Origin of the sequence: Actinomadura hibisca NBRC 15177 (genome assembly GCF_001552635.1) — a bacterium.
GTDB lineage: Bacteria > Actinomycetota > Actinomycetes > Streptosporangiales > Streptosporangiaceae > Spirillospora > Spirillospora hibisca.
In genome coordinates, this window is the sequence record NZ_BCRO01000079.1 from 1 (window position 1) to 54,743 (window position 54,743).

General features: G+C 73.3%; 60 protein-coding genes and 1 pseudogene (1 of these 61 running past the window's edge). 41 read left to right on the forward strand and 20 right to left on the reverse strand.

Annotated features, from left to right (window positions below):
- From AH6_RS44865 to AH6_RS31845, 7 genes and pseudogenes are all read left to right on the forward strand, one after another.
- A pseudogene (locus AH6_RS44865) lies at positions 1–214 on the forward strand (cell division protein FtsZ); the annotation flags it as partial.
- Positions 211–975 carry a peptidoglycan editing factor PgeF gene (gene pgeF, locus AH6_RS31820; RefSeq protein ID WP_067487603.1) on the forward strand — a complete coding sequence of 255 codons (765 nt, stop codon included), beginning with the start codon at positions 211–213 and terminating at the stop codon, positions 973–975. The pseudogene AH6_RS44865 and the gene pgeF, both read left to right, overlap by 4 nt.
- The gene (locus AH6_RS31825) at positions 972–1,841 is read left to right on the forward strand and encodes a YggS family pyridoxal phosphate-dependent enzyme (RefSeq protein WP_083983672.1); all 870 of its coding nucleotides are present in this window, start codon (positions 972–974) and stop codon (positions 1,839–1,841) included. Before pgeF ends, AH6_RS31825 begins: the two co-directional genes overlap by 4 nt.
- Positions 1,842–1,946: 105 nt before the next feature.
- The gene (locus AH6_RS31830; RefSeq protein ID WP_067487605.1) at positions 1,947–2,501 is read left to right on the forward strand and encodes a cell division protein SepF; all 555 of its coding nucleotides are present in this window, start codon (positions 1,947–1,949) and stop codon (positions 2,499–2,501) included.
- Between the two features lie 24 nt (positions 2,502–2,525).
- Positions 2,526–2,810 (forward strand): YggT family protein, encoded by a 285-nt coding sequence (locus AH6_RS31835; protein ID WP_067487721.1) that lies wholly within the window; start codon positions 2,526–2,528, stop codon positions 2,808–2,810.
- Positions 2,811–2,858: 48 nt separating this feature from the next.
- Positions 2,859–3,791 carry a DivIVA domain-containing protein gene (locus AH6_RS31840; RefSeq protein WP_067487607.1) on the forward strand — a complete coding sequence of 311 codons (933 nt, stop codon included), beginning with the start codon at positions 2,859–2,861 and terminating at the stop codon, positions 3,789–3,791.
- Positions 3,792–3,944: 153 nt separating this feature from the next.
- A complete protein-coding gene (locus tag AH6_RS31845) occupies positions 3,945–5,396 on the forward strand; it encodes a hypothetical protein (RefSeq protein ID WP_067487609.1) in 1,452 nt (483 codons plus the stop codon).
- Between the two features lie 172 nt (positions 5,397–5,568).
- On the opposite strand, the gene AH6_RS31850 is transcribed toward AH6_RS31845, so the two are convergent.
- Positions 5,569–6,387, reverse strand: a complete 819-nt coding sequence (locus AH6_RS31850) for a DUF1707 SHOCT-like domain-containing protein (RefSeq protein WP_307190405.1) — start codon at positions 6,385–6,387, stop codon at positions 5,569–5,571.
- Between the two features lie 159 nt (positions 6,388–6,546).
- A complete protein-coding gene (ileS, locus tag AH6_RS31855; protein ID WP_067487611.1) occupies positions 6,547–9,741 on the reverse strand; it encodes an isoleucine--tRNA ligase in 3,195 nt (1,064 codons plus the stop codon).
- A 785-nt stretch (positions 9,742–10,526) separates the two neighbouring features.
- Here ileS and AH6_RS46200 point away from each other — a divergent pair.
- From AH6_RS46200 to AH6_RS31870, 3 genes are read left to right on the forward strand one after another with little or no spacing between them, the layout of a single operon-like run.
- Positions 10,527–10,943 (forward strand): TraR/DksA family transcriptional regulator, encoded by a 417-nt coding sequence (locus AH6_RS46200; RefSeq protein ID WP_245679557.1) that lies wholly within the window; start codon positions 10,527–10,529, stop codon positions 10,941–10,943.
- The gene (locus AH6_RS46205; protein WP_083983673.1) at positions 10,916–11,623 is read left to right on the forward strand and encodes a signal peptidase II; all 708 of its coding nucleotides are present in this window, start codon (positions 10,916–10,918) and stop codon (positions 11,621–11,623) included. Before AH6_RS46200 ends, AH6_RS46205 begins: the two co-directional genes overlap by 28 nt.
- Positions 11,623–12,552 carry an RluA family pseudouridine synthase gene (locus AH6_RS31870; RefSeq protein ID WP_067487615.1) on the forward strand — a complete coding sequence of 310 codons (930 nt, stop codon included), beginning with the start codon at positions 11,623–11,625 and terminating at the stop codon, positions 12,550–12,552. The genes AH6_RS46205 and AH6_RS31870 overlap by 1 nt, the downstream gene beginning before the upstream one ends.
- A 10-nt stretch (positions 12,553–12,562) precedes the next feature.
- On the opposite strand, the gene AH6_RS31875 is transcribed toward AH6_RS31870, so the two are convergent.
- Together AH6_RS31875 and AH6_RS31880 are read right to left on the reverse strand one after the other, a co-directional pair.
- On the reverse strand, positions 12,563–12,874 hold the full coding sequence (locus tag AH6_RS31875; protein ID WP_067487617.1) for an AzlD domain-containing protein: 312 nt from the start codon (positions 12,872–12,874) through the stop codon (positions 12,563–12,565).
- On the reverse strand, positions 12,871–13,626 hold the full coding sequence (locus AH6_RS31880) for an AzlC family ABC transporter permease (protein ID WP_083983674.1): 756 nt from the start codon (positions 13,624–13,626) through the stop codon (positions 12,871–12,873). The genes AH6_RS31875 and AH6_RS31880 overlap by 4 nt, the downstream gene beginning before the upstream one ends.
- 162 nt (positions 13,627–13,788) lie before the next feature.
- Between AH6_RS31880 and AH6_RS31885 the strand changes: the two genes are divergently transcribed.
- Positions 13,789–15,342: an amino acid permease gene (locus AH6_RS31885; protein WP_245679551.1), complete on the forward strand. Its 1,554-nt coding sequence runs from the start codon at positions 13,789–13,791 to the stop codon at positions 15,340–15,342.
- Here the strand turns inward: AH6_RS31885 and AH6_RS31890 are convergent.
- Positions 15,293–15,640 (reverse strand): chorismate mutase, encoded by a 348-nt coding sequence (locus tag AH6_RS31890; RefSeq protein WP_067487619.1) that lies wholly within the window; start codon positions 15,638–15,640, stop codon positions 15,293–15,295. The two genes, AH6_RS31885 and AH6_RS31890, sit on opposite strands and share 50 nt — an antisense overlap.
- A 255-nt stretch (positions 15,641–15,895) precedes the next feature.
- On the reverse strand, positions 15,896–16,324 hold the full coding sequence (locus tag AH6_RS31895) for a GNAT family N-acetyltransferase (protein ID WP_067487621.1): 429 nt from the start codon (positions 16,322–16,324) through the stop codon (positions 15,896–15,898).
- Positions 16,325–16,348: 24 nt separating this feature from the next.
- Between AH6_RS31895 and AH6_RS31900 the strand changes: the two genes are divergently transcribed.
- Positions 16,349–17,164: an AraC family transcriptional regulator gene (locus AH6_RS31900; protein WP_307190406.1), complete on the forward strand. Its 816-nt coding sequence runs from the start codon at positions 16,349–16,351 to the stop codon at positions 17,162–17,164.
- A gap of 146 nt (positions 17,165–17,310) precedes the next feature.
- Here the strand turns inward: AH6_RS31900 and AH6_RS31905 are convergent, their stop codons facing one another.
- Positions 17,311–17,793, reverse strand: a complete 483-nt coding sequence (locus AH6_RS31905) for an ATP-binding protein (RefSeq protein ID WP_067487625.1) — start codon at positions 17,791–17,793, stop codon at positions 17,311–17,313.
- A 186-nt stretch (positions 17,794–17,979) separates the two neighbouring features.
- On the opposite strand from AH6_RS31905, the gene AH6_RS31910 reads away from it, so the two are divergent.
- The 6 genes from AH6_RS31910 (at position 17,980) to dnaE (ending at position 24,176) form a co-directional block, all read left to right on the forward strand.
- Positions 17,980–18,852, forward strand: coding sequence for a helix-turn-helix domain-containing protein (locus AH6_RS31910; RefSeq protein WP_067487627.1), 873 nt, complete (start codon positions 17,980–17,982; stop codon positions 18,850–18,852).
- Positions 18,853–18,875: 23 nt separating this feature from the next.
- On the forward strand, positions 18,876–19,076 hold the full coding sequence (locus tag AH6_RS46810; RefSeq protein ID WP_281180295.1) for a DUF397 domain-containing protein: 201 nt from the start codon (positions 18,876–18,878) through the stop codon (positions 19,074–19,076).
- A gap of 388 nt (positions 19,077–19,464) precedes the next feature.
- On the forward strand, positions 19,465–19,653 hold the full coding sequence (locus AH6_RS31920; protein WP_067487632.1) for a DUF397 domain-containing protein: 189 nt from the start codon (positions 19,465–19,467) through the stop codon (positions 19,651–19,653).
- Positions 19,654–19,773: 120 nt separating this feature from the next.
- Complete coding sequence (locus AH6_RS44290) at positions 19,774–19,917, forward strand: hypothetical protein (protein WP_157431852.1); 144 nt, start codon at positions 19,774–19,776, stop codon at positions 19,915–19,917.
- A 286-nt stretch (positions 19,918–20,203) separates the two neighbouring features.
- Complete coding sequence (locus tag AH6_RS31925; RefSeq protein ID WP_067487634.1) at positions 20,204–20,407, forward strand: DUF397 domain-containing protein; 204 nt, start codon at positions 20,204–20,206, stop codon at positions 20,405–20,407.
- Positions 20,408–20,645: 238 nt separating this feature from the next.
- Positions 20,646–24,176, forward strand: coding sequence for a DNA polymerase III subunit alpha (gene dnaE, locus AH6_RS31930; protein WP_067487636.1), 3,531 nt, complete (start codon positions 20,646–20,648; stop codon positions 24,174–24,176).
- Positions 24,177–24,269: 93 nt separating this feature from the next.
- On the opposite strand, the gene AH6_RS31935 is transcribed toward dnaE, so the two are convergent.
- Entirely contained in the window at positions 24,270–24,968 is a 699-nt protein-coding gene (locus AH6_RS31935; protein WP_067487638.1) for a DUF6882 domain-containing protein, read from the reverse strand.
- A 177-nt stretch (positions 24,969–25,145) separates the two neighbouring features.
- On the opposite strand from AH6_RS31935, the gene AH6_RS44295 reads away from it, so the two are divergent.
- Positions 25,146–25,724 (forward strand): hypothetical protein, encoded by a 579-nt coding sequence (locus AH6_RS44295; protein ID WP_157431853.1) that lies wholly within the window; start codon positions 25,146–25,148, stop codon positions 25,722–25,724.
- Here AH6_RS44295 and ybaK read toward each other — a convergent pair.
- Both ybaK and AH6_RS31945 read right to left on the reverse strand, forming a co-directional pair.
- Positions 25,608–26,123, reverse strand: coding sequence for a Cys-tRNA(Pro) deacylase (ybaK, locus tag AH6_RS31940; RefSeq protein ID WP_067487640.1), 516 nt, complete (start codon positions 26,121–26,123; stop codon positions 25,608–25,610). The two genes, AH6_RS44295 and ybaK, sit on opposite strands and share 117 nt — an antisense overlap.
- Positions 26,124–26,183: 60 nt before the next feature.
- Positions 26,184–26,864 (reverse strand): LON peptidase substrate-binding domain-containing protein, encoded by a 681-nt coding sequence (locus tag AH6_RS31945; RefSeq protein ID WP_067487642.1) that lies wholly within the window; start codon positions 26,862–26,864, stop codon positions 26,184–26,186.
- A gap of 271 nt (positions 26,865–27,135) precedes the next feature.
- Here AH6_RS31945 and AH6_RS31950 point away from each other — a divergent pair, with 271 nt between their 5' ends.
- The 12 genes from AH6_RS31950 (at position 27,136) to AH6_RS32000 (ending at position 35,189) form a co-directional block, all read left to right on the forward strand.
- Positions 27,136–27,300 carry a hypothetical protein gene (locus AH6_RS31950; RefSeq protein WP_157431854.1) on the forward strand — a complete coding sequence of 55 codons (165 nt, stop codon included), beginning with the start codon at positions 27,136–27,138 and terminating at the stop codon, positions 27,298–27,300.
- A 57-nt stretch (positions 27,301–27,357) separates the two neighbouring features.
- Complete coding sequence (locus AH6_RS31955) at positions 27,358–28,206, forward strand: PhzF family phenazine biosynthesis protein (protein WP_067487646.1); 849 nt, start codon at positions 27,358–27,360, stop codon at positions 28,204–28,206.
- Between the two features lie 123 nt (positions 28,207–28,329).
- On the forward strand, positions 28,330–29,637 hold the full coding sequence (gene hisD, locus AH6_RS31960; protein WP_067487648.1) for a histidinol dehydrogenase: 1,308 nt from the start codon (positions 28,330–28,332) through the stop codon (positions 29,635–29,637).
- On the forward strand, positions 29,634–30,722 hold the full coding sequence (locus AH6_RS31965) for a histidinol-phosphate transaminase (RefSeq protein ID WP_067487649.1): 1,089 nt from the start codon (positions 29,634–29,636) through the stop codon (positions 30,720–30,722). The genes hisD and AH6_RS31965 overlap by 4 nt, the downstream gene beginning before the upstream one ends.
- Entirely contained in the window at positions 30,719–31,312 is a 594-nt protein-coding gene (gene hisB, locus AH6_RS31970; RefSeq protein ID WP_067487651.1) for an imidazoleglycerol-phosphate dehydratase HisB, read from the forward strand. Before AH6_RS31965 ends, hisB begins: the two co-directional genes overlap by 4 nt.
- A gap of 2 nt (positions 31,313–31,314) precedes the next feature.
- Entirely contained in the window at positions 31,315–31,485 is a 171-nt protein-coding gene (locus AH6_RS44870; protein WP_169807950.1) for a CG2302 family histidine operon protein, read from the forward strand.
- Positions 31,482–32,126: an imidazole glycerol phosphate synthase subunit HisH gene (gene hisH / locus AH6_RS31975; RefSeq protein WP_067487653.1), complete on the forward strand. Its 645-nt coding sequence runs from the start codon at positions 31,482–31,484 to the stop codon at positions 32,124–32,126. The genes AH6_RS44870 and hisH overlap by 4 nt, the downstream gene beginning before the upstream one ends.
- The gene (locus tag AH6_RS31980; RefSeq protein ID WP_067487655.1) at positions 32,119–32,457 is read left to right on the forward strand and encodes a hypothetical protein; all 339 of its coding nucleotides are present in this window, start codon (positions 32,119–32,121) and stop codon (positions 32,455–32,457) included. The genes hisH and AH6_RS31980 overlap by 8 nt, the downstream gene beginning before the upstream one ends.
- A gap of 44 nt (positions 32,458–32,501) precedes the next feature.
- The gene (gene priA / locus AH6_RS31985; protein WP_067487657.1) at positions 32,502–33,221 is read left to right on the forward strand and encodes a bifunctional 1-(5-phosphoribosyl)-5-((5-phosphoribosylamino)methylideneamino)imidazole-4-carboxamide isomerase/phosphoribosylanthranilate isomerase PriA; all 720 of its coding nucleotides are present in this window, start codon (positions 32,502–32,504) and stop codon (positions 33,219–33,221) included.
- Positions 33,218–33,604 (forward strand): RidA family protein, encoded by a 387-nt coding sequence (locus AH6_RS31990; RefSeq protein WP_067487660.1) that lies wholly within the window; start codon positions 33,218–33,220, stop codon positions 33,602–33,604. The genes priA and AH6_RS31990 overlap by 4 nt, the downstream gene beginning before the upstream one ends.
- Positions 33,601–34,362 carry an imidazole glycerol phosphate synthase subunit HisF gene (gene hisF / locus AH6_RS31995; RefSeq protein WP_067487662.1) on the forward strand — a complete coding sequence of 254 codons (762 nt, stop codon included), beginning with the start codon at positions 33,601–33,603 and terminating at the stop codon, positions 34,360–34,362. Before AH6_RS31990 ends, hisF begins: the two co-directional genes overlap by 4 nt.
- The gene (locus AH6_RS32000; RefSeq protein ID WP_067487668.1) at positions 34,359–35,189 is read left to right on the forward strand and encodes an ATP-grasp domain-containing protein; all 831 of its coding nucleotides are present in this window, start codon (positions 34,359–34,361) and stop codon (positions 35,187–35,189) included. Before hisF ends, AH6_RS32000 begins: the two co-directional genes overlap by 4 nt.
- 9 nt (positions 35,190–35,198) lie before the next feature.
- Here the strand turns inward: AH6_RS32000 and AH6_RS32005 are convergent, their stop codons facing one another.
- The 3 genes from AH6_RS32005 to AH6_RS32015 all read right to left on the reverse strand — a co-directional run bounded on the left by AH6_RS32005 (position 35,199) and on the right by AH6_RS32015 (position 39,046).
- Positions 35,199–36,881: a CocE/NonD family hydrolase gene (locus AH6_RS32005; RefSeq protein WP_067487670.1), complete on the reverse strand. Its 1,683-nt coding sequence runs from the start codon at positions 36,879–36,881 to the stop codon at positions 35,199–35,201.
- Between the two features lie 126 nt (positions 36,882–37,007).
- Positions 37,008–37,913, reverse strand: coding sequence for an acyl-CoA dehydrogenase family protein (locus tag AH6_RS32010; RefSeq protein WP_067487672.1), 906 nt, complete (start codon positions 37,911–37,913; stop codon positions 37,008–37,010).
- Positions 37,913–39,046 carry an acyl-CoA dehydrogenase family protein gene (locus tag AH6_RS32015; protein WP_067487674.1) on the reverse strand — a complete coding sequence of 378 codons (1,134 nt, stop codon included), beginning with the start codon at positions 39,044–39,046 and terminating at the stop codon, positions 37,913–37,915. Before AH6_RS32015 ends, AH6_RS32010 begins: the two co-directional genes overlap by 1 nt.
- Before the next feature lie 149 nt (positions 39,047–39,195).
- Here AH6_RS32015 and AH6_RS32020 point away from each other — a divergent pair, with 149 nt between their 5' ends.
- Positions 39,196–39,786, forward strand: a complete 591-nt coding sequence (locus AH6_RS32020) for a hypothetical protein (protein WP_157431855.1) — start codon at positions 39,196–39,198, stop codon at positions 39,784–39,786.
- 118 nt (positions 39,787–39,904) lie between these two features.
- Entirely contained in the window at positions 39,905–40,228 is a 324-nt protein-coding gene (locus AH6_RS32025) for a DUF4190 domain-containing protein (protein ID WP_067487678.1), read from the forward strand.
- A 3-nt stretch (positions 40,229–40,231) separates the two neighbouring features.
- Here AH6_RS32025 and AH6_RS32030 read toward each other — a convergent pair whose 3' ends face one another.
- The 7 genes from AH6_RS32030 to AH6_RS32060 all read right to left on the reverse strand — a co-directional run bounded on the left by AH6_RS32030 (position 40,232) and on the right by AH6_RS32060 (position 48,603).
- On the reverse strand, positions 40,232–41,383 hold the full coding sequence (locus AH6_RS32030) for an acyl-CoA dehydrogenase family protein (protein ID WP_067487680.1): 1,152 nt from the start codon (positions 41,381–41,383) through the stop codon (positions 40,232–40,234).
- 17 nt (positions 41,384–41,400) lie between these two features.
- Positions 41,401–42,579, reverse strand: coding sequence for a winged helix DNA-binding domain-containing protein (locus AH6_RS32035; protein ID WP_067487682.1), 1,179 nt, complete (start codon positions 42,577–42,579; stop codon positions 41,401–41,403).
- 52 nt (positions 42,580–42,631) lie between these two features.
- Complete coding sequence (locus AH6_RS32040; protein ID WP_083983676.1) at positions 42,632–42,976, reverse strand: hypothetical protein; 345 nt, start codon at positions 42,974–42,976, stop codon at positions 42,632–42,634.
- Between the two features lie 135 nt (positions 42,977–43,111).
- Positions 43,112–43,534, reverse strand: coding sequence for a hypothetical protein (locus AH6_RS32045; RefSeq protein WP_067487684.1), 423 nt, complete (start codon positions 43,532–43,534; stop codon positions 43,112–43,114).
- Between the two features lie 112 nt (positions 43,535–43,646).
- Entirely contained in the window at positions 43,647–44,903 is a 1,257-nt protein-coding gene (locus AH6_RS32050) for a hypothetical protein (protein WP_245679553.1), read from the reverse strand.
- Between the two features lie 59 nt (positions 44,904–44,962).
- On the reverse strand, positions 44,963–46,744 hold the full coding sequence (locus tag AH6_RS32055; protein ID WP_067487688.1) for an ABC transporter ATP-binding protein: 1,782 nt from the start codon (positions 46,742–46,744) through the stop codon (positions 44,963–44,965).
- Positions 46,741–48,603 (reverse strand): ABC transporter ATP-binding protein, encoded by a 1,863-nt coding sequence (locus tag AH6_RS32060; protein WP_067487690.1) that lies wholly within the window; start codon positions 48,601–48,603, stop codon positions 46,741–46,743. Before AH6_RS32060 ends, AH6_RS32055 begins: the two co-directional genes overlap by 4 nt.
- Before the next feature lie 1,004 nt (positions 48,604–49,607).
- Between AH6_RS32060 and AH6_RS32065 the strand changes: the two genes are divergently transcribed.
- The 8 genes from AH6_RS32065 to trpA all read left to right on the forward strand — a co-directional run.
- The gene (locus tag AH6_RS32065; RefSeq protein ID WP_018657218.1) at positions 49,608–49,814 is read left to right on the forward strand and encodes a cold-shock protein; all 207 of its coding nucleotides are present in this window, start codon (positions 49,608–49,610) and stop codon (positions 49,812–49,814) included.
- 162 nt (positions 49,815–49,976) lie between these two features.
- Complete coding sequence (hisI, locus tag AH6_RS32070; RefSeq protein ID WP_218005981.1) at positions 49,977–50,357, forward strand: phosphoribosyl-AMP cyclohydrolase; 381 nt, start codon at positions 49,977–49,979, stop codon at positions 50,355–50,357.
- A complete protein-coding gene (locus tag AH6_RS32075; protein WP_067487693.1) occupies positions 50,354–51,058 on the forward strand; it encodes a Trp biosynthesis-associated membrane protein in 705 nt (234 codons plus the stop codon). The genes hisI and AH6_RS32075 overlap by 4 nt, the downstream gene beginning before the upstream one ends.
- Positions 51,055–51,759: a winged helix-turn-helix transcriptional regulator gene (locus tag AH6_RS32080; RefSeq protein WP_067487695.1), complete on the forward strand. Its 705-nt coding sequence runs from the start codon at positions 51,055–51,057 to the stop codon at positions 51,757–51,759. The genes AH6_RS32075 and AH6_RS32080 overlap by 4 nt, the downstream gene beginning before the upstream one ends.
- A gap of 99 nt (positions 51,760–51,858) precedes the next feature.
- A complete protein-coding gene (locus AH6_RS32085; protein WP_245679554.1) occupies positions 51,859–52,218 on the forward strand; it encodes a DUF2752 domain-containing protein in 360 nt (119 codons plus the stop codon).
- A gap of 112 nt (positions 52,219–52,330) precedes the next feature.
- The gene (gene trpC / locus AH6_RS32090; RefSeq protein ID WP_067487699.1) at positions 52,331–53,137 is read left to right on the forward strand and encodes an indole-3-glycerol phosphate synthase TrpC; all 807 of its coding nucleotides are present in this window, start codon (positions 52,331–52,333) and stop codon (positions 53,135–53,137) included.
- A 138-nt stretch (positions 53,138–53,275) separates the two neighbouring features.
- A complete protein-coding gene (trpB, locus tag AH6_RS32095; RefSeq protein ID WP_245679555.1) occupies positions 53,276–54,499 on the forward strand; it encodes a tryptophan synthase subunit beta in 1,224 nt (407 codons plus the stop codon).
- A protein-coding gene (gene trpA, locus AH6_RS32100; RefSeq protein WP_067487702.1) for a tryptophan synthase subunit alpha crosses the window boundary here: on the forward strand, positions 54,496–54,743 show its start. Its footprint extends 583 nt past the window's final position; 248 of the gene's 831 nt are visible here — the first part of the coding sequence; the start codon lies at positions 54,496–54,498; its stop codon lies beyond the right edge, outside the window. The genes trpB and trpA overlap by 4 nt, the downstream gene beginning before the upstream one ends.

The following is a 54,743-nucleotide window of genomic DNA, read 5'->3' on the forward strand; positions in this document are numbered from 1 at the left end:
CCCGGCGCGCGAGGAGGCCCCGGCCCGCCCGGAGGCTGGCCGTCCCGGCGACGACGACGGCTCCCGGCCGCCCGCGCCGCGCCCGTCGGCCGACCCGTCGCCGACCCGCGTGCACGCGGGCGAGTCCGACAGCGGCCCGGCCACCGGTGGCCGTCGCCGTCCGGTGGTGTTCGACGAGGACGACGATCTCGACGTCCCCGACTTCCTGAAGTGATCGGCCGCGTCTTCCTGGGCGACGGCGTCGGCGCCGCGTTCACCGGCCGTCCCGGCGGGGTGAGCGCGGCGCCCTACGGCGCTCTCAACCTGGGCGGCGCGGTCGGCGACGAGCCGGACGCGGTGCGCGCCAACCGGGCGCGCGCCGCCGCCGCGCTCGGGGTGCGGGCCGACCGCACCGTGTGGATGCGCCAGGTGCACGGCGCGGACGTGGCGGTCGTCACCGCCGCCGAGGCCGCCTCCGGCGCGGGCGAGGTGGACGCGATCGTCACCACCGAGCCCGGCGTGGTGCTGGCGGTCCTGGTGGCCGACTGCGCGCCGGTGCTGCTGGCCGATCCGGTCGCGGGGGTCGCGGGCGCGGCCCACTCGGGCCGTCCCGGCACCGCCGCCGGGGTCGTCCCGGCGCTGGTGGCCCGGATGCGCGAACACGGCGCCAACCCGGCCCGCGTCCGCGCCGCAATCGGCCCGGCCGCGTGCGGCGGCTGCTACGAGGTGCCCGCCGCGATGCGCGACGAGGTCGCCGCCGCGGTGCCCGGCTCCGGCGCCACCACCCGCCGGGGCACGCCCGGCCTGGACATCCGCGCCGGGATCGCCGGCCAGCTCGCCGCCGCGGGCGTGACCGCCGTCACCGTCGACCCCCGCTGCACGATCGAGACCCCCGACCTGTTCTCCTACCGCCGCGACGGCCGCACCGGACGCTTCGCCGGATTCGTCTGGCTCGCAGGCGAAGGCGAGAACGACCCCGAGGACACCCCCCGATGACCGACCCCGGCACCACGACGGGCCCCACCGAAGACACGACCGGCAACGCAGCTTGGGGTTCGGCCAGCGACGCGACCGGCGGCACGACCGATAATGCAGCCGACAGCGCGGCCGGCCGTGCGGCTGGCGACACCACTGAGGCCGCCGCCGAGGGCGCTCAGGCCGCCGAGGCGGCCCGGCGTGCGGAGCTGGCCGCCAATCTCGCCGACGTCCGTGACCGCATCGCCGCCGCGTGCGCCGCCGCCGGGCGCGACCCGGCCGGGGTGACGCTGGTCGCGGTGACCAAGACTTTCCCGGCCTCCGACGTCCGCCTGTTGGCCGGACTCGGCCTCGACCAGGTCGCCGAGAACCGCGACCAGGAGGCCGCCCCGAAGGCCGCAGCCACCGCCGACCTCCCGCTGACCTGGCACTTCGTGGGCCAGCTGCAGACCAACAAGGCCGCCTCGGTGGCCGCGTACGCGGGCGTCGTGCAGTCGGTGGACCGCGTCAAGCTGGTGTGGGCGCTGGACCGGGCCGCGGAGAAGGCCGGACGCACGCTGCGCTGCCTGGTCCAGGTCGGCCTGGACGAGGCGGAGGGGCGCGGCGGTGCCGCGCCCGGCGCGGTGCCGGAGCTGGCCGACGCGATCGCCGCCGCCGCTCACCTGGAACTCGGCGGGGTGATGGCGGTCGCGCCGCTGGGCGCCGACCCGGCCCCGGCCTTCGCGCGGCTGGCCGTCATCGCGGCCGACCTGCGGGCCGCGCACCCGGCCGCGACGGCGGTTTCGGCGGGGATGAGCGGAGATCTGGAGCAGGCGATCGCGTGTGGCGCGACACACGTGCGTGTCGGTACGGCGTTGCTCGGCGGCCGACGGGCAATCGTCAGGTAATGTCCCCCCAGTGGTAGCCGCCGAAACGGCAGGCCACACAGACGTAGCGGGCCGCGTGCGGCGCCTGGCGCCGGGCGCCGCTGCCACAGGACGACGGAGGGGCGTATGGCCAGCGCGATGCGCAAGATGGCGGTCTACCTCGGCCTTGTGGAGGACGACCGCTACGACGACAAGTACGGCAAGTACGACGAATACGACGAGTACGAGGTCTACGACGACGAGGCCGATCCCACCCAGGGGCGGCAGAACCGTCTGCGAGACGACGAATCCGGCGGTCAGCTTACCCGAGGGGACGAGACCGCGGACCGGGATCGCGATCATCACTCCGCGTCGCCGGCCGAGCGGCGCCCGGTGGCGCTGTACGAGTCGGGTACCACCGACCTGGCGCGCATCACTACGCTGCATCCCAGGACCTACAACGAGGCCCGGACCATCGGCGAGCACTTCCGCGAGGGCACGCCGGTGATCATGAACCTCACCGAGATGGTGGACAGCGACGCCAAGCGGCTCGTCGATTTCGCGGCAGGTCTGGTATTCGGCCTGCACGGGAGCATCGAGCGTGTTACGAACAAGGTGTTCCTGCTGTCGCCCGCCAACGTCGAGGTGACGGCCGAGGACAAGGCCCGGATGGCAGAACGAGGATTCTTCAACCAGAGCTGACCACCGCCACATGTGAGAGTGTCCGTGAACATCGTTGGACTCGTACTCCAGTACGTGCTGTTGTTGTTCCTCCTGTTCCTCATCGGGAGGCTCGTCCTGGAGGTGCTCCAGTCGTTCGCCCGGCAGTGGCGGCCGACCGGGGTGGTGCTGGTGATCGCCGAGGTGACCTACACCGTCACCGATCCGCCACTGAAACTGCTGAGGCGTTTCATCCCTCCGGTACGGCTGGGTAACGTGGCATTGGACCTCAGCTTCACCGTCCTCATCCTCGTGGTCTGGATCTTGATCATCTTCGTCCAGAAGCTCTGATCGGATACCGTCCTTGGGACAGACTCCAAGCGCGCCAAGGAGACGAACATGCCGCTCACACCCGCCGATGTGCGGAACAAGCAGTTCAGTACCACCAGGCTGAGGCCGGGGTACGACGAGGAGGAGGTGGACGCCTTCCTCGACGAGGTCGAGTCCGAACTGGACCGCCTCATCCAGGAGAACGAGGAGCTGCGCGCCAAGCTGGCCGAGTGCCTGCGCGGCAAGGTGCCGGCCATGGCCGCGCCCATCGTGGAGCCCAAGCCCGACGTGGCCAAGATCCCCGAGCCGCCGCGCCCCGAGCCGCAGCCGCAGCCCGAACCCGAGCCGATCCCCCTGGGCGGCCTCGGCATGGCGCCCGCGCCGTCGGGCGAGGACAACATGGACACCGCCGCGCGCGTGCTGGCGCTGGCGCAGCAGACCGCCGACCAGGCGATCGCCGACGCCCGCCGCGAGGCCGACGAGACCCTCGGCCGGGCCCGCCGCGAGGCCGAGGAGATCCTCGGCAAGGCGCGCCGCCAGGCCGACCAGATCGTCAGCGAGGCCCGCTCGCGCGCCGAGGCCCTGGACCGCGACGCCCAGGAGCGGCACCGCCAGGTCATGGGCTCGCTGGTGCAGCAGCGCGAGGAGCTGGAGCGCGAGGTCGACAACCTGCGCGCCTTCGAGCGCGAGTACCGCAGCCGCCTGAAGGTCTACCTGGAGGGCCAGCTCCGCGACCTGGAGGCCGGCAGCACCGAGACCGGCGCGTTCCCCAGCGTCACCGGCGCCCAGCCCATGCCCGGCGCCCCGCAGCCCGGCCAGCAGACCGGCCCGCAGAGCACCCTCGCGCACGGCGACCGCAACGGCGCCCAGGGCTCCCAGCAGACCGGCGGCACCCCCTTCCCGCCCCCCGCCGAGCAGCCGCAGCACACCCAGCAGGTGCAGCACTCCGCCACCGGAGCCTTCCACGCCGGCGGCGACACCCCGCCGCACGAGAGGCGCTGAGGCCCGCTCCGCAGGCGATAGTGTCTACTCCGATCGCCGCGCCGCGGATGGCGTCGAAGCCATCCCGGCGGCGTTGGCGTTCCGGAATGTCGGCGGTGACCTCCCGGACCGGGACGGCGGTTCGGGACAGACGCCTGTAGAGGAGAAGACCCTGTGATCATCCTGAGTGGCGTGCTCGTGCTGGTGGCGATCGCCCTGCTCGTGGCGGGCATCGTCGCCGGCAACGGTGACAGCGCGCAGGTGCTGGGCGTGGACGCGCTGATCGTGATCTACACCTCGATCGCGGTCAGCGTGGTGTCGTTCCTCTGCCTGGCCATCGGGGTGTTCCTGCGGCGCAAGGAGATCTTCGGCGCGGGCGCCGCGCCCGCCGCCCGGGACCGCCGCTCCACCAAGGACAAGAAGGCCAAGAAGGGCAAGAAGGGGCAGCCGGCGACCCCCGCGGCCGCGAGCCGCGCCGCCACCCCCTCCCTCGCCGCCGACAACGTCCCCGCCGACGACGAGGTGACGATCCCGGCCCCGCCGATGGACGTCCCCGAGGACGCGCTGGTGTACGTCATCCGCGGCCGCAAGCGGTACCACCTGGACACCTGCCGGCAGCTCGCCGGGCGGGACAAGGAAGACCTCACCTACGTCGAGGCCAAGGAAGAGGGCTTCAGCCCCTGCACCGCCTGCATGCCCGACACCGCACTGGCGGCGCGCGCCGCGGTCTCGGCCCCGGCGGTCCCGGCCAGGAGCGGCGCCGCGGGCAAGGAGCGGGCCCGCACGGTCGCCCCGGCGGTGGGCACGCCCGTCACCGCCCCGATGGACGCCCCCGTCAAGCCGTCCGCCTCCGGCAAGCCCGACCTCGCCAAGTCCGGCACCGCCAAGTCCGATTCGGCCAGGTCGGCCTTCGCCAAGCCCGCCGCCCCGGCCGTCGAGCCCGACCCGGTGAAGCCCGCCGAGGCGACCCGCTCGCTGGACACCGCTCCGGCCGACCCGTCGCCGCTGCCCTCGGCCTGGCCCGCCCCCGGCGGCGCCACCGCCGACCCGGCTCCGGCCAAGCCCGAGCCCGCCGCTCCGGCGAAGGCGAAGGACACGGCGAAGGACACCGCCAAGGACACCGCGCTGGACCTGCCGCTCCCCGGTGCCGCCGCCAAGGCCGACCGCCCGGCGAAGGACGAGGACGCCGGGCCCGCCGGTCCGGTCGAGGACAAGGACGTCGAGGTCGTCGCGAAGCGCGCCGACAGGCCCGCCCCGAAGCCGCTCGACGACGATTCCGCCGACGACCGGGACGCCGCGCCGAGCGCGCCCCGGCCGCGCAGCTCCGGCGACACCGGAGCCGACGACGAGCCCGCCGCGTCCGAGCCGAAGCCCGCCGAGCCGAAGCCCGCCGCCGAGAGCGCCGCGCCCGCCGCAGTGCCCGCCGCCGCGCCCGCCGACGACGAGGGCCCGCAGGTGCGCATCCTCAGCGGCACCAAGCGCTACCACCGCGTCGACTGCGCGCTGATCGAGGACATCGGCGACGAGGCCGACGACCTGGAGGCGCTGTCGCGGGCCGAGGCCAAGGCCCGGGGCTGCACGCCCTGCCTGGTCTGCCAGCCCGACCGCGAGCACGCCCGCGACTGACCGCGCCCTCAGCGCCACCAACGGCACCACCGCACGGCCGTGATCCCCGGCTTCCACCGGAAGGGTCACGGCCGTCGGCGTTCCCGTCCCCCGGGGCCTCCCGCCCGTCGCCGGGACAGGGGTCGGGTGTCGGCGTTCCCGCCCGTTGCCAGCAGCGGGCCCAGGACCGGGCTCAGGACAGGCCGTGGCGGCGGTCGCGGCGCTGTTCGCGCAGCTCGCGCAGGTGCTCGCGGCGCTCGTCGTGGTGGCGGCGGTGCAGCTCGTGCGCGGCGTGCCGCCGCTCCATCCGCTCGCGGCGGCGGTCGGCGCGGGACGAGCCCGGCTCGCGGCGCGTGACCGAGACGCCCCCGAACAGCACCATCCCGGTGAGGCGGATCACCGGCGCGTCCGCCGCGACCTCCTCCCCGGCCGGCAGGTCCACGCCGCCGAGCACCGCCGCCACCGAGCTGACCACCCGCACGCCCGGCGGCACGGTGATCTCGACGCCGCCGAACACGCAGGTCACGTTGACGGTGACCTCGCGCTGCGACAACACCGCGCGCCGGAAGTCCAGCTCCACGCCCGCGAAGACGCAGGAGACGTTGAGCGCGGGCTCGACCAGCCAGCGGCCCTTGCGCTCGGCCGCGCCGAAGACCGCCACGACGGAGGGCGAGTGCCGGTCGGGGGAGGGCAGGTTCTCGTCCTTGCGCAGGGAGACCCGGGGAGCGGCGGACGGCGGCAGCAGGCCGTCGGTGGAGCCGGGCAGGTCGTGCAGGACCGGCTCCAGGTCGGCGTAGGTCCTGGCCTGGTAGACGGCGTCGATGCGCTCGGCGTGCTCGTCGGGGGTGATGCGGCCCTCGGCCAGGGCCTCGCGCAGCCGGTCGGCCACCCGGTCGCGGTCGGCGTCGGAGGCGCGCATCCGCGCCGGGTCCAGCGGTCCGGGCGTCTCGGCCGGAGCGACGCCGGGGCCGGGTGCGGGCTCGGGCGGTGAAGGGTGTTCGGCAGGGTTCACCCCACCATCATCGCAAACGCGATGTGTCGCAAAAAGGTCCTCCGGGGCGAGTCGGGCGGCCGATGGTGGCAGCCCGGCCCGTCCCGGAGGACCGGTGGCGTCGCAAGCGTCAGGAGGCGGCCTCTGGAGGCGGCCTCAAGACGGCGTCAGGAGGCGGCGTCAGGAGACCTTGCGCAGCCGGTAGGTGAGCTTCAGCTCCTCGTCGCGGACGGCGTCGGTCACGGCGGCGGTTCCGGCGTCCGGCTCGCCCTCGTGCACGGCGTCGGCCAGGATCTCGGCGGCGACCTCGGCCTCGTGCGCGCGCAGCGCCTCGGCCAGCTCGTCGCCGTCGGCCCGCCACCACAGCTCGATGCGGTCGGTGACCTCCAGCCCGGCGGCCTTGCGGGCCTCCTGGAACAGCCGGACCACCTCGCGGACCAGGCCCGCGCGGCGCAGCTCCGGCGTCACCGTCAGGTCCAGCGCGACGGTCTCGCCGCCGCCGCTCTCCACCGCCCAGCCGCTGCGCGGCCGCTCGGTGACGATCACGTCGCCGGGGCCGAGGGCGACCGCGCCCACGTCGGCGGCCTCGACGGTGACCGTGCCGTCGGCGCGCAGCGCGGTGACCAGCGCGGCGGCGTCGGCGGCGGTGACGGCCTTGGCGACCTTCGGGGTGTCCTTGGCGTACCGCTTGCCCAGCTCGCGGAAATTGGGCTTGACCTCGTACTCGACCAGGTCGCCGCCGATCGAGGACAGGTCCTCGAACGCCACCACGTTCAGCTCGTCGGCGATCTGGCCGCGCAGCTCCTGCGGCAGCGCCGCCCAGCCGGGCGCGCCGACCAGGGCGCGGCCGAGCGGCTGCCGGGTGCGCGCCGCGCTCGCGGTCCGGGCCGAGCGGCCGAGTTCCACCAGCCGCCGCACCAGCGCCATCTGCTCGGTGAGCTGCTGGTCGAGCAGCGCCTCGTCCACGGCCGGCCAGTCGGCGAGGTGCACCGACTCGGGCGAGCCCTCGGGCCGGATCACGTCCCACACGTGGTCGGTGACGAACGGCACCATCGGCGCCATCAGCCGGGTGAGGGTCTCCAGGCACTCGTAGAGGGTGGCGAACGCCGAGGCGCTCTCGGGGGTCTGCGCGCCGTTCCAGAACCGCCGCCGGGACCGCCGCACGTACCAGTTGGACAGGTCGTCGACGAACTCGGCGAGCCGCCGCCCGGCGCGTGCGGTGTCGAACTGCTCCAGCGCCCCGTCCACCTCGCGGACGGTGCGGTGCAGCTCGGCGAGCGCCCAGCGGTCCAGCAGCGGCCGGTCGGCCGGGGCGGGGGCCTCGGCGAGCCGGTCGGGGGTCCAGGCGCGGCCCTGCGCTGCGGCGGCGTTGGCGTACAGCACGAAGAACGAGGCGGTGTTCCAGTAGGTGAGGAGCACCTTACGGACGATCTCCTCCAGGCCCGCGTGCCCGATGCGGCGGGCGGCCCAGGGCAGGCCGCTGGCCAGCATGTACCAGCGCAGCGCGTCGGCGCCGTGCTGGTCCATCAGCGGGATGGGGCGCAGCACGTTGCCCAGGTGCTTGCTCATCTTGCGGCCGTCCTCGGCGAGGATCAGGCCGAGGCAGAGCACGTTCTCGTAGGACGACCGGTCGAACACCAGCGTGCCGACCGCCATCAGCGAGTAGAACCAGCCGCGGGTCTGGTCCTGGGCCTCGCAGATGTACTGGGCGGGGTAGGACCGCTCGAAGACGTCCTGGTTCTGGTGCGGCGCGCCCCACTGCGCGAACGGCATCGAGCCCGAGTCGTACCAGGCGTCGATGACGTCCGGGACGCGCTTCGCCTCACCACCACAGGTGGGGCAGGCGAAGGTGACGTCGTCCACGTAGGGGCGGTGCGGGTCCAGCGCCGACAGGTCCTGCCCGGCCAGCTCGCCCAGCTCCGCCAGCGAGCCGACGCAGGTGACGTGGTCCTCGTCGTCGCCGCAGACCCACAGCGGCAGGGGCGTGCCCCAGTAGCGGCTGCGCGACAACGACCAGTCCACGTTGTTGCGCAGCCACTCCCCGTACCGGCCCTCCTTGACCGTCCCGGGGAACCAGTTGGTCTTCTCGTTCTCCTCCAGCAGCCGCTGCTTGATCTCGGTGGTGCGGATGTACCAGGCGGGGAGCGCGTAGTAGAGCAGGGGGGTGTGGCAGCGCCAGCAGTGCGGGTAGCTGTGCTCGAAGTGGCCGCCGCGGAACAGCAGGCCGCGTTCGCGCAGGTCGGCGGTCAGCTCCTCGTCGGCGTCCTTGAAGAACCGGCCGCCCACCATCGGGACGGTGGGCAGGAACTTCCCGTCGGGGCCGATGGGGTTGACGATCGGCATGCCGTAGTTCTTGCAGACGGTCATGTCGTCGGCGCCGAAGGCCGGGGCCTGGTGCACCAGGCCGGTGCCGTCCTCGACGGTGACGTAGTCGCCCAGCACGACGTAGTGCGCGCCGGGGATCTCGACCAGGTCGAACGGGCGCTTGTAGGGGGTGCGCTCCAGCTCGTCGCCGCGGAAGGTCGCCAGCCGCTCGGCGTCCTCGCCCAGCACCTTGTCCACCAGCGGCTCGGCCACCACCAGCACCTCGTCGGACCCGGCGGGGCGGGCGGCGACGTAGGTGACCTCGGGGTGGACGGCGACGGCGGTGTTGGACACCAGCGTCCACGGGGTGGTCGTCCAGATCAGCAGCGAGGCGTTCAGGTCGGCCAGCGGCCCGGCGGTGACGGGCATCCGCACGTACACCGAGGGGCTGGTCACCGTCTCGTAGCCGCCGGGCTGGCCCAGCTCGTGGTCGGACAGGCCGGTGCCGCAGCGCGGGCAGTAGGGGGTGATGCGGAAGTCGCGGAACAGCAGGCCCTTGTCGAAGACGACCTTCAGCGACCACCAGACGGCCTGCACGTACTCGGGGTCCATCGTGCGGTAGGCCTGGGCGGTGTCCACCCAGTAGCCCATGCGCTCGGTCATCTCCTCGAACGCGTCCACGTGCCGCATGACCGACTCGCGGCAGCGGTCGTTGAACTCGGCGATGCCGTAGCTCTCGATGTCCTTCTTGCCGGTGAGGCCGAGCTCCTTCTCGACCGCGACCTCGACGGGCAGGCCGTGGCAGTCCCAGCCGCCCTTGCGGGGGACGTGGTAGCCCTTCATGGTCTTGAAGCGGGGGAAGACGTCCTTGAAGACGCGGGCCTCGACGTGGTGGACGCCGGGCATGCCGTTGGCGGTGGGCGGGCCCTCGTAGAAGACCCAGCGCGGGCCGGAGGCGTTGCGCTCCAGCGACCGCTCGAACACCTTGGCGTCCTGCCAGCGGCGCAACATGTCCCGCTCCAGGGCGGGCAGATCGACCTGCGCGGGCAGGGGCCGGAACTGACGGCTCACGGTGGGCGGACCTCCGGATCGACGCGTGACTGCACGTGGACCGGAGGGACGAGGCGCCCGTGCGGGGCCCCGCGGTACCACCCTCCTTGGCCGCCCCCGGGGATCGCCCCCGGACACGGCCCGCTTCGTTGGAGTCTCGGCTGCCGGGTCTACCGCGCCCCGGCGGATCGAGATCCGGTTCCGGGGCGGTTCTTCCGGCGGCTCAGGGGTGATCAGACCGCCGGGCCCGCCTCCGGGCTCGCACCGTCCCCGGATCGCTCATGGCTGCTTGCGGCGGCAGGTGTCCCCATCGACGCCCGCCGATGAGACTGCTCGTGAAGAGACTAACGTACGCGCCGGGCGGGCTCTTCCCGATTATCGGCGGGCCCGGTCTCGGTCCAGAGATTTTGGGTGATCTCCGGGTTTCCGCCCGCATGGTGACCGGGCATATGCGGCGTGTAACTCAGCCAGGCCGTTCGCCGCGCCGTGAAAGGGGACACATGCAGCCCGCACCGCCTGTGGAGGAGATCAGCGCCAGAGGGGCCGGAACGGCCGACGCGGAGGAGGGGCCGGCGTCCCCCGGGGGCAGGGCGCGCACCGCGCGCGCCGCCTCGGGCAAAGCGGCGGCAAAGTCCGCCGTGAAGAAGGCGTCCAAAGCGGCGGTGAAGTCGACGGCGTCCGGGGCGGCGGAGAAGGCCGCGCCCGCGAAGAAGGCGGCCAAACCGGCGGTCAAGAGCACCAAGGCCGCCTCCAAGACCGCCCCGAAGACCGCGCCCAAGCCCGCCGACCCGCCCGCCGAGGAGACCGTGCAGCCTGCGGCCCAGGCGGCGCCCGCGGCCGGGCTGCCGGTCCGGGCCGGGGAGGAACGCTGGACCGACGCCGAGCTGGCCGAGGTGCGGACGATGCTGGAGGAGGAGATGGCCACCCTGCGCGAGCAGATCGCGGCCGCCGAGTCCGCCATCGCCGAGGGCGACTCCAGCGACGGCGCGGGCGACGACCAGGCCGACGCCGGGGCCAAGACCTACGAGCGCGAGCACGAGATGTCGCTGGCCAACAACGCCCGGGACCTGCACGACCAGAACGAGCGCGCGGTCCTGCGGATGGACGCCGGGACCTACGGCGTCTGCGAGTCGTGCTCCCAGCCGATCGGCAAGGCGCGCCTGCAGGCCGTTCCCCGTGCGACCATGTGCATACCATGCAAAGCGCGAGAGGAACGTCGCTGAGCGACGCACAAGACCCCAAGGACGCGGCCGCGGGCCCCGCCGGCGCCCCGCGGCCGCGCCGCGTCGGCGTGCTGATCGCCGTCGCGGTGACCGCCCTGGCCCTGGACGTGATCTCCAAGATCGTCGTGGTGGCCACCCTCCAGGACCGGCCGCCGATCGAGCTGCTGGGCGGCCTGCTGACGCTGCGCGAGACGCGCAACAGCGGCGCGGCGTTCTCCATCGGCACCGGCTACACCGTGGTCTTCACGGTGATCGCCATCGGCGTGGTGGTGGCCATCATCCGCACCGCCCGCAACCTGCGCAGCCTGCCCTGGGCGATCTGCCTGGGGCTGATGCTGGGCGGCGCGTTCGGCAACCTGATCGACCGGGTGCTGCGCGCCCCGGCCCCGCTCAAGGGGCACGTGGTCGACTGGATCGAGCTGCCGCACTGGCCGGTGTTCAACCTGGCCGACTCGGCGATCGTCTGCGGCGGGGTGCTGGCGGTGCTGCTGGCCGCGCGCGGCCTCCAGATCGACGGCACCCGGGTGTCGGGCAAGGAGACCGCCGAGGAGAACGACGGCGAGACCACCTCGGAGCCCGCTCCGAAGGCCGCCCCGGAGGCGGGGACCGCGACCGCGGTCGCGCCGGAGGCGGACGACAAGGCGGCCGAGCCCGAGACCAAGCCGGAAGAGAAGCCCTGATGAGCGACGTGCGCAGCCTCCCGGTCCCCGACGGCCTGGAGGGCGAGCGGGTCGACGCCGCCCTGGCGCGGCTGTTCGGTCTGTCCCGCAGCCGGGCCGCCGACATCGCGGCGGCCGGCGAGGTGACCATGGACGGCAAGGAGGTCGGCAAGTCCGACCGCCTGCACGCCGGGGCCTGGCTGGAGGTCACGCTTCCGCCGCCGCCCGCGGCGCCGGCCCCCGTCGCCGATCCCGTCCCCGGCATGGGCATCCTGTACGAGGACGACGACATCGTCGTGGTGGACAAGCCGATCGGCGTCGCCGCCCACCCCACCACCGGCTGGACCGGCCAGACCGTGCTGGGCGGCCTGCTGGGCGCCGGGCACACCATCGCCACCAGCGGCGCGGCCGAGCGGCAGGGCATCGTGCACCGGCTGGACGCCAACACCACCGGCGCGATGGTGGTCGCCAAGAGCGAGATCGCCTACTCGCGGCTGAAGCGCGCGTTCAAGGAGCGCCGCATCGACAAGCGCTACCAGGCGCTGGTGCAGGGTCACCCCGACCCGTTCCGGGGCACCGTGGACGCGCCCATCGACCGGCACCCCTCCGGCGACGGCCGGTTCGCGGTGGTGGCGGGCGGCAAGCCGTCGGTGACGCACTACGACACCGTCGAGGCGTTCCGCGCGGCCACCCTGCTGGACGTGGACCTGGAGACCGGCCGCACCCACCAGATCCGGGTGCACATGTCGGCGATCCGGCACCCCATCGCCGGTGACATGGCCTACGGCGCCGACCCGACGCTGGCGGCGCGGCTCGGCCTCAAGCGCCAGTGGCTGCACGCGGTCCGGCTGGGGTTCGAGCACCCCACGCGCGGCGAGTGGGTGCAGTTCGAGAGCGCCTACCCCGACGACCTCGCCCGCGCGCTGGAGATCGTCGCCGGGGAGTCCTGACGGCCTGGGGTCACAGCCCCAGCAGCCGCAACCCCGCCGCGACCCCGGCGGCCGCGCCCAGCACCACCAGGAACGGCGCGCGCAGCAGCAGCGCCGCCACCGCGGCCGCCAGGCCCGCCATGCGGGGGCCGTCGAACTCCAGCGACCGGCCGTCGGCCAGTGCCTGCACCGCGATCAGCGCGGTGAGCAGCGCGACGGGGATCAGGTCGGTGAAGCGGCGCACCCGGGGGTCGGCCAGCACCCGCTGCGGGGTGACCAGGCCGCCCAGCTTCAGCGCGTAGCAGCCGAGGCCGGTCGCCACGATCGCGATCCACACGCTCACGCGCCCGCCTCCCCGTCCTCGTCCCCGTCACCGGCACCGGCCCGGCGCGCGGCGGGCCGCAGCAGGGCGGGCAGCACGGCGAGCGCGGCCAGCATGACCGGCACCCCCGGCGGCAGCAGCGGCGTGGCGACCAGCGCGATCACCGCGGCGGCCACGGCCACCGCGACCTCGGCGCGGCCCGCCGTCAGCCGGGGCCACAACAACGCCAGGAACGCCGCCGGGCCCAGCACGTCGAGCCCGACGGCCTCCGGGTCGCCCAGCCGGGCCGCGCCCGCCGCGCCCAGCAGCGTGGTCACGTTCCAGGTGACGAAGATGCTGATCCCGGTGGCGTAGAAGGCGGCGCGGGCCGCCGCGCGACTCGGCTGCGCGGTCGCCACCGCCGTGGTCTCGTCGATCACGACCTGCGCGGTGAGCAGCCGCCGCCAGCCCCGCACCCGCAACGTCCCGGCGAGGCGCAGCCCGTACAGGGCGTTGCGGCCGCTCAGCAGCACCGCGCCCAGCGCGCCCGCCGCCAGCCCGCCGCCCGCGCCGATCACCCCGATCAGCGCGAACTGGGACGCGCCGGTGAACGCCAGCAGGCTCAGCGCGCACGCCTGCGCCACGCTCAGCCCCGCCGTCACCGCCGACGCGCCGAACGCCAGCCCCGACACCCCCACCGTGAGCCCCACACCGAGCCCGTCGCGGACCCCCGCGCGGACCTGGGCCCGCTCCTCGGGCGGCCCCGCGGCCCCCCTCGCCTGCACCGTCGTCATGCGGACGACGCTACGGCCCCGCGCTTGGCGCAATCTTGAACGTTCTTGCGCCGCGCCCGGCTCCTTTACGTGATCGGAGCACCGCCGAACGTGATCAACAGGGCGGCTGCGGGTAGCCCGTGATCAAGCCCGGCGGGCGGTCCGGGCGGCGAGGGGGACGGTGTGACGCGGCAGGACGATCCAGGATGGCGGGTCGGCGGCCCGGCCGGCGAGCGCGCCCGGGACGCGGCGCGCGCCGCCGCCCGGCAGGCCGCCGAGGCCGCCCGCTACGAGGCGGTGCTGGCCCGGCGGGCCGCCCAGGGCACCCAGGCGCTGCCGGGCGTCGACGACGACCCCGACGACGAGGGCTACCGCAAGTCCCTCAAGCCCCGGCACGTCCAGATGATCGCGATGGGCGGCGCGATCGGCGTCGGGCTGTTCCTCGGCACCGCCCAGCGGCTGCACCAGACCGGTCCCGGCCTGGTGCTGGCCTACCTGGCCGCCGGGGTGGCGGCGTTCTTCGTGATGCGGGCGCTCGGCGAGCTGGTGCTGTACCGGCCGACCGCCGGCAGCTTCGTCACCTACGCGCGCGAGTTCATCGGCCCGTGGGCCGGGTTCGCCAGCGGCTGGATGTACTGGCTGAACTGGGCGATGACCGGCGTCGCCGAGATCACCGCCGTCGGCATCTACGTGCACTACTGGGCGCCGGGCTTCCCGCAGTGGTTGTCGGCGCTGCTCGCGCTGGGGGTGCTGCTGGCGGTCAACCTGGTGTCGGTGCGGCTGTTCGGCGAGCTGGAGTTCTGGTTCGCGCTGCTGAAGGTGGCGGCGATCACGTTGTTCCTGGTCGTCGGCCTGGCCCTGCTGGTCACCCACGCCGGGATCGGCGAGCACCACGCGCAGCTGTCCAACCTCACCGACCACGGCGGCTTCTTCCCCGAGGGCTGGTGGGTGGTGCTGCTCAGCCTGCAGGCGGTGATCTTCGCCTACGCCGCCATCGAGATGGTCGGCATCTCGGCGGGGGAGGCCCAGAACCCGCGCAAGGTGCTGCCCAGGGCCATCAACGGCGTGGTCTGGCGCATCGCGCTGTTCTACGTCGGCGCGGTCTTCCTGCTGGTGGTGGTGCTGCCGTGGACGGTCTACCGGCCGGGGGAGAGCCCGTTCGTCACCGTGTTCGCCGCGCTGGGCGTGCCCGCCATCGGCGGCATCATGAACCTGGTGGTGCTCACGGCGGCGCTGTCGTCCACGAACTCGGGCCTGTACTCGACCGGCCGCATCCTGCGGTCGTTGTCGCAGCGCGGCGAGGCCCCGCAGTTCACCGGCCGGATGAGCTCCCACCACGTGCCCTACGGCGGCATCCTGTTCACTTCGGTGGTGTACTTCGCCGGGGTGCTCCTCAACGTGGTGGTGCCGCACGAGGCGTTCGACATCGCCACCTCCATCGCCTCGCTGGGCGTGCTGACCACCTGGGCGACGCTGCTGTACGCGCAGATCCGGTTCCGGCGCGCCGCCCAGCGCGGCGAGGTGGAACGCCCCGACTACCGGATGCCGGGCGCGCCCTACACCGGCTGGGCGACGCTGGCGTTCCTGGCGCTGGTGGTGGGCCTGATGGTCTTCGACGACGACCAGCGGTGGGCGGTCGTCGCGATCCCGTTCCTGGCGGTGGCGCTGCTCGGCGGCTGGAAGATCGTCAGCCGGCGCGGCGGCGCTCCTCGGACACCTCAAGCCCCGCCTCGATGACGGCGTTCATGATCCGGGCCAGCCGCTCGGGGCCGAGCGCCGGGGCGCGCGCGGCCATCGCCGCCACGATCTCGCGCTCCCGCTCGGGGTTGCGCCCGGCGAACCCGCCGACCGGCTTCAGCCGCTGCACCACCCCGGCCAGCTCGGTCCGGCGCTCCAGCAGGGCGGCCAGCGCGGCGTCGATCCCGTCGATGGCGGCGCGGGCGGCCCCCAGGGAGGTGACGGCGTCGGGGCACGGCAGCGGGACGTGCAGCGCGTCGCCGTCGGGGGTGCGGTCGGGCAGGGCCTGGTCGATCATGGCGGGATCCTTCGCTCGCGGCGGCCGTCCGCGCCGGAAGGTGCCCGGGGCCGCGCTGGTCATGAGAAAAGGCAGGCCCATGGTGGGCGCTGCCTTGTTCTGCCGGCTCCGGGGTCGTCGCTCAGGGGGCGCCGACCGGCTCGTGCGGAGCCGGCTGCGTAAACCCGAAATAGCGACGTTCCATGGCCGCAATGGTAGACCGGCGACGCCCGTGACCGTCAAACCATGGACGACGCGTCCCGAATCCTGAGACGGTCACAGGACCCGGCGCATCCACACATGCGGAATCCCGGCCTCCACGTCCTCAACGCCAAAAGCGACATACCCCAACCGCTCGTAGAAAGCGCGCACAGCCGTCTGCGCATGCAACTCCACCGAGCCCAACCCGACCTCCCGAGCCCGCCCCTCCACAGCCCGCACCAACGCCGCCCCCAACCCGGTACCCCGAGCCTCCGACAGCACGGCAAGCCGCCCCAGAACGGCAACCCCATCCCGGCGCACCATCCGAACGGTGCCCACCGGGGCCCCGCCCATCCGGGCCAGGAAATGCTCGGCCCCCTCGTCCAGCTCGTCCAACTCCAGCTCGACGGGCACGCCCTGCTCGGCGACGAAGACCTGGAGCCGGATCGCGAGCGCCTCCTTGCGATCGGCCTCGGCGACCACGGGTACGACCTCGGTGTCCATGCCCCCAGCTCTACCATGACGGACATGACGGCCGAACGCGCGCACCACTGGCGGCACCCCGCCCTGCCGGGGCTGGACCTGCTGCGCGCCCGCTACGTCACCTACCGGTTCGGCCGGCACGTGCACGAGGGCTACGCGATCGGGCTGATCGAGTCGGGCGTCGAGGAGTTCGAGCACGCCGACGACGTCTGGCGCGCGGGCCCCGGCATGATCGGCGTGGTGAACCCCGAGGTGGTGCACACCGGCCAGGCGGGCACCCCCGAAGGCTGGTCCTACCGCGTCCTCTACCCGACCCCGGACCTGATGGCGGGCATAGCCGCCGAACTGGGCGCACGCCCTGGCACCCCCTTCTTCCCGACCCCCGTGATAGACGACCCGCAAGCAACAGCCCTACTCCGCATCGCCCACCAAGCAGGGGAACAAGGCGACGCCCTAGCAGCGTCGTCCCTGATGCGCGAGGGGCTGGCGGTCCTCCTCCGCCACGCCAGGAACGTTCCAGACCAGAACGACAACCGCGCGGTCCCCGCCGCCGTCCGCCTGGCCCGCGACATCCTGCACGCCGACCTGCTGACCCCGCCCACCCTGGAAGAACTGGCCGAAACCGCAGGCACAGGCCCGTTCCGCCTGGTACGAGCCTTCCGCGCGGCCTACGGCCTACCACCGCACGCCTACCTGAACCAGGTCCGCGTCCGAGAGGCCCGCCGCCTACTGGACGAGGGCCTACGCCCCGCAGAAGTGGCCGCCCGCACAGGCTTCGCCGACCAGGCCCACCTGACCCGCCACTTCAAACGCAGCGTAGGAGTCCCCCCAGGCGCCTACCGCCAAGCCCGCATGCGCTGACCCCGTCACCTCTTACTCCAGCAGGAGGGTGACGATCGCCAGCAGCAGGGAGCACGCCGTGATACCGAAGAGCGCGCCGATGAGCACTCCCCGAGCGAACCGGTCGCTGTTCCCTCGGTGACTGACAGGACGCCGACCGCCCTCCATCAGCCGAGCCTCACCCGGAAAGAGACCTGGACGTCGCCCTGAGGCGTCTCGTCCCAGTCCCAACTTTCCGTGTAGGCGGCGACCAGAGGCAGACCACGCCCGCCCTCGGCGTCCTCTGCGGCTGCCCGATTCCGCGGCCTCGGTCCGTCGGACGCCGCCTGGTCGCACACCATGACGACGGCGTGCGCCGCGGTGATCTGGTACGAGAGCAGCACGTGCAAGCCGACGCCGTAGCAGATCGCGTTGGTCAGCACCTCCGACAGCGCTTGCACCGCGTCATCGGTGGCGGGGTGCCGCGCGCCGAGGTGGGCGGTCAGCTTCTCCCGCAGCCACCGGCGGCCGAAGCCGACGCTCTCGTGCTCCGCCGCCAGCCGGATCGAGCCGCTGGGGAGGGGAGGGACGTCGTGGGCCTGGTGTTGTGGCGCAGCGCGTCCCTGTCGCGGAGTTCTCGCGCTGTCTCCGGCGGGGGTGCCGAATTCCATGGGAGATCACTTCCGGATTCGCCGCAACCTGTCCACCAGTACTTCGCCGAACCGGTGAACACACTGCGTGGGGGGTCATTACGCTCAGAGTGTGCCGCTCGGTCAGCGGCTTGTAAACGGTCTAACTTGCACAAGCGCAAATTAGCCAGGTGCGAATCAGGCATTAAGTACAAGGAGGGCAACGAAATGAGCGGTCGTCCCAGTCCCACGGTCCGCCGTCGTCGCCTGGCGGCGGAACTCGCCAAGCTCCGCAAGGCGAGCGGTGTCACCCGCGACGCCATCGCGAACCACATCGGCGTGGCGCCCTCAACGATCACTCGTTTCGAGAGCGGCCTGGGCTCCGCCGCGCCGATGATCGTTGCGGCGATGCTGGAGTACTACGGCGTCACCGGGGCCGAGAAGGACATGTGGGTCACCGTCGCCAAGCAGGCCCGTCGGCGCGGCTGGTGGTCGCGGTACGGCGACACCATCCCGGACTGGTTCAAGTTCTACGTGGGGCTGGAGGAGGAGGCGTCCGAGATCCGCTCGTACCAACCAGAAGTGATCTTTGGTCTTTTGCAGACGGAGGGCTACATGCGCGGGCTCATGGCCGCTGAACTTGAGCCCGTCACGCCGGATGAGGTGGAGCGTCGGATCAAGGTCAGGCTCAAGCGGCAGGAGCGCCTCCTCGGGCAGGACGCGCCCAAACTGTGGATCGTGCTCAACGAGGCCGCCGTCAGGAAGCAGGTGGGCGGCCCTGCGGTGATGGCCGAGCAACTCCTGCACATGGCGGAGGTGTCATCGCCGACCGGTCCCGTCATCGTGCAGATCCTCCCGTTCGTCGCGGGCTCGCATCCTGCGATGGACGGCGCGTTCAACAGGTTGACCTTCCCCGAGACCACGGATCTGGACGTCGTGTACGTTCAGTCCCGTCGGGGCGGCCTCTATCTGGAGGAACCGGAAGATCTTGCCGAGTATGCCGAGATCTTCGACCATCTCATCGCCAGGGCGCTCAGCCCCGAAGAGTCGCGTGCAATGATCGAAAGCATTGCGGCCGAGATGGCCAAAGCGGTCACATGAGATAGGAAAGAGCGCGGGTAATGATGACTGACGATACTTGTCGCCTTGTCTGGCGTAAGAGCAGCCGCAGCACCCAGCAGGGAGACTGTGTCGAGCTGGCGGCCATGCGGTCGGAGATCGCCATCCGCGACAGCAAGGACCCCGAAGGCCCCAGGCTCGTCTTCGCGAAAGAGGCGATGGGCATGCTCGCCAAGCGTGTCAAGAGCGGCGGGCTGGACCTGTAGGAGCAGGACGCGCCCCGTCTCGTCCAGCGGAGGCCCCGGGAGAGCATGATGCTCGCCGGGGCCTTTGCCGTGCAGGCCGCTTAGCTGGTTGGCGCCGCCATATCTACCTAACCAGGCTGGACCTTCCAGGAAGAACTTCTTGACTTGCACCTGTGCGAGTTAGAGCGTGCGAGGAGTACGGAGTTCGTTCCGCCTTGCGGCAGGGAGGGCGCGAGTGGAGCCGACGCAACCAGTGTGGCGGAGAAGAGCGGCCACAGCTCCACGACCCCGACGACCGCGTCGAACTGACCGCGCGGGGCACACCGGCACCGAGTCTTCTCATCAGGTGTGCCCGCTTCCGGGGATCAAGCGCGACAACCCGTCGCGCCCGAGGCTCTTTGGAGGAGCCATGACGTACAACGACGCCAACGGTCAGGGCTGGAGGAAGTCCAGCCACAGCCCTGACTGGGACGACTGCGTGGAGGTCGGCCGGTTGGAAAACGGCCGGATCGGCTTCCGAGACACCAAGGACCGCGCGGGCGGCGTCCTTCCCGTCAACCGTCGCCAGATGATCGCGCTGGTCAACGGTCTGCGCTAGGCCGTCGCATCTTCTAGGGTTTGCGCCATGACGACTTGGCATTGCTTCTCCTGGACGGGCTCCGCCACTCCACCGGCGGGCCAAGAGCCCGCAGCCACGTGGACGTCCCCAGAAGGTGCTGTGGAGTTCCTGCGCCGACAGCTCGAAGAGGGAGAGCTGTACGACGCCGACGTACTTCGCAACGCCTTGAGAACCCTGCGCGCTGGGGAGGATGTGAAGCTGTCGCCTGGCGCTGATCTGCACCTGCTGATCCAGGCCCAGTAGGCAAACAGCAGGTGCCCTCCGAGCTACGGGTCGGGGGCCTGAGCGGGTGCCGCTGAGAGACGGCACCTCCTCGGAGGAAGTAAAGGCTCCGGCCACACGGTCGAGGCCTTTGCGGTATCGCCTGCTCCTCTCCCGAAGGTGACAAGCCAGCTTGAGAAAGCAGAGGCGTGATGGCCTTGCTCCCGCTAACCAGATCGGAGCGTCCGGCAAGAACTTCTTGACTTGCACCTGTGCGAGTTAGAGCGTGCGAGGAGTACGGAGTTCGTTCCGTCTTGCGGCAGGGAGAGTGCAAGTTAAGCCGACGCAACCGGTGTGGCGTAAGAGCAGCCGCAGCAGTCAGCAGGGCGACTGCGTCGAACTCGCCGCGCTGGTGACCGGCGTGGGCGTTCGCGACAGCAAGCTGGACGGCACCGGCCCGATCCTGCGGCTCAGCCGTGGCGAACTCGGCGGCCTGCTGGCGGCGGCGAAGGAGGGTGCCCTCGATCTGTGATCGACGGCTCGTGATGTCGGCCCCCGGCGCTCTGCGCCGGGGGCCGGCGCTTGCCGCTGGGGCGCTTGGAGTGTCCGGGGCGCGAGTTGTCGGACTGCCGCGTTAGGCTCTCAGCACCGCGTCGTCCCGGCCGCCGGACCGGTACGACGATCTTCCCCCGGGACCGACAACTCCAAGCCCGCCGACCCTCGCGCGTCGGCGGGCGGGCGTCCGCATGCACCTAGGAGGCGCAACAGTCGTGGCCGACTCGTTCGTTCATCTTCATGTTCATACGGAGTACTCGATGCTCGACGGGGCGGCGAGGCTCAAGCAGATGTTCGATGAGGTCAGCCGGCAGCAGATGCCGGCGATCGCGATGACCGACCACGGCAACATGCACGGCGCCTACGATTTCCACAAGAAGGCGACGGCGGCCGGTGTAACCCCCATTATCGGCATAGAGGCCTATTTGGCCCCTGAGTCGCGGTACCACAAGAAGAAGGTCCAGTGGGGCGAGCCCAGCCAGAAGCGGGACGACGTCTCCGGTGGCGGGCTGATCAACCACAAGACGTTGTGGGCGCGTGACAAGACCGGGCTGCACAACCTGTTCAAGCTGTCCAGCCGCGCCTACATCGAGGGTTTCGTCTTCAAGTACGCGCGCATGGACGAGGAGTTGCTGGCCGAGCACTCCGAGGGGGTGATGGCCACCACCGGCTGCCCGTCCGGCAAGGTCCAGACGCGGTTGCGGCTCGGGCAGTTCGACGAGGCGCTCAAGGCCGCCGCCAACTTCCAGGACATCTTCGGCAAGGAGAACTACTTCCTTGAGCTGATGGACCACGGACTCGACATCGAGCGGCGGGTGCGGCAGGGCCTGATCGACATCGGCAAGAAGCTCAACATCCCGCCGGTGGTCACCAACGACTCGCACTACACCCACGAGTCCGAGGCCACCGCGCACGACGCGCTGCTGTGCGTCCAGGTCGGCAAGCAGCTCGCCGACCCCGACCGGTTCCGCTTCGACGGCAGCGGCTACTACATCAAGACCGCCGACGAGATGCGGGCGATCGACAACTCCGACATCTGGGCCGAGGGGTGCAAGAACACCCTGCTGATCGCCGAGAAGGTCGATCCGTCCGGGATGTTCGAGTTCCGCGACCTCAGCCCCCGCTTCCCCGTGCCCGAGGGCGAGACCGAGGAGAGCTGGTTCCGCAAGGAGGTCTGGACGGGGCTGGAGCGGCGCTTCCCCGACGGCATCCCCGACGAGTACCGCACGCAGGCCGAGTACGAGATGGGCGTCATCCTCGGCAAGGGGTACCCCTCGTACTTCCTGGTGGTGGCCGACTTCATCATGTGGGCCAAGAACAACGGCATCCTGGTGGGGCCCGGCCGAGGCAGCGCGGCGGGCTCGCTGGTCGCCTACGCGATGGGCATCACCGACCTCGACCCGCTGCCGCACGGCCTGATCTTCGAGCGGTTCCTCAACCCCGAGCGCGCCTCGATGCCCGACATCGACATCGACTTCCCGGAAGACCGGCGGGCCGAGGTCATCCGCTACACCACCGAGAAGTGGGGCGAGGACAAGGTCTCGTTCATCGCCACCTTCGGCACCATCAAGGCGAAGGCCGCCATCAAGGACGCGGGCCGCGTCCTGGGCTTCCCGTACGCGCTGGGCGACCGCATCTCCAAGGCGTTCCCGCCGGCGGTGATGGGCAAGGACATCCCGCTGTCGGGCATCTTCGACGACAAGCACCCCCGGCACGGCGAGGCGGGCGAGCTCCGCAAGCTGTACGAGGAGGAGCCCGACGTCAAGCAGATCATGGACCTGGCGCAGGGCCTGGAGGGGCTGATCCGGCAGACCGGCGTGCACGCGGCCGGGATCATCATGAGCGGCGAGACCATCACCGACCATGTGCCGATCATGCGCCGGGACGCCGACGGCGCGATCATCACGCAGTTCGACTACCCGACCTGCGAGACGCTCGGCCTGCTGAAGATGGACTTCCTGGGCCTGCGCAACCTGACGATCATCGACGACGCGCTCAAGGGCATCAAGAAGAACAAGGGCGTCGACGTCGACCTGCTGTCGCTGCCGCTCACCGACCCCAAGACCTACGAGCTGCTGGGCCGGGGCGACACCCTCGGGGTGTTCCAGTTCGACGGCGGGCCGATGCGGGCGCTGCTGCGGCTGATGAAGCCCGACAACTTCGAGGACATCTCGGCGGTGGGCGCGCTCTACCGGCCCGGCCCGATGGGCGCCAACTCCCACACCAACTACGCGCTGCGCAAGAACGGCCAGCAGGAGATCACCCCGATCCACCCCGAGCTGGCGGAGCCGCTCGAGGAGATCCTCGGCACGACCTACGGCCTGATCGTCTACCAGGAGCAGGTCATGGCGATCGCGCAGAAGGTGGCCGGGTACTCGCTCGGCAAGGCCGACCTGCTGCGCCGGGTGATGGGCAAGAAGAAGAAGGCCGAGCTGGACGCCCAGTTCGAGGGCTTCGAGGCGGGGATGATCGAGCGCGGCTTCTCCAAGGAGGCCGTCAAGACGCTCTGGGACATCCTGGTCCCGTTCTCCGACTACGCCTTCAACAAGGCGCACAGCGCCGCCTACGGGCTGGTGTCGTACTGGACGGCCTACCTGAAGGCCAACTACCCGGCCGAGTACATGGCGGGCCTGCTCACCTCGGTCGGCGACGACAAGGACAAGAGCGCGCTCTACCTGAACGAGTGCCGCCGCATGGGCCTGAAGGTGCTGCCGCCGGACGTCAACACCTCCGAGGCCGACTTCACCCCCATGGGCGACACCGAGATCCGGTTCGGCCTGTCGGCGGTCCGCAACGTGGGCGCCAACGTGGTGGACGGCATCTGCGCGGCCCGCCGGGAGAAGGGCGCCTACGCCGACTTCAACGACTTCCTGGGCAAGGTGCCGTCGGTGGTCTGCAACAAGCGCACCATCGAGTCGCTGATCAAGGCGGGGGCCTTCGACGAGCTGGGGCACCAGCGCAAGGCGCTGCTGATGGTGCACGAGCAGGCCATCGACTCGGTGGTCGACATCAAGCGCAAGGAGGCCATCGGCCAGGACTCGCTGTTCGGGGCGCTGGAGGACGACGGCGGCGACGACGCGTTCGCGGTGGCGATCCCGGAGAACGAGGAGTGGGACAAGTCCACCCGGCTGTCGTTCGAGCGGGAGATGCTCGGCCTGTACGTCTCCGACCACCCGCTGCTCGGCATCGAGCACATCCTGGAGCGCGAGGCCGACGCGTCGGTGGCGTCGCTGAGCCAGGGGGAGCGGCCCGACGGCCAGGTGGTCGTGGTGGCGGGCCTGCTGTCGGGGTTGCAGCGCAAGGTGACCAAGACGGGCAACTCGTGGGCGATGTTCAGCCTGGAGGACCTGTCGGGCGTCATCGAGGTGATGTGCTTCCCCTCCTCCTACCAGCTGTGCTCGACGCTGCTGGCCGAGGACACGGTGCTGGTGGTGAAGGGGCGGCTGGACCGGCGCGAGGACGTCGCCAAGATCATCGCGATGGAGGTCACCCAGCCGGACCTGACGGTGACCGACGCGATGGGGCCGCTGTCGGTGCAGCTGTCGCTCGGCCGGTGCACGCCGCCGGTGGTGGCGGGCCTGAAGGAGGTGCTGATGTCGCACCCGGGGTCGTCGGAGGTGCACCTGCACCTGCAGAACGGGCCGCGCACCACGGTGGTGCGGCTGGACGACCGGCTGCGCGTCGCGCCGTCCCCGGCGCTGATGGGCGACCTGAAGCAGCTGCTCGGCCCGGCCTGCCTGATGTGACGCGGTGCCGCCGCCCGGCCGTGCGCGGTCGGGCGGCGGAACGCCGCCGCCCCGGACGGGGACCGGCGGGAGGCCGTCGAGAGACCGCCGGGGTCAGAGCCCGGCGGGGCTCAGTTCGGCCTCCCAGTCCACGAAGCGGCCGAGGCCGTCGAAGTGGGCGCGCGCGGAGCCGCCGCCGGGGAAGCCGATCTCGGTGACGCCGTCGCCCTCGCGGTAGGGCACGCGGTGGTGGCTGAGCAGCCGGGCCAGGGTGAGGCGCGGCTCGTGCGGGAAGAGGCTGACGGCGTTCATCAGCAGCCGGGGCACCGGGACCGGGTCCCAGGTGGCGGGCGGGGCCTGCGGGTCGTCCACGTGCAGGTAGGCCGAGCCGCCGTCGTACCCGGCGCCGATGTACCCGCCGCCGCCCAGCACGCCGCCGGCCGCCATCGCGATCAGCTCGCCGCCGTGCCCGGCCGGGCCCTCGTACCAGCCGAGGTCGACCTCGGGGGTGGTGAACTCGGGGATCTCCAGCCGCTCGCCCAGCGCGCGGATGCCCAGCGTCGGCCGCACCGCCGGGTGCTCGTCGCCGAACTGCGGGTTGGCCCAGCCCCACAACCAGGTGCGCTCGCGCGCCGCGTAGCTGCCCAGCAGCGACACCCGCACCGTGACGCCGCCGCTGGCGTAGCTGCGCGCGGTCAGGTCGGCGCTCCAGTCCTCGCGCGGCAGGAACTCCGCCAGCGTCTCCTGCTGCTGCAGGACGACCGCGGCGAGGGCTGCGCCGAGGCGCTCGAAGGCGGGCGAGAAACCGGACATGTCGCGCACATTATCCCAGGAATCGGACCGGACGGGGGCGGTAATCGGGCAGCCGGCGGATGTCGATCGGCTGACCTGGGCGGGCTAGGCTTCCGTTGTCAGGGGACACGCGAACGACGCCGCCGTCAAGGGCCGGCAAGAGGAGCGTACGAGGTGCGGGGACCGACCGGGAGGGACTTGCGAACCTGGGCGGTCACCAGCGCGGCGATCGCGCTGCTGGGCCCCTTCGCCGGCCTGCTGTGGGCGGCGGTCGCCCCGACGGTGCGCTACCTGGTGGTGCGCGGCGAGGCGCTGCCCGCCGACCCCGAGGGGCAGGGCCCGATCGGGATCGACGGCTGGTACGCGCTGATCTGCGCGGTCGCCGGGCTGCTCTGCGGCGCGCTGGCCTACTGGCGCGGCGGCCGCGGCAACGACGTGCCGCTGCTGCTGGGGCTGACCACCGGCGGTCTGGCCGCGGCGCTGCTGGCGGCCTACGTCGGCCACCGGGTCGGGCTGTCGGGGTTCGAGCGGTCGGTGGCCGCGGCCACCGACGGCGCGGGCGTCACCGGCGTCGCCGAGCTGCGCGCGCGGGGCCTGGCGGTGATCTGGCCGCTGCTGGCGGTGGGGCTCTACGGCGTGCTGGAGCTGCTGGTCAAGCGGCTACCCGCGGGCGATCGCCGCCGTCCCGGCGCCGGTGAGCCGCAGCAGGTCGGCGGGGGCGAGCTCGATCTGGAGGCCGCGCCGGCCGGCCGAGACGTAGACGGTGCCGAACGCTGAGGCCGACGCGTCCAGCACGGTCGGCAGCCGCCTGCGCTGCCCGAGCGGGCTGATGCCGCCGACGACGTAGCCGGTGGCGCGCTCGGCGTCGTGCGGGTCGGCCATGTGCGCCTTCTTGCCGCCGGCGGCCGCCGCGAGCGCCTTCAGATCCAGTGACGCCGATACCGGCACGATCCCGACGGTGAGCCGCCCGTCCACCTCGGCCAGCAGCGTCTTGAACAGCCGCTCGTGCGGCACGCCGAGGGCGTCGGCGGCGGCCCGGCCGTAGGACTCGGCGGCGGGATCCACCTCGTAGGCGTGCAGGGCGAAGTCGATCTTCGCCTTGGCGGCGGCGACGGTGGCGGGCGTGCCCTTGCCGCCCCGGCCGCCCGCCGCCTGCTTGGACCTGGCTGAGCTCATGTGCCCAGTGTGCCCAGGACGATCACCGGCCGCACCCGGTTTCGCGGGCGGGCGCGCCGGTCAGTTGGGCTGGAACGAGCCGTCCAGGAACTGCCCGGCCGGGACGGTGGGCAGCGCCTTCAGCAGCCGGTTCTCGCGGGCCAGCAGGCCGCACTCGGCGCGCAGCCGCAACGTGGCGTCCTCGGCGGCCAGCAGCCGCTGCTTGTCGTGGCCGTCCAGCACCATCGCGGAGGCGATCAGGTAGGACAGCCGCACCGGCTCGTCGGGCAGCTCCACCTCCTCGGCGGGCTGCCCGCCCACGGCCGCGATCCGCCGCCGGTACACCTGGTACAGCCCGCGCGCCCGCCGCGCGGCCGGGCCGGGGTCGGCGCCGGGGTCCTCGGGCAGCGGCTCGACCTCGCCGCGCAGGTAGGGCAGGGAGTCGTCCACGCCCTTGAGCCGGAACCGCCGGGACCCGACGGTGACGATGTCGTAGCGGCCGTCGGGGCGCTCGGCCGCCTCGTGCAGCTCGGCGACGCAGCCCACCTCGGCCAGCCGGGGCACCGGCTCCGGCCCGAGGTCGGGCGGAGCGCCGGCCTGGTGGCCCAGCTCGATGCCCACCACCCCGAACCGGCGCGGTCCGGGCCGGCCGAGCAGGTCGGCGGCCAGACGCAGGTAGCGGTCCTCGAACAGGTGCAGCGGCAGCACCAGGCCCGGGAACAGCACGGTGCCCAGCGGGAACAACGGCAGCCACTCGGTCACGCGAGGGTCCCCCGCTCCGTCCGGGGCGCCGGCGGGCGCGCCCTCGGCGCCAGCCTACGTCCGGCGGGTTGATCTTGGAAAGGTGAAATTCTCACAGTCTGAAGAGCGGCACCACCCGAACGGGGCAGGCGGGCCTGGTCACGGCTGACCAGATCGTCCGCGCGTTCGGGCCAGATCTCGCCGACCTGGGGAAACGGGCCGCCCGCGACCGCTACCGTCGGGTTCGACCCCGGAGGGTTCGCCCTCCGGAAAGAGTGTGGAGGCCGCCGACATGTGGCTCAACCTGTTCCTTCTCAGCGTGGCGAGCCTGGTGGTCGGATTCGTTCTCGGCTGGATCGTCGCGTGCCCGCGCCGCTGGGACGCCCACTTCGCCGACGAGCCCGCCGTTCCGCGCGATGACCTGCCGTCCTTCGGCCGGGTCACCGGCCGCGTCTGAGGCCACTACCCGCGATTGGACGTTCTCCGCCGGGCGGGCCGCCGCTAGCGTCGAGGCATGAGAATCCTCGTTGTCGACGCTTTCACCGACAGTCCGTTCGGCGGGAACCCCGCCGGGGTCTGCGTGCTGCCGGGCCCGGCCGACCCGGCGTGGATGCAGCAGGTCGCCGCCGAGGTGCGGCACTCCGAGACCGCCTTCGTCCGCCCGCTGGCCGACGGCCCCGACGCCGAAGCCGACCCCGACGCCGACTTCGAGCTGCGCTGGTTCACGCCGGTCACCGAGGTCGCGCTGTGCGGGCACGCCACCCTGGCGGCCGCCCACGCCCTGTACGAGACCGGCCTGGCCCCGTCCGAGCGGCCGATCCGGTTCCGGACGCTGCACAGCGGCGTGCTCACCGTGACGAACACGCCCGGCGGCTACCTGGAGGGCGGCCACCTGGAGATGGACTTCCCCGCCGTCCCGCCCGAGGAGACGTCCGCGCCCGAGGGCCTGGCCGAGGCGCTGGGCGCGCCGATCGGCTGGACCGGCCGCAACGCCCAGAACGACCTGGTGGTCGAGGTGGGCGACGAGGCCACCGTCCGCAAGCTCACCCCCGACATCAGGGCGCTGGGCGAGTTCGACGCGCGCGGCGTGGTCCCCACCGCCGCAGCGGGCCCCGGCAAGAACTACGACTTCGTCTCCCGCTTCTTCGGGGCGCGCATCCTGGAGGGCGACGGGGAGGACCCGGTGACCGGCTCGGCGCACTGCGCGCTGGCCCCCTACTGGGCGGCGAAGCTGGGCCGCGACGAGCTGACCGGCTACCAGGCGTCCGAGCGCGGCGGCCTGGTGCGCACGGTGCTGCGCGGCGACCGGGTGGTGCTGTCGGGCCAGGCCGTCACGGTGCTGGACGGCGAGCTGCGCGTGTGATCGAGGACGCCCCCGGCCCGCCGCCCGTTTCGTGTCGTGACCTGCCGCTGTGAGCTGCGCCGCACACGTCTCGGCACGTGAGATGATGCGCGGGGGGCCGGGGGCACTCCGTAGACTGGACGGGTGATCTCCCGTATCGACCTGCGCGGCTCGCTTCCCGGCGACCTGCGCTCCGTGCTGCCCCGCGCCGACTTCGACGTCGAGGCCGCCCTTGCGAAGGTGCGGCCCATCTGCGAGGACGTGCGCCATCGTGGCTCGGCGGCGGTCCGGGAGCACACCAGGAACTTCGACGGCGTGGAGCTGGACAGCACCCGCGTGCCCGTCGCCGCGATCGGCGAGGCGCTGGACGCCCTGGACCCGGCCGTCCGCGACGCGCTGGAGGAGAGCATCCGGCGCGCCCGCCTGGTCCACCGCGACCAGCGCCGCACCGACACCACCACCCGGGTCGTGCCCGGCGGCACCGTCACCGAGCGGTGGGTGCCGGTCGACCGCGTCGGCCTGTACGTGCCGGGCGGCAACGCCGTCTACCCCTCCAGCGTCGTGATGAACGTGGTGCCCGCGCAGGAGGCCGGGGTCGGCTCGCTGGCCGTCACCTCGCCCGCCCAGCGCGAGTTCGGCGGCCGCCCGCACCCGACGATCCTGGCGGCGTGCGCGCTGCTGGGCGTCGACGAGGTGTACGCCGCCGGGGGCGCGCAGGCCATCGCGATGTTCGCCTACGGCACCGACGAGTGCCCGCGCGCCGACCTGGTCACCGGCCCCGGCAACATCTACGTCGCCGCCGCCAAGCGGCTGCTCAAGGGCGTCATCGGCATCGACTCCGAGGCCGGGCCCACCGAGATCGCCATCCTGGCCGACGGCACCGCCGACCCGGTGCACCTGGCCGCCGACCTGATCAGCCAGGCCGAGCACGACACGCTGGCCGCCGCCGTCCTGGTCACCGACGCGCCCGCGCTGGCCGAGGCCGTGGCGGCCGAGCTGGCCGTCCAGGTGCCCCGCGCCAAGCACCACGAGCGGATCGCCGCCGCGCTCGCCGGACGCCAGTCGGGCATCGTGCTGGTGGACGACCTCGACGCCGGGCTCAGGGTCGTGGACGCCTACGCCGCCGAGCACCTGGAGATCCAGACCGCCGACGCCGCCGCCGTCGCGGCGCGGGTCCGCAACGCCGGGGCGGTGTTCGTCGGCCCGTACTCGCCGGTGTCGCTGGGCGACTACCTGGCCGGGTCCAACCACGTGCTGCCCACCGGTGGGTGCGCCTGCCACTCCTCGGGCCTGTCGGTCCAGTCGTTCCTGCGCGGCATCCACGTCGTCGAGTACGACCGGGCGGCGCTCGCCGAGGCCACCGGCCGCGTGGTCGTCCTGTCCGAGGCCGAGGACCTGCCCGCGCACGGCGCGGCCCTGAAGGCCCGCTTCGACTGGGAGGTGCCGTCGTGACCAGCGTGGACGACCTGCCCATCCGCGACGACCTGCGCGGCAGGAAGCCCTACGGCGCGCCGCAGCTGGATGTGCCCTACGCGCTCAACACCAACGAGAACCCCTACCCGCCGTCCGACCGGCTGGTGAAGGCGCTCGGCGAGGCCGTCATGGACGTGGCCGGGTCGCTCAACCGCTACCCCGACCGCGACGCGACCCTGCTGCGCGAGGACCTCGCCGCCTTCCTCAACGCCGACACGCCCGGCGTGGGCCTGACGGCGGCGCGGGTGTGGGCCGCCAACGGCTCCAACGAGATCATCCAGCAGATCCTCCAGGCGTTCGGCGGCCCCGGCCGCACCGCGCTCGGCTTCGAGCCGTCGTACTCGATGCACCCGGTGATCACCGAGGTGTCGGGCACCCGGTGGATCGACGCGCACCGCGACGCCGACTTCGGCCTGGAGCCGGAACGCGCCGTCGCGGCCGTCAAGGAGCACCGGCCCGACGTCGTGTTCCTCACCTCGCCCAACAACCCGACCGGCACCGCCCTGCCGCTCGCCTCCATCGAGGCGGTGTTGGACGCCGCGCCCGGCATGGTCGTGGTGGACGAGGCGTACGGCGAGTTCCGCCGCGAGGGCACGCCGTCGGCGCTGACCCTGCTGGCGGGCCACCCGCGGCTGATCGTCACCCGCACCATGTCCAAGGCGTTCGCGATGGCGGGCACCCGGCTCGGCTACCTGGCCGCCGACCCCGCCGTGCTCGACGCGCTGCTGCTGGTGCGGCTGCCCTACCACCTGTCGGCCGTCACGCAGGCGGTCGCGCGCACCGCGCTGTCGTTCCGCGAGGAGCTGCTGGGCGGCGTGGACGCGCTGCGCGCCGAGCGCGACGCGCTGGTGGCGTGGTTGCGCGGCGAGGGGTTCACCGTCGCCGACTCCGACGCCAACTTCGTGCTGTTCGGCACCTTCCCCGACCGCGGGCAGGTGTGGCAGAGCCTGCTGGTGCGCGGGGTGCTGATCCGCGAGGTGGGTCCGCCCGAGTGGTTGCGGGTCAGCGTCGGCACGCCGGAGGAGATGGCCGCATTCCGAGAAGCTTTGAAGGAGTCCGCATGAGTCGCGTAGGGAAGGTCGAGCGGGGGACGAAGGAGACCAGCGTGCTGGTCCAGATCGACCTGGACGGCACCGGCGAGGTCGACGTCGCCACCGGCGTCGGGTTCTTCGACCACATGCTGGCCCAGCTCGGCAAGCACGGGTCGTTCGACCTGACCGTCAAGACCAGCGGCGACCTGCACATCGACAGCCACCACACGATCGAGGACACCGCGATCGCGCTCGGCCAGGCGTTCCGGCAGGCCCTCGGCGACAAGGCGGGCATCCGCCGCTTCGCCGACGCCTCCATCCCGCTGGACGAGGCGCTCGCGCAGGTCACCGTGGACGTGTCGGGCCGCCCCTACCTGGTGCACACCGAGCCCGCCGGGATGGCCCCGATGATCGGCCCGGAGTACGACACGACGATGACCCGGCACGTGTTCGAGTCGTTCGTGTCCAACGCCCAGGTCGCGCTGCACGTCCACGTCCCCTATGGCCGCAACGCCCACCACATCGTGGAGGCGCAGTTCAAGGCGCTGGCGCGGGCGCTGCGCGACGCGGTCGCCTTCGACCCCAAGGTGCACGGCATCCCCTCCACCAAGGGGGCCCTGTAGCCGTGAACGTGGGCGGAATGGAGCTGTCCTACGTCAACGTCCTGCTGTTCGGGTTGGCGGTGTTCCTGCTGATGGGCGTGATCAGCTTCGTCAAGCAGGGGCTGAAGATCGCCGCGCTGGTGGTGCTGGTGCTGGCGGCGCTGGCGGCGGCCGGGGGAGTGATGTGGGCATGAGCCCGTCGATCGTCGTCCTGGACTACGGTTCGGGCAACCTGCGCTCGGCCGAGCGCGCCTTCGCCCGGCACGACGCCGACGTCACCGTCACCTCCGACTGGGACGCCGCGCTGGCGGCCGACGGCCTGGTGGTGCCGGGCGTCGGCGCGTTCGCCGCCTGCATGGCGGGGCTGCGGGAGATCCGCGGCGAGCAGATCATCGGCCGCCGCCTGGCCGGGGAGCGCCCCGTGCTCGGCATCTGCGTCGGCATGCAGATCCTGTTCGGCAAGGGCGTGGAGCACGGCGTCACCACCGAGGGCTGCGACGAGTGGCCCGGCACCGTCGAGCGCCTGGACGCGCCGGTCCTGCCGCACATGGGCTGGAACACCGTGGACGCGCCCGCCGAGACCGTGCTGTTCCGGGGCATGGACCCCGAGACCCGGTTCTACTTCGTGCACTCCTACGGGGTGCGGCGCTGGGAGCTGGAGCCCGACCCGGCCGGGAACATCAGGCCGCCGCTGGTCACCTGGGCCGAGCACGGCGACCGGTTCGTGGCCGCCGTCGAGAACGGCGCGCTGTGCGCCACGCAGTTCCATCCCGAGAAGTCCGGCGACGCCGGAGCGCAGCTCATCGAGAACTGGCTCAGCACCGTCGGTGAGTAAGGAAAGGGCCAGGAGGCGGGCCGAACGGGAGGCCGCGGCGGCGAAGGCCGCCGCAGAGCGGGCCGAACGCGACGCCCGCCTGGCCCGCCGCCGCGAGCGGCGCGAGCGCCTCACCGCGTGGGTGCCCAGGCCCGTCCGGTACCGGCGCGCGGGCGGCGTGCTCGCGCACAAGCGCCGCGTGCAGAACCGGCTGACGCTGGGCGTCTTCCTGGCGGTGCAGATCGCCGGCTGGTTCCTGCTGGCGACCTGGCCCGCCCGGCTGGCGCTGCTGGCGTTGTCGCTGTTCCTGGTCCCGGTGTTCGTCACCCTGGCCTTCGACCGCCGCCGCTGAGGCGGCCCGATCCGTCCGCCCTCTCCCTGGATAAGGTTTCGCCCATGACACTCACGCTCCTTCCCGCCGTTGACGTCGCCGACGGCCAGGCCGTGCGCCTGGTGCAGGGCGAGGCCGGCACCGAGACCTCCTACGGGGCGCCCCTGGAGGCGGCGCTCGCCTGGCAGAACGCGGGGGCGGAGTGGATCCACCTGGTGGACCTGGACGCGGCGTTCGGGCGCGGCTCCAACCGCGAGCTGCTGGCCGAGGTCACCGGCCGCCTGGACGTGGCCGTGGAGCTGTCGGGCGGCATCCGCGACGACGCCTCGCTGGAGGCCGCGCTCGCCACCGGCTGCCGCCGCGTCAACATCGGCACCGCCGCGCTGGAGGACCCCGAGTGGTGCCGCCGCATCATCGCCGAGTACGGCGACCGCATCGCGGTCGGCCTGGACGTGCGCGGCACCACGCTCGCCGCGCGCGGCTGGACCCGCGAGGGCGGCGACCTGTGGGAGGTGCTGGAGCGGCTGGAGCGCGACGGCTGCCCGCGCTACGTGGTCACCGACGTCACCAAGGACGGCACGCTGCGCGGCCCCAACACCGAGCTGCTGCGCGAGGTGTGCGGGCGCACCGCCAAGCCGGTGGTGGCCTCGGGCGGGGTGTCGTCGCTGGACGACCTGCGCGCCCTGGCCGAGCTGGTCCCGGCGGGCGTCGAGGGCGCCATCGTCGGCAAGGCCCTGTACGCCGGGGCGTTCACGCTCGAAGAGGCGCTGGCGGCCGTCAAGTGATCGAGCGCATCACCTCCGGCGGCCCCTGGGAGGACAAGTTCGGCTACTCCCGCGCGGTCCTGGCGGGCGACCTGGCGCTGGTCGCCGGGTGCACCGCGACCGTGGACGGGGAGGTCGTGCACCCGGGCGACGCGTTCGAGCAGACCCGCACCGCGTTCCAGGTCGGCCTGTGGTCGCTGGAGCGGCTCGGGCTGGGCCGCCAGGACGTGGTGCGCACCCGCATGTACGTCACCGACGCCGCGCACGCCGACGAGGTCGGCCGCGCGCACGGCGAGCTGTTCGGGGAGGTCCGCCCGGTCGCCACGATGGTGGTGGTGGCCGGGCTGATCGACCCGCGGATGCTGGTCGAGGTCGAGATCGAAGCCTATCGGGGGGAACTGTGACCGTCGCGGTCCGCGTGATCCCGTGCCTGGACGTGGACGCCGGGCGCGTGGTGAAGGGCGTCAACTTCCAGAACCTGCGCGACGCCGGCGACCCGGTGGAGCTCGCGCGCCGCTACGACGCCGAGGGCGCCGACGAGCTGACGTTCCTGGACATCACCGCCTCCAGCGGCGACCGCTCCACCACCTACGACGTGGTGCGCCGCACCGCCGAGCAGGTGTTCATCCCGCTGACGGTGGGCGGCGGCGTGCGCACCGTCGGGGACGTCAACACGCTGTTGCGCGCGGGCGCCGACAAGGTGTCGGTCAACACCGCCGCCATCGCCCGCCCGGAGTTCCTGCGCGAGGCCGCGCACCGGTTCGGGTCGCAGTGCGTGGTGTTGTCGGTGGACGCCCGCCGCGCGCCCGGCACGCCGTCGGGGTACGAGGTCACCACGCACGGCGGCCGCAAGGGCACCGGCCTCGACGCGATCGAGTGGGCACGGCGCGGCGAGGAGCTGGGCGTCGGCGAGATCCTGCTGAACTCCATGGACGCCGACGGCACCAAGAACGGCTTCGACCTGGAGATGTTGCGCCGGGTCCGCGCGGAGGTGGCGGTCCCGGTGATCGCCTCGGGCGGCGCGGGCGCGCTGGAGCACTTCGTCCCGGCCGTCGCGGCGGGCGCCGACGCGGTGCTGGCCGCCAGCGTCTTCCACTTCGGCGAGCTGAAGATCTCCGACGTGAAGGACACGCTGCGCGCGGCCGAGTACCCGGTGCGATGACCGTCGCGCTCGCCACCTTCGCCGCCTTCCCCGAGGGCTCCGACGACGTGGTCGCGCTGCGCGCGGCCCTCGCCGGCCTCGGGGTGGCGGCGGTCCCGGCGATCTGGGACGACCCGGACATCGACTGGGCCGCCTTCGACCTGGTCGTGGTGCGCTCCACCTGGGACTACACCGACCGGCGCGCGGAGTTCCTGGCGTGGGCGGACGGCGTCCCGCGCCTGCTCAACGACGCCGCCGTGCTGCGCTGGAACACCGACAAGCGCTACCTGCGCGACCTCGCCGGGGCGGGCGTGCCGGTCGTGCCGACGTTGTGGGACCCGCCGGACCCGCCCGCCGACTGGCCCGAGTACGTGATCAAGCCCGCGGTGTCGTCCGGGTCGCGCGACACCGCCCGCTGGCGCGCGGGCGAGGAGGACCGGGCCCGCGAGCACCTGCGCGCGCTGCTGTCGGCGGGCCGCACCGCGATGGTGCAGCCGTACCTGTCGGCGATCGACACCGCCGGGGAGACCGCGCTGCTGTTCTGCGACCGCGAGTTCAGCCACGCGGCCCGCAAGGCCCCGATCCTCGCGGCGGGCACCGGCGTCCTGGACGCCCCGAACGGCGGCCAGATCACCGCGGCGTCTGCGACGCCCGAGCAGCTCGCCGTGGCGCACCGCGCGCTGGAGGCCGTCTCCGGCGACCTGCTGTACGCGCGCGTGGACCTGGTGCCGGACCCGGACGGCTCCCCGGTCCTGATGGAGCTGGAGCTGACCGAACCGGCCCTGTTCCTGGAGCACGCCCCCGGCTCCGCCGCACGCTTCGCGGAGGCCATCGCCGAGCGGTTGTGAGCCGCGCGGCTACTCCACGTCGGATTCGGGGTCGGGCACGGTCTTCTTCGGCGACGCCTCCACGATCGGCAGCAGCACCGCCGAGGGGTGGTCGGGGTCGTGGAAGAGCTCCTGGTCGGCCGCGACCATCGTGCGGGCGGTCAGCAGGGGCTCGCCGGTGCCGGGGTTGGCGGCGACCTTGGGGTAGGCGCCGCTGGCGACGTGCACCCGCACGCGGTGGCCGCGCCGGAAGCGGTGCGCGGTCGGCCACAGGTCGATCGCGACGCGGCGCACGCCCTCGGTGCCCACCGGCTTGTCGGCGAGGGGCCTATCCGGGTTGATGCGGAGGCCGCCTTCGCAGACGTTGCGGGAGGTGCCGTCCGGTGACACGTCCAGCAGCCGCACGACGAAGTCGGTGTGCTCGCGGCTCGACCGCACGAACAGGTCGGCGTACACCGGGCCGATCACGTCCAGGTCGTCCTTGAGGACCGGCGAGGAGAACACCAGCACGTCGTCGCGCGTCTCCAGCGGCCGGTTGTCCACCGGCTTGGAGCTGCCCAGGAGCGTCGGGCCGCCGAGCGCGGGGGTGGGGCGGGCCGGGTCGAAGCGGTAGGTGCTGGGCTCGTGGTCCTGCGGCCCGTCCTCGCCCAGTCCGCCGCCCGCGTGCAGGTGCCAGCGCTCCTGCCGCATGCCGGGCGGCGGCCAGTCGTCGTAGTCGCGCCACTCGCGCGCGCCCACCACGTACAGCCGCACCGGGTGCTCGCGCAGGCCCGACGGGTCGCCGCGCAGGTGCGCGCGGAACCACGCCAGCGACTCGCGGAACGACACCAGCCCGTGCCGCGCGTCGGTGTGCCACCACGGCCCGACCGTCAGGTACGGCCGCCGCCCGGCCGCGCGCAGCGCCAGGTAGTCCTTCAGTTCCCACGGCAGGAAGATGTCGAACCAGCCGCCCAGGAATGTCACCGGCGCCTCGATCCCGCCGACCGAGGCGCTGAAGTCGCGGGTGTTCCAGTAGTCGCCGCCGGGCTCGTGGTTGGCCAGCAGGTCCTGGTAGAAGCGCATCGGCGCGCCGCCGGTCAGCATGTCCAGCTCCGCCAGCGGACGCCCGGACCGGGCCGCGCGCAGCGCCCGCCGCCGCGACAGCAGCGGCGCGGTGAGCATGCCGAGGGGCTGCTGCTGGCGGCTGGTCAGGTCGGTCCACGACAGCGTGGACTCCAGCGCGAACGAGCCGCCCACGTACGCGGCGTCGCGGAACGAGGAGGCGGTGATCTGCATCGCCATCGCCTTCAGCTCGGGCGCGGCCTCGGCGGCCAGCGCCCACGCCGAGTACCCGAGGTAGCTGGCGCCGTAGGTGGCGAACGTGCCGCCGAACCACGGCTGCTTCCGCAGCCACTCCACGGTGGCGACGCCGTCGTCGCGCTCGCTGCCCAGCGGGTCGAACTCGCCGCCGGACCCGAACGTGCCGCGCGCGCTCTGCACCACGAGCTGGAACCCGAACGGCACGAACGGCAGCCCGTTCAGCACCGAGGCGGGGCCGCGCCGCCCGTAGGGGGTGCGCACGAGGATGGTCGGCGGCGGGCGGCGGACGCCCACCGGGACGTAGCGGTCGGCGAGCAGCGTGACGCCGTCCGCCATGGGCACCGGCAGGTCGCGCTGCACGGTGTAGCGGGGGAGTCGGAGGGGCGCGGCGGGCAGGAGGTCCCTGAGGGCCATGCGTTCTCCAGCAGGCCGTACGAACCTGGCGGGGGCGGGTTTCCGTCGGCCGGATCGGGGGCTACTGACTGGTAACGGTAGCCGGTGAATCCGCCGACGGCATCCCGCCAGGTCAGCGGGGCGCGATCAGCGCGTTCCGGTCAGCAGCTCCCACGGGTCGCCGTCCAGCGCGCCGAGCTCGGCGGCCCAGGCGTGCTCGTCGCCGTACTCCTCGCGCCACGACCACAACCGCAGCGTGGTCCGGTGCAGCGGGTGCTCGGCGGTGACGCCGATCGCGCCGTGCACCTGGTGCGCGATCGCAGCGACCTCGCCCGCCGCGCGCGACGCGTTGGCCTTGGCGGAGGCGACCGCGACGGGATCGTCCGGCGTCCGGACGGCCGCGCGTACCGCGACGTCGGCGACGACGACCTCACCAGCCATCTCCGCGAGCAGGTGCTGCACGGCCTGGAAGCGCCCGATCGGGCGGCCGAACTGCTCGCGCTCGCCCGCGTACGCCACGGCCAGCTCCAGCGCGCGCCGCATCGCCCCGGTGAGCTGCACGGCCCGCGCGAGCGCGCCCCAGCGCCGCAGCTCGGCGGGCGTCACGGGGCAGGGCGCGACGGCTTCGGCCGCGTCGAACACCAGATCATCGCGGGGCTCGCCCGCCAGATTCGCGCCCTCGGTGACCTGCGCGGGATCGAGGATCGCCACCGACCCGTCGGCGAGCACGACGCACCGCGCCGCCCGTCCCCAGGGGACACGGCGCAGCGGGCCGCCCGACGGGCCGTGCGCGACGGTCAGCGGCCCGGACGGCACCGGCAGCCCGGCGGCGGCCAGCAGCCGTCCGGCCAGCCATCCGGTCTCGGCCAGCGGCACCGGCGCGCCGTGGTACCCGGCCGCGCGCAGCAGCACGGCGGCGTCCTCCAGCGTGCCGCCGCTGCCGCCCGCCTCCTCGGGCACGCCCACCAGCGTCAGCCCGGCGTCCTCCAGCGCGGGCCACGGGTCGGGCGCGGCCATGATCTGGTGCGCGGTCTCCTCCAGCAGCTCGCTCATCACCGCACCCCCAGGCCGCGCGCCACGATGCCGCGCAGGATCTCGTTCGTGCCGCCGCGCAGCGTGAACCCCGGCGTCTGCGCCACCGCCTCGGCCAGCGCCCGCGCCAGGGGATCGGCCGAGCCGGGGTCGGGCTCGACCGCCGTGTGCCGCCGCACCGTCTCGACGACCTCGCGCTCGAACCGGGTTCCGAGATCCTTCACCAGGGCCGCCGGGAGGTCGGGCGTGCGGCCCTGGGCCAGCGCCCCGGCCACGCCCAGCGACGCTTGCCGCAGCGCCCACAGTCGCGCCAGTAGGCCGCCGACGGCGTTCCGGGCACCGGCTTCGTCGGCGCGCTCGGCCAGCAGGCGGATCAGCAGGAACGTGCTGAGCAGGCGTTCGGGGCCACTGCGCTCGTAGGCCAGCTCGGCGGTGACCTGCCGCCAGCCGTCGCCGATCTGGCCCAGCACCATGGCGTCAGGGACGAAAGCGCCGTCGAACACGACCTCGTTGAAGTGGTGCCCGCCCGTCATCGCGAGGATCGGCCGCACCGTGACGCCCTCGGCAGGCAGCGGCACGATGAACTGGCTCAGACCCGCGTGCCGATCGTCCCCAGCAGAGGCGCTGCGCGCCAGCACCAAAATCGCGTGCGCCAGGTGAGCGCCGCTCGTCCACACCTTGGTGCCGTGCAGCCGCCATCCACCCGGCACACGCTCGGCGCGCGTGCGGACCGACGCCAGGTCAGACCCCGAATCGGGCTCGCTCATCCCGATCGCGAAGAAGCACTCGCCGCGCGCGATCGCGGGCAGGAACTCCTGCCGCTGCTCCTCGGTCCCGTTGGCCAGGATGCTCGGCCCGACCTGCCGGTCGGAGATCCAGTGCGCGCCCACCGGTGCTCCGGCGGCCAGCAGCTCTTCGATCACCACGAACCGCTCCAGCGGCGACCGCCCGTGCCCGCCGTACCGCGCGGGCAGCGTCATGCCGAGCCAGCCCTGCTCGCCGAGGCGGCGGCTGAAGGCGGGGTCGGCGCCGGTGAGCCAGCAGTCGCAGCGCGGCGTGAACGGCTCGTCCGCGAGGAACCCCCGGACCCGTGCGCGCAGCGCGGCGGTCTCGGGCGGCAGGGTCCCCGGGTCCAGATCCGGCAACGTCGCCACATGCGCCTCCTTGAGATCCGCAGGTGAGGTTACCGGGACGGCGGCGCGCCCCGGTCAGTGACCCCTTACCGGATCGGACGACCCTGGCGGACGCCGGGCGGGTCTGTCATCGTGACGCCAGAAGAGCCGCGATCTCCTGGGGGACCAGCATGTGGGCCGCACCGCCGCACGCACCGCCGAGGGGAGGCCCGAGCGCGGGCTGGTACAGCGTCCCGGCCGTCCTGGTGACGGCGGTGGTGATCTGGACGGTGCTGTTCGTCGCGGGGAACGTCGACGACCTGAACGCGGCGGGCGGCCCCTCCGCCACCGGCGACTCCGAGTCGGGCGTGGTCGTGCGCCTGGCCGGTGGACACGGCTACTTCCTGTACGTCGGCCGCAACGCGCCCGCGCCCACCTCCTGCGCGGTGGACGCCGACGGGACGCGGGCCCAGGTCGCCCTGACCCGCAAGAACTCCTGGAGCGCGAGCGCCGAGACGGGCCGCCGCTACACCGCGACGTTCCAGGCGCCCGTGACCGGCGAGGCCCGCCTGACCTGCCAGGGCACCCGCGGCCGGATGCTGGTGAAGCCGGACGACACGGTCGCGGGCTACCTCGGCCTGACGATCATGGGCGGCGCGGGGGCGCTGGTGCTGGCGGGCGTGGTGTGGGCGGTGGTCTTCGTCCGCCGCAACAACGCCCGACGCCGCACCACCGCCCCGCCCACGGGCTACCCGCCGGGCCCGTCGTACCCCTACGCCTGACCCGCCCCCACCGGCGAGCCCGGCCCACACGTCCGGCCCGGCGTCCAGCCGTCCCGGTGGCCGGTGCAGGTCATGATCGCGGCGCCGCGCCCGGTAAGAGATCATTTACCTTGATCATGTGACCTCCCCTCCCGGCGCGGCGCACCACCCCCGGCCGCCGTTCCCGCCCCGGCGCAACGGCCTGGCCACCGCCGCCTTCGTGCTCGGCGTGCTCGGCTTCCTCACCTGCGCTCTCACCTCGCTGTTCGCGGTCGTCTTCGGGCACGTCGCCGCCGCGCAGACCCGCAGGAGCGGCGAGCTGGGCCGCGGCACGGCCCAGGCCGGGGCGGTGCTGGGCTGGCTGGGGATCCTGCTCGGGCCCGTGTTGTGGCTCTTCCTCCTCGCCGCCACCGGCGCCGGGGACGCCCTCGCGGAGTGGATCAACGAGCAGGGCACCGGCTGACGGTCAGGAGGCGGCGTCCTTGGCCAGGTGGCGGCCGATCACCATGCGCTGGATCTGGTTGGTGCCCTCGAAGATCTGCATCACCTTGGCCTCGCGCATGTAGCGCTCCACCGGGAAGTCGCGGGTGTAGCCGTAGCCGCCCAGGACCTGCACGGCGTCCACGGTCACCTTCATCGCCGCGTCGGTGGCCACCAGCTTGGCGATCGACGCCTGGCGGCCGAACGGCAGGCCGCGGTCCTTGCGGCGGGCCGCCTCCAGGTAGGTCGCGCGGGCCGACTCGACCGCCGCCGCCATGTCGGCCAGCAGGAACGACAGGCCCTGGTTGGCGATGATCGGGCGGCCGAACTGCTCGCGCTGGGCGGCGTAGGACACCGCGTGGTCCAGCGCGCCCTGGGCGAGGCCGACCGCGCAGGCGGCGATGCCGAGGCGGCCCGAGTCCAGCGCCGACAGCGCGATCGGGAAGCCCTGGCCCTCGGTGCCCAGCCGCCGGGCGGCGGGCACCCGCGCGTCGTCGAAGACCAGCTGGGCGGTGGTGGAGCCGGTCAGGCCCATCTTGCGCTCGGGCGCGCCGAACGACAGCCCGTCCATGCGGCCGTCGGTCAGGAAGCAGGAGATGCCGCGGCCGCCGTCGTCGGAGGTGCGGGCGAACAGCACGTAGAAGTCGGCCTCGCCGCCGTGGGTGATCCACATCTTGGTGCCGTTGACGCGGTAGTGCTCGCCCTCGGCGGTCGCGCGGGTGGTCAGCGCGCCCGCGTCCGAGCCCGCCTGCGCCTCCGACAGCGCGTATCCGCCGAGCAGCTCGCCGCCCAGCATCTCGGGCAGGCGCTCGCGCTGCCCGGCCGAGCCGAACGCCGCCAGCGGGTAGCACGACAGGGTGTGCACGCTGACGCCCACGGCCACCGACGCCCACACCGACGCGATCTCCTCCAGCACCTGGAGGTAGACCTCGTAGGGCTGCCCGCCGCCGCCGTCCTGCTCGGGGTAGGGCAGGCCGAGCAGCCCGGCGCGGCCGAGCAGGCGGAACACCTCGCGCGGGAAGTCGGCGGCCTCCTCGGCGGGGGCGGCGCGGGGGACGAGCTCCTTGCGGACCAGCTCGCGGGTCAGCGCGATGAGGTCCTCGGCTTCGGGGGTGGGAAGCATACGTTCAGCGGGCATGCCCCCATCTTGGCGGATCAGCCCGCCAGCTCGCGCTCCAGAGGGGTGCGAAAGCGGGGCGTGACCCGCACGTCACCCATCCAGGCGGCGATGCGGGCGGCCTCGGCGTCGATCGCGGCGGCCGCGTCCGCGCCCACGTCCTCCAGCAGCCGGACGGCGACCTCGCCGTCGGCGCGCTGGGCCCAGCCGCCGACGATCCGGCCCTCCCACCACACCGTGGGGCCGATGTTGCCGTTGCGGTCGAACAGCGCGGGCCCGTGGTCGCCGAGGAACCAGCCGCGCTCCCGCCAGCCCATCGGGGTGGGGTCGAGGGCCGGCAGCAGCGCCGCCCACGGCCCGGCGTCGGGGACGGGCTCCAGGTCGTCGGCCAGCACCAGGCCGGTGCCGCCGCCCTCCAGCTCGACTTCGGCGACCTCCAGCAGGGCGAGGGCCTTGCGGACCTCGCCCAGGGTCCAGCCCGTCCACCACTTCAGGTCCGAGATCGGGGCCGGGCCGAACGAGTGCAGCCAGGACCGGACCAGGTCGGCGCGGGCCTGGTCCGCCGGGACCTGCGGGACGCCGTCGGGCAACCACGCCTCGATCGGGGTCCACCTGTACTGGCTGCTGATCCACGACCCGTTGGGGCGGCCCCGAACGATCAGGCCCTCGCAGCCCAGCGTCACCAGCACCCAGGTCGTGATGCTGACGGGCTTGGAGTAGGACTTGCCGGGGGCCGGGTTCACCTTCGTGCGCAGCCGGGGCTCGGCGGCGCTGAGTTGCGCGCCGGTCGCCTCGCCGAGGTCGAGCAGGACGCGGTGGGTGTCCTTCTCGACCGCGCGCCACCACGACTCCACGTCGGGGATCGACCCCTCCTGCTCCAGGAACCGGGAGTAGGTGCGGCGCTGCTTGGCGGCCAGCGCGTCGGCGCAGGACGCCTGGAGCACCGGCACCAGCTCGGTGGGCGCCACGAACATGGTGCGGCGCATCGCCAGCATCCGCAGCAGCGTGCGGTCGTCGTACAGGGCCCGCTCGACGTCGGCGGGCGCGGCCGTCGCGGTGCGCGCGGCGACCGACAGGAACACCGTGGCCGGGTCGGTGGCGTGCAGGACGGTCAGGGACCGGGCGACGGCGGCGACGTCGCCGGTGCGGGCGGCCGGGGCCAGCCGGTGGCGGGACGCCAGCCGGGCCCGTCGCTGCGCCGTGCTGATGAGGGGCATGGGCGCAGCCTAGGACCCGGCACCGACAGTTCCGGGGCCGGCCGGTTCCGGGTCAGCCGCTGTGGGAGATCTTGACGACGACGTTCTCCTTGGTGACGGAGGTGACGTCGACGTTGAAGCCGTCGGCCTGCTGCTCGGCCTCCAGCGGCACCGACACCTGCTGGCCGCCGATCCTGAGGTTGACGGTGTCGCCCTGCACGCCCACCAGCTCGACCTTGGCGCCCAGGATGTTGGCGCTGGCGTTCACGCCGCGGTCGAAGGTGATGGTGCAGGAGTTGACCGAGCAGTCGGTCGAGGTGTTCTCCCCGCCGCACGCCGCGGCGGCGCCGAGCGGCAGCAGGAGCAGCGGGAGCGCTCGGGCGGAGCGGGCCAGGGTCCGGCGGGAAGTGGTGATCATGTCGTCGAGTCTACGAAGCGGGTACGGGCTGTTTCGTCCTCTTCGGGGGTGAACCGCGGCGGCCCGGAGTGGTACCCCGTGATGATCCTGGGGCGCGGCCGGAACCACGCGCGCCCGCGCCGCGTCGAAACGCGGTCATCCGCCGTGGTGGGCGCCGTTCATGACCTCCCCGCCCAGGTCCTGGCGCAACGCCTGGAGGGTCTGTGGAGCGCCGACCGCGACCCAGCGGGTGCCCACCAGGTACGAGCCGCCCCACGGCTTGGCCTCCTCCAGCCACGCCCGCTGTCCCTGGTCGGTGCTGAACCCGACCAGCGTGTAACGGCCCTCGCCGGTCCGGCAGGCGCCCTGGCGCAGCTCGTCGGCGGCGCGCTTGCCGGTCAGCGTGCAGCCGGTCCTGGCCGCGAGCTGCTCGATGGTCGCCGGTGCGGCGGCCTTGCCGCCGCCGTGGCCCGGGTGGGACGCCTCGCCGGACGCGCCGGTGCAGCCGGCCGCCAGGGGCACGAGCAGCGCGGCCCCGCCCAGCAGTGCCGTCCGGCCGAAGTGGTGCAGCAGTCCCATGATCGCCCGTCCTCCTACGCAGGATGCGAGATGCGGTTCGACGGGCAGTACGCGGCCGGCGGGCCGGGGGTTCAGCGGCGGGCCGGGCGGGGGAGCGCGGGGACGCGGCGCGTCAGATCATGCGCGCGGCGGCGGTGGCGCGGATTCCGGGCTCTTCGGCGGCGTCGTGGTGCAGCCGTTGCAGGCGGGTCCGGGTCTCCTGGGTGAGCGGGGCGAGCTGGACGGCGATCTCGCGCACCCCCTCCTCGCAGTCCCACAGGCCCTCCACGGTGAAGGACTCGGCGGTGTGCGGGGCGGTGCGGGTCAGCGCGGTCAGCACGCGCGGGCGCAGGTAGGCGTAGGTGGATTCGGTCCAGGCGGTCTTCAGCAGCGGGACGGCCTCGCCCGCGCGCAACCGGCCCAGCCCTTCGATGGGCCCGGCGGACTCGCCCCAGGCGCGGCGGGCCACGGCGTCGTCCAGGGTCCGCATCAGCAGCGGTATGTCCTGGCGTGTGCCGTGTCTGGCCAGGATGCGCAATCCCATGTCGGCGCAACCGCCCTGCGAGGCGGCCCATTCGCGGGCGCGCGGGAGCGTCTCCGGGCCGCCGAACTCGCGCAGGGCACGGCGGACCACGCCGCCCCAGCGACTGTCGGCGCGCTGCGGCAGCACCTCCTCGGCCAGGTCGAGAAGGCCGGGGGAGCGGCGTCTGCCCAGCTCGAAGATCGCGGAGACGGCGCCCTCGTCGCCGCGCCGGGCCAGCTCCAGCAGCTCGTCCTCGGTGCGGGCGGGACGTTCGGCGGCCGGGCCGGGCCGCCGCAACCGTCCGGCGGGCCGTCGCCGCTCCAGCGCCGCCGCGACGCGCGGCTGCCGGTCCGCCCAGCTCTCGATCACCGGATTGTGCGGCCCGGCCACCAGGTGGTCCAGCTCCGCCTCGTCGCAGCGCGCCGCCGCCAGCCGGTCCAGGCCGATGGTCAGGGCGGGGTCGCGCAGGGCCACGAGCTCGTCCAGGGCGTCGAACCAGTGCGTGCCCTCCTCGGTGTACCCGCGCAGCACCTCGGCCGCCTCGCGGCGGCTCAGCCGCACCAGGTCGGCCAGCACCGCCAGCGGCAGCGCCGAACGCCACCCGTCGGGATCGGTGAGGTCGTCCGGATCGAACAGGAACTCGGCCAGCGGCCCGGTCGGCAGCTCCAGGTCGACCATCAGGCGCGCGTAATACAGCGCCCGGTCCTCGCACTGCCGGTCCCAGCGTGGATCGCGGAGCACGCAGTCGTACACGTACTCCCCGGCGCCCCTTCGATCGGCCGCGCGGCGCGCGGCCCGGCCCAGACCTCGCTGCAACTGTCCGTGCAGCGTGCTCGATGCTTCCAACACGACCTCATGGCTGTTCACCCCAGCAGAATGCGCAGCAGACCAGATATCGGGCAAGTGCTTTAGCGGCGGCACCGCCCTCAGATCGTGCGCTGGGCGATCCACGACTCGTGCAGGCCCGCGTAGACGCCGGGCTCGGCGACCAGCGCGGCGTGCGGCCCGCGCTGCACAATCCGGCCCGCGTCGAACACGATCACCTCGTCGGCGGCCTCGGCCGTGGACATCCGGTGCGCGATCGAGATGGCGGTGCGGCCCCGCGTCACCCCGTCCAGCGCCCGCTGGAGGCGCACCTCGGTGGCCGGGTCGACCGCCGAGGTGGCCTCGTCCAGCACCAGCAGGTCGGGGTCGGCGATGTAGGCGCGGGCCAGCGCCACCAGCTGCCGCTCGCCCGCCGACAACGACTCGCCGCGCTGCCCGACCGGCGTGGCCAGCCCGCGCGGCAGGCCCTCCAGCCAGTCGGCGAGCCCCAGCTCGGTCAGCGCCAGCTCCAGGTCCTCGTCGGTGGCGTCCTGCCTGCCGTAGCGGATGTTGTCGGCCAGCGAGGCGTCGAACAGGAACCCGTCCTGCGGCACCATCACGATCCGCTCGCGCAGCGACGAGAACCGCACCCGGTCCAGCGGCACGCCGTCCACCAGCACCCGGCCGGTGGTGGGGTCCATGAGCCGGGTCAGCAGCTTGGCGAAGGTCGTCTTGCCCGAGCCGGTCTCGCCGACGATCGCGATCCGGGTGCGCGGCGCGATCTCCACGTCCACCCCGTGCAGCACCGGCGGCCCGCCCGGGTAGGCGAACCCGACGCCCTCGAACCGCACCTCGATCGGGCCGCGCGGCAACGTCTCGCCCCGCTCGCCGGGGTCGGCCACGTCGGGCTCGGTGTCCAGCACGCCCAGCACGCGCCGCCACCCGGCGATCGCGTTCTGCGCCTCGTTCAGCACCTCGGTGGCGGTCTGCATGGGGCTGACGAACAGCGTCACCAGGAACAGGAACGCCACCAGCTCGCCGGCCGTCAGGTGCCCGCCCACGCCCAGCAGCGTGCCCGCGACCACCACGGCGGCGGTCGCGAGGGCCGCGACCAGCTCGCTGACCGGGAACGTCATCGCCACCAGGCCCTGCGCGCGGGTCTGCGCCCGCCGGGTCGCCGCGACGGTCTCGTCCACCTTGCGCGCGGTGCGCTCCTCCGCCCCGTAGGCGCGGATCACCGACGCGCCCACCACCGACTCGCTGACGGCCGCCAGCAGGTCGCCGGTGCGCTCGCGGACCCGCGTGTAGGCCCCCGAGACCAGCCGCTGGAACCGGCGCAGCGCCAGCGCCAGCGGCACGAACGCCGCCCACACCAGCAGCGCCAGTGGCCAGGAGTACACCGCCATCAGCACGCTGGCCACCACCAGCTGGCCCAGCGAGATGATGATCATCAGCCCGCCCCACTGCATGAACTGGCTGATCTGGTCCACGTCGCCGGTCACCCGCGACACCAGCGCGCCGCGCCGCTCGCCGCTCTGGGTGAGCATGGACAGGTCGTGCACGTGCCGGAACGCCCTGACCCGCAGCGCGGCCAGGCCCGTCTCGGTGGTCCGGTACAGCCGCACGTTCATCGCGTACGCGCTCACCGCGGTGATCAGCACCACCACCGCGCACAGCAGCACCGCGGTGCGGATGAACCCGATGTCGGGCCCGTGCGCGCCGGTCACGCCCCGGTCGATGGTCTGCTGCACCGCGATCGGCACCACCACCCGGCCCGCCGTCGCGACCAGCGCCAGCAGCAGCGTGCCCGCCAGCCCCGCCCGGAACTCCGGGGACAGCCGCAGGCCCCGGCGCAGGGTGCTGACCGCGCCCTCGCCGATGGAAGTCTCGCTCAGCGCCGTCACTTCAGCACCCCGTCCTCTACTCCGCCCTCGATGTCGCCGGTCCCGCCCGGTTCCAGCGCCTCCTGCTCGGCCTCGGCCCGCTCGTAGGCGTTCACGAGGTTGCGGTAGCCGGTCGAGCGGACCAGCAGCTCGGCGTGCGTCCCGCGGTCGGAGACCCGGCCGTGCTCCAGGTAGACCACCTCGTCGGCCAGCGCGATCGTCGCCTTGCGGTAGGCCACCACGATCACCGTCGCGCCGGTGCGGTCGCCGGACCGCCCGTCCTGTCCGACTTGCCTGGACTGCCCGGCGCGCAGCGCCGCCAGGATGCGGGCCTCGACCTGCGGGTCCACCGCCGACGTCGCGTCGTCCATCACCAGCAGCCGGGGCCGCCGCACCAGGGCCCGCGCCAGCGCCAGCCGCTGCCGCTGGCCGCCCGACAACGTCGCGCCGCGCTCGCCGACCTGGGTGTCCAGGCCGTCGGCCAGCGCCGCCACGAACCCGTCGGCCTGCGCCAGCCGCAACGCCTCCCAGACCCGCTCGTCGGGCAGGTCGGCGCCCAGCGTGATGTTGCCGCGCACGGTGTCGTCGAACAGGAACGTCTGCTGCGGCACCAGCGCGGCGGTGTCGGCGACGCCGCCCGCCCGCAGGTCCCGCACGTCGACACCGTCCAGCAGCACCGTGCCCTCGGCCGGGTCCACCAGCCGCACCAGCAGCGAGGTCAGCGTGGACTTGCCCGAGCCGGTCGGGCCGACGATCGCGATCGTGCGGCCCGCCCCGGCGTCGAACGACACCTCGTGCAGCACGTCCCCGGGCTCCACGTCCTCGCCCTCGTCCTCGGCCGATTCGTAGCCGAACCGCACCGCCCGCACCTCCAGCGACGCCGCCGCGTCCCCGCCGGGCTCGGCCGCGCCGTAGGGCAGCGACCCGCCCGCGTCCAGCACGCCCCGGACCCGCCGCCAGCCCACGACGCTGCGCGGCACCTCGGCCAGCACCCAGCCCAGCGCGCGGATCGGCCAGGCCAGCAGGGTGAACAGGTACGCCACGTTCACCAGGTCCCCGGCGCTCATCGCGCCCGCCTGCAACCGCAACGACCCGATCAGCAGGACCGCCAGCACGCCCAGGCTGGGCAGCGCCTCCAGCACCGGGTCGAACAGCCCGCGCACCCGGCCCACCTGGATGTTCGCGTCGCGCAGCGCGTCGGCCGCCTCCTCGAACCGCTCGGTCTCGGCCTGCTCGCGGCCCAGCGTCTTGACGACCAGGCCGCCCTCGAAGCTCTCGTGCGCGACCTCGCTGACCTCGGCGCGCAGCTGCTGCGCCCGCGTCGCCACCGGCGCCAGCCTGCGCTGGTACACCACGTTCAGCAGGGCGATCGCCGGGAACACCAGGAATCCCACCACCGCCACCGTGACGTCGGTCAGCACGATCGACACCGCCGCGATGACCAGCATGAACACCACGCCCACCGCCATCGGCAGCGGCGCGATCGGCGCCCAGGACGCCTCCACGTCGGCGTTGGCGTTGGACAACAGCTGCCCGGTGGGGTGCCGGTGGTGCCAGGCCAGCGGCAGCCGCAGGTACTGCCGGGTCACCGCGCGCCGGTACTCGGCCTGCATCCGGTACTGCATCAGCCCCGCGTAGAAGCGGCGGCCCGCCACGCCCAGCGCCTTCAGGGCCGCCACCCCGATGATCAGCGCCGCCGCGCCCGCCAGCGCGCCCGCCGTGGTGCGCCCGGACCGGAACGCCGGGAGCATCACGTGCTCGGTCGCCCAGCCCAGCACCTGCGCGGTGCCGACCGTCATCAGCGCGTACAGGGCGCTGGCCAGCACCGACAGCGCGAACACCCGGGGCTCGGCCTTGATCGCGACCCACAACACCGCCATCCCCTCCCGGAGGATGCGCGGATTGACGCGGGGGGCTCCTGGTGGCACGGCACGACTCCTTCAAGCACGGTGAGGCCCGGGGGTGGCGCCCCCGCGTGGCGGACACGTGGCGGACGGCGGGGGCTGCGGGCCTGCACATGCCTACCATCCGGCGGGTGCGGTTATTCCCTTGCGGCCAGGCATGCCTTACCTCTGGCCAGCCGGGACCCGGCCGCGCCCGCCTCCGGACCGACCCCGGACCGACCCCAGGCCGACCCCTGCCCGACCCCTGCCCGACTCTGCCGCGCGCTTGGGACGCCCCGCCGAGGGGACGATCCGGCCGAGACGCGCGCCGCTCTCCGTCGTGTCCGGAATGCCGCCCTCGGCAGAGGCGTTACGACGGGATTGGCAGCGGCCTACGAGTTGTCACCGCGCGCCCTTCACACCGTTGACAAAAGTGCCAACGCCGTCGGGATTGTTTGTGCGCCTTAGTGGGCAACGGAGCGCACCTTCGGAGCGGGAGCGCAGGTCACCGCCGTGGACACGAGGGGAAAGGCCGACTCTGCGGATAAGAATTGCCCGTTTTGTCCCGGGAAGGATTATGTTCTCCGCCAGGTCGACGTGTCCCCGGCCCCTGCGGGCACGCCCCCGCAAGGCGGGGCGCGCGCCCCGCCACGCCATGGGCGCGGGGGCCGGACGACCGTCGCACGGCTCAGGATCATGGCCGCCACCGCGGGTGTCAAGACCCTGACCGAGAACGGTTGGAACCTTTAACGAGCGGGTAACGACCTGGTTCGCCAAGGGGTGAATCGCAAGGGTTGCGGCACCTCCGCATTACGCGGAACCGGTGATACGGTGGGGTCGTCGGTTGCAGTCGTGGTTCTCGATCGTTTGGTTGGACGCCCGCGAACTGATGGCAGCGGGCGTTTTGGCTTTTCCGGGACCTGCCGGCGGCGAGAGCGTTCCGCAGCGACCGCGCCGGGTCCACGAGGTGTGGGCCCACGTTTTGCCGCAAGGAGAAAGACATGCCCCAGCAGGGCACCGTGAAGTGGTTCAACGCCGAAAAGGGCTTCGGGTTCATCGCCGTGGACGGCGGCGGGCCGGACGTCTTCGTGCACTACTCGGCGATCCAGTCCTCCGGCTACCGCACCCTGGACGAGAACCAGCGGGTTCAGTTCGAGGTGACGCAGGGTAACCGTGGCCCGCAGGCCGACCAGGTCGTCCCCCTGTAACACCGCAGTCGTACGTCAGGGCCCGCGTCCCGGGAGGGATGCGGGCCCTTTCGTTTTCTCCCCCCGTACGATGCGCCGCGCCCGGCTTCCGGAGCGGGCGCGGCCGGGGTTCGCGGGCGGGGTCCGTGCGGGCGGCCGCGAGGACCCGGCAGAATGAGGCCCATGTCCGCTCGCCCGTCCAATCTGGACCCCAAGATCGCCGAACGCCTCAAGCGCGACCCCAACGGCCTCGTCCCGGCCATCGCCCAGCAGTACGACACCGGTGAGGTGCTCATGCTGGGGTGGATGGACGACGAGGCGTTGCACCGCACCCTCACCACCGGCCGCTGCACCTACTGGTCGCGCAGCCGCCAGGAGTACTGGGTGAAGGGCGAGTCCTCCGGCCACCAGCAGTGGGTGAAGTCGGTCGCCCTCGACTGCGACGCCGACGCGATCCTGGTGAAGGTGGACCAGGTCGGCGCGGCCTGCCACACCGGCGACCGCACCTGCTGGGACGCCGACGTGCTCGACGCCGTGGTGGGGGAACGGCCGACGTCGTCATGACGCCCGCGCGCGAACGCGGCCTGGCGGCGCTGGCGTGCGCCGCCGGGGCCGGGCTCACGCTGCTGGCCGCCGGGCGCCCCTGGGCCACCGTCCGGGCGCGCGACGCGATCACCCCGTTCGGCCTGGAGCTGACCGGCCGCGATCTCGGCGCGCTGCCCGGCGGCCTCGGCTGGGCCGCGCTCGCGGGGCTGGCGGTGCTGTTCGCCACGCGCGGCCGGGTCCGCGCCGGGCTCGGCGCGCTGCTGGCGGTGTTCGGCGTGGTCATCGCCGTCTCTTCGGCCACCGCGGTCCGGGCCGGTGACGTGCGCGCCGCCGCCGGGGGCAAGAGCACCCTGCTGCGCCTGGCCGAGCAGACCACCGTGCAGGTCGGGCCCTGGTGGGCGGTGTCGCTGGCCGGGGGCGTGCTGGTCGCGGCCGCCGGGCTGGTCACGCTGCTGCGCGGCGCCCGCTGGCCGGGCATGTCGGCCCGCTACGAGCGCCAGGGCGCGGCTCCCGCCGGTCCCGCGCGCGCCCGGACCGCCGACCGCGACGCGGCCGGGTTGTGGAAGTCCCTGGACCGGGGCGAGGACCCCACCGAGGACACCGCCGACGAACCCGCCGACACCACCGACACCGCCGCAGGGCCGGTCGCGAAGCCGACCGGCCGGACCGCCGACGAACCCGCCGGGAGCCCGGCCGCCGGCGAGTCCCGCCCGTCATGACCACCGAGGGCGGGCTGGTGCTGGTGGCCGAGCACGAGCCCGCCGTCGCCGAGCTCCAGCGCCGCTACCTGGCCCGCGAGGGCTACGAGGTGCAGATCGAGCCCGATCCGGCCGCCGCTCCGGCGGTGGCGGCCCGGGTCCGCGTCGACGTCGTCGTGCTCGATCTGTCGGCCGCTGGGCTGCCCCTGGGGCTGCGCCCCGCCGACCTGTACCGGCGGGTCGCCGACGCGGTCCGCCCCGCCCCCGTCGTGGCGCTCGTGGACGCGCCGGACCCGGCCGCCGCGCGGGGCCTGGGCGACCACCGCGTCTCGCGCCCGTTCGCCCCCCGCGTGCTGGTCGCGGCGGTGGGGGAGGCCCTGCGGGCCGGTGCGCCGGGCGGCGACTCCGGGCCGGAAGGAGAGAAGGGCCCGCCCAGCGTGCTGCGCGCGGGCCCGCTGACCCTCGACCCGAGCCACCGCACGGCCGCGGTCGGCGACCGGTCGGCGGCCCTCACCGTCACCGAGTTCGACCTGCTGGAGTTCCTGATGGGCAACCCCGGCCGGGTGTTCAGCCGCGAGCAGCTCCTGGACGCCGCCTGGGGGCCGGGAGCGGGCGCGGGCAGCCGCACCGTGGACGTCCACGTGGCGCAGCTCCGCGCCAAGCTCGGCGCCGAAAGCCCCATCCGCACGGTCCGGGGCGTCGGCTACGTACTGGACGCTTAGGCTGGCCGTGTGAGCCGCGTCCCTGCCCAGCCCGCTCAGATGCCGCCTCGCGCGCCCGCGCGAGGCGTACGGGCCTTTCTGGCCCCGGCGGGGGTTCTGATGGCCGTCGTGGCTGGTGTGGCGCTCGTGGCGTCCGTGGACCCGCACGAGTCCGGCCACTACCCGACCTGTCCCTTCCTGGCCATATCCGGCCTCTACTGCCCGGGGTGCGGCGGCCTCCGCATGGTCAACTCCCTGGCGCACGGACAGGTCGGCCCGGCCTTCGGCAGCAACCCCTACCTGTTCCTGCTCCTGCCGGTCGCGGCCTGGTCGTGGGGCAGCTGGACGGTCCGCCGGGCACGCGGCGAACCCATGCGCTCGGCCCTGTTCCGGCCGCCCGCCATCGCCGCCTTCCTGGTCGTCACGCTGGCGTTCTGGATCGTGCGCAACCTCCCGTTCGCGCACGTCCTGGCCCCGTGACCGCCGCCCGGCGGCCCGGCGGCGGCCCGGGGTGCGCCGCCGTCGGTGGGGGCGGCTACGATCGGTGCACGGATCGACCGGACCACAGACCGGACCATAGGGGGCCTACCGCGTGAGTGTTCTCGACGAGATCATCGACGGCGTCCGGGCCGATCTCGCCGAAAGGCAGCGAGAGATCCCGCTGGCGGCGCTCAAGGACAGGGCCGCGGCCGCTCCCGCCCCGCGCGACGCGCTGGGGGCGCTGCGCGGCCAGGGCGTGTCGGTCATCGCCGAGGTCAAGCGCTCCAGCCCGTCCAAGGGCGCGCTCGCCGCGATCGCCGACCCCGCCGCGCTGGCCCGCGACTACGCGGCCGGCGGCGCCAAAGTGATCAGCGTGCTGACCGAGCGGCGCCGCTTCGGCGGCAGCCTGGAGGACCTGGCCGCCGTCCGCGCCAACGTGGACGTCCCGATCCTGCGCAAGGACTTCATCGTCACCTCCTACCAGCTGTGGGAGGCGCGCGCGCACGGCGCCGACCTGGCGCTGCTGATCGTGGCCGCGCTGGAGCAGGACGCGCTGGTGTCGCTGGTGGAGCGGGCCGAGTCGATCGGCCTGCTGCCGCTGGTGGAGGTGCACACCGAGGACGAGGTGGCCCGCGCCGTGGACGCCGGGGCCAAGGTCATCGGCGTGAACGTCCGCGACCTGAAGACCCTCAGGGTGGACCGCGAGGTGTTCGCCCGGGTGGCCCCCGCCATCCCCAAGGGCGTGGTCACCATCGCCGAGTCCGGCGTGCGCGGCCCGCACGACCTGCTGGCCTACGCCTCGCACGGCGCCGACGCCGTCCTGGTCGGCGAGAGCCTGGTCATCGGCAAGGAGCCGCGCGCCGCGGTCGCCGACCTCGTCGCCGCCGGGGCCCACCCGGCGCTGCGGCAGGGCGGCTGACGGTAGGGTACGGCCATGCTGATGGAGCCTCTGCGCGAACGATGGCGCGCTTGTCCGACGTCTCACTAACCGGATAAGCCCTCTCCGCACGACAGGACGAGTACCAAGATGACCATCGATTCCGCGCCTGGCTCAGCCATGTCCGCGTCCGAATCCGCCACCGTCCCCGACGCCACCGGCCACTTCGGCGTCTTCGGCGGCCGCTTCGCCCCCGAGGCCCTGATGGCCGCGCTGGACGAGCTGGACCGCGAGTTCGCCGCCGCCCGCAAGGACCCCGAGTTCATGGCCGAGCTGAACGGCCTGCTCAAGGACTACGCGGGCCGTCCCAGCATCCTCACCGAGGCCAAGCGCTTCGCCGAGCACGCGGGCGGCGCCCGCATCCTGCTCAAGCGCGAGGACCTCAACCACACCGGCTCCCACAAGATCAACAACGTGCTGGGCCAAGCGCTGCTCACCAAGCGCATGGGCAAGAAGCGCGTGATCGCCGAGACGGGCGCCGGGCAGCACGGCGTGGCCACCGCCACCGCCGCCGCGCTGCTGGGCCTGGAGTGCACCGTCTTCATGGGCGAGGTCGACACCCAGCGCCAGGCCCTCAACGTCGCGCGCATGCGGATGCTGGGCGCGCAGGTCGTCCCGGTCCGCACCGGCAGCCGCACCCTCAAGGACGCCTGCAACGAGGCGTTCCGCGACTGGGTCGCCACCGTCGACGACACCCACTACTGCGTCGGCTCGACCATGGGCCCGCACCCGTTCCCGATGATGGTCCGCGAGCTCCAGCGCATCATCGGCGTCGAGGCCCGCCAGCAGGTCATCGACCTGACCGGCGAGTTGCCCGACGCCGTCGTGGCCTGCGTCGGCGGCGGCTCCAACGCCATCGGCGCCTTCCACGCCTTCGTCGACGACGCCTCGGTGCGGTTGTGCGGCTTCGAGGCCGCGGGCGACGGCGTGGACACCGGGCGGCACGCCGCCACCATCTCCGGCGGCCGCGTCGGCGTCATCCACGGCATGCGCACCTACCTGCTCCAGGACGAGGACGGCCAGACCGTCGAGTCCCACTCGATCTCCGCCGGGCTCGACTACCCCGGCGTCGGCCCCGAGCACTCCTGGCTGCACGACAGCGGCCGCGCCGAGTACCGCCCGGTCACCGACGCCGAGGCGATGGAGGCGTTCTCGCTGCTGTGCCGCACCGAGGGCATCATCCCGGCGATCGAGTCGGCGCACGCGCTGGCCGGCGCGATCAAGGTCGGCAAGGAGCTGGGCCCCGAGGGCACCCTCGTCGTGTGCCTGTCGGGCCGCGGCGACAAGGACATGCACACCGCCGCCGAGTACTTCGGCCTGATGCCCGAGGGTGAGGGCCGATGAGCGTCCGGGACGCCTACGACAAGGCCAAGGCCGAGGGCCGGGCCGCGCTGGTCGGCTACCTGCCCGCCGGTTTCCCCGACTACCAGGGCGCGATCGACGCCGCGACCGCCATGGTCGAGGCCGGCTGCGACGTCATCGAGATCGGGCTGCCCTACAGCGACCCGATGATGGACGGCCCCACCATCCAGGACGCGGTCCACCAGGCGCTGGTCGGCGGCGTCCGCGTCGCCGACGTGCTGCGCAC

What these genes read in the sequence shown, in the direction of transcription:
- AH6_RS31935 (WP_067487638.1), bottom strand. Translation starts at nt 24,968, where the DNA reads ATGTCCGGTTTCTCGCCCGCCTTCGAGCGCCTCGGCGCAGCCCTCGCC.
- AH6_RS31920 (WP_067487632.1), top strand. Translation starts at nt 19,465, where the DNA reads ATGACGTACAACGACGCCAACGGTCAGGGCTGGAGGAAGTCCAGCCAC.
- AH6_RS31900 (WP_307190406.1), top strand. Translation starts at nt 16,349, where the DNA reads ATGACGGCCGAACGCGCGCACCACTGGCGGCACCCCGCCCTGCCGGGG.
- hisB (WP_067487651.1), top strand. Translation starts at nt 30,719, where the DNA reads ATGAGTCGCGTAGGGAAGGTCGAGCGGGGGACGAAGGAGACCAGCGTG.
- AH6_RS32045 (WP_067487684.1), bottom strand. Translation starts at nt 43,534, where the DNA reads ATGGGACTGCTGCACCACTTCGGCCGGACGGCACTGCTGGGCGGGGCC.
- AH6_RS31880 (WP_083983674.1), bottom strand. Translation starts at nt 13,626, where the DNA reads ATGACGACGGTGCAGGCGAGGGGGGCCGCGGGGCCGCCCGAGGAGCGG.
- priA (WP_067487657.1), top strand. Translation starts at nt 32,502, where the DNA reads ATGACACTCACGCTCCTTCCCGCCGTTGACGTCGCCGACGGCCAGGCC.
- AH6_RS31955 (WP_067487646.1), top strand. Translation starts at nt 27,358, where the DNA reads ATGAGAATCCTCGTTGTCGACGCTTTCACCGACAGTCCGTTCGGCGGG.
- AH6_RS32040 (WP_083983676.1), bottom strand. Translation starts at nt 42,976, where the DNA reads ATGATCACCACTTCCCGCCGGACCCTGGCCCGCTCCGCCCGAGCGCTC.
- AH6_RS31905 (WP_067487625.1), bottom strand. Translation starts at nt 17,793, where the DNA reads ATGGAATTCGGCACCCCCGCCGGAGACAGCGCGAGAACTCCGCGACAG.
- AH6_RS32035 (WP_067487682.1), bottom strand. Translation starts at nt 42,579, where the DNA reads ATGCCCCTCATCAGCACGGCGCAGCGACGGGCCCGGCTGGCGTCCCGC.
- AH6_RS31950 (WP_157431854.1), top strand. Translation starts at nt 27,136, where the DNA reads ATGTGGCTCAACCTGTTCCTTCTCAGCGTGGCGAGCCTGGTGGTCGGA.
- AH6_RS46205 (WP_083983673.1), top strand. Translation starts at nt 10,916, where the DNA reads ATGCAAAGCGCGAGAGGAACGTCGCTGAGCGACGCACAAGACCCCAAG.
- AH6_RS46810 (WP_281180295.1), top strand. Translation starts at nt 18,876, where the DNA reads ATGACTGACGATACTTGTCGCCTTGTCTGGCGTAAGAGCAGCCGCAGC.
- ybaK (WP_067487640.1), bottom strand. Translation starts at nt 26,123, where the DNA reads ATGAGCTCAGCCAGGTCCAAGCAGGCGGCGGGCGGCCGGGGCGGCAAG.
- AH6_RS32020 (WP_157431855.1), top strand. Translation starts at nt 39,196, where the DNA reads ATGTGGGCCGCACCGCCGCACGCACCGCCGAGGGGAGGCCCGAGCGCG.
- AH6_RS31870 (WP_067487615.1), top strand. Translation starts at nt 11,623, where the DNA reads ATGAGCGACGTGCGCAGCCTCCCGGTCCCCGACGGCCTGGAGGGCGAG.
- AH6_RS32085 (WP_245679554.1), top strand. Translation starts at nt 51,859, where the DNA reads ATGGCCGTCGTGGCTGGTGTGGCGCTCGTGGCGTCCGTGGACCCGCAC.
- AH6_RS31825 (WP_083983672.1), top strand. Translation starts at nt 972, where the DNA reads ATGACCGACCCCGGCACCACGACGGGCCCCACCGAAGACACGACCGGC.
- AH6_RS32000 (WP_067487668.1), top strand. Translation starts at nt 34,359, where the DNA reads ATGACCGTCGCGCTCGCCACCTTCGCCGCCTTCCCCGAGGGCTCCGAC.
- AH6_RS32065 (WP_018657218.1), top strand. Translation starts at nt 49,608, where the DNA reads ATGCCCCAGCAGGGCACCGTGAAGTGGTTCAACGCCGAAAAGGGCTTC.
- AH6_RS31890 (WP_067487619.1), bottom strand. Translation starts at nt 15,640, where the DNA reads ATGATCGACCAGGCCCTGCCCGACCGCACCCCCGACGGCGACGCGCTG.
- AH6_RS31830 (WP_067487605.1), top strand. Translation starts at nt 1,947, where the DNA reads ATGGCCAGCGCGATGCGCAAGATGGCGGTCTACCTCGGCCTTGTGGAG.
- trpB (WP_245679555.1), top strand. Translation starts at nt 53,276, where the DNA reads ATGTCCGCGTCCGAATCCGCCACCGTCCCCGACGCCACCGGCCACTTC.
- AH6_RS32080 (WP_067487695.1), top strand. Translation starts at nt 51,055, where the DNA reads ATGACCACCGAGGGCGGGCTGGTGCTGGTGGCCGAGCACGAGCCCGCC.
- AH6_RS32030 (WP_067487680.1), bottom strand. Translation starts at nt 41,383, where the DNA reads ATGCCCGCTGAACGTATGCTTCCCACCCCCGAAGCCGAGGACCTCATC.
- AH6_RS31840 (WP_067487607.1), top strand. Translation starts at nt 2,859, where the DNA reads ATGCCGCTCACACCCGCCGATGTGCGGAACAAGCAGTTCAGTACCACC.
- AH6_RS31895 (WP_067487621.1), bottom strand. Translation starts at nt 16,324, where the DNA reads ATGGACACCGAGGTCGTACCCGTGGTCGCCGAGGCCGATCGCAAGGAG.
- AH6_RS32010 (WP_067487672.1), bottom strand. Translation starts at nt 37,913, where the DNA reads ATGAGCGAGCTGCTGGAGGAGACCGCGCACCAGATCATGGCCGCGCCC.
- hisI (WP_218005981.1), top strand. Translation starts at nt 49,977, where the DNA reads ATGTCCGCTCGCCCGTCCAATCTGGACCCCAAGATCGCCGAACGCCTC.
- AH6_RS31910 (WP_067487627.1), top strand. Translation starts at nt 17,980, where the DNA reads ATGAGCGGTCGTCCCAGTCCCACGGTCCGCCGTCGTCGCCTGGCGGCG.
- AH6_RS32075 (WP_067487693.1), top strand. Translation starts at nt 50,354, where the DNA reads ATGACGCCCGCGCGCGAACGCGGCCTGGCGGCGCTGGCGTGCGCCGCC.
- hisH (WP_067487653.1), top strand. Translation starts at nt 31,482, where the DNA reads ATGAGCCCGTCGATCGTCGTCCTGGACTACGGTTCGGGCAACCTGCGC.
- AH6_RS32060 (WP_067487690.1), bottom strand. Translation starts at nt 48,603, where the DNA reads ATGGCGGTGTTGTGGGTCGCGATCAAGGCCGAGCCCCGGGTGTTCGCG.
- AH6_RS32005 (WP_067487670.1), bottom strand. Translation starts at nt 36,881, where the DNA reads ATGGCCCTCAGGGACCTCCTGCCCGCCGCGCCCCTCCGACTCCCCCGC.